This is a genomic window from Shewanella insulae (assembly GCF_009831655.1).
GTDB lineage: Bacteria > Pseudomonadota > Gammaproteobacteria > Enterobacterales > Shewanellaceae > Shewanella > Shewanella insulae.
In genome coordinates, this window is the sequence record NZ_WRPA01000005.1 from 1 (window position 1) to 54,857 (window position 54,857).

General features: G+C 52.5%; 58 protein-coding genes, 1 tRNA gene and 1 pseudogene (1 of these 60 running past the window's edge). 40 read left to right on the forward strand and 20 right to left on the reverse strand.

Translation table 11 applies throughout. The features are described from left to right. Positions 1 to 152: 152 nt before the first annotated feature. The 3 genes from GNT65_RS07020 (at position 153) to GNT65_RS07030 (ending at position 1,719) form a co-directional block, all read left to right on the forward strand. A complete protein-coding gene (locus GNT65_RS07020) occupies positions 153 to 506 on the forward strand; it encodes a hypothetical protein (protein WP_160794722.1) in 354 nt (117 codons plus the stop codon). Between the two features lies 1 nt (position 507). Next, positions 508 to 1,218 carry a hypothetical protein gene (locus tag GNT65_RS07025; RefSeq protein WP_160794724.1) on the forward strand — a complete coding sequence of 237 codons (711 nt, stop codon included), beginning with the start codon at positions 508 to 510 and terminating at the stop codon, positions 1,216 to 1,218. Between the two features lie 126 nt (positions 1,219 to 1,344). Then, entirely contained in the window at positions 1,345 to 1,719 is a 375-nt protein-coding gene (locus GNT65_RS07030) for a hypothetical protein (RefSeq protein ID WP_160794726.1), read from the forward strand. A 407-nt stretch (positions 1,720 to 2,126) separates the two neighbouring features. On the opposite strand, the pseudogene GNT65_RS20520 reads toward GNT65_RS07030, so the two are convergent. From GNT65_RS20520 to GNT65_RS07055, 6 genes and pseudogenes are all read right to left on the reverse strand, one after another. Beyond that, positions 2,127 to 2,246, reverse strand: a pseudogene (locus GNT65_RS20520) (IS110 family transposase); the annotation flags it as partial. 109 nt (positions 2,247 to 2,355) lie between these two features. Beyond that, on the reverse strand, positions 2,356 to 2,757 hold the full coding sequence (locus GNT65_RS07035) for a hypothetical protein (RefSeq protein ID WP_160794728.1): 402 nt from the start codon (positions 2,755 to 2,757) through the stop codon (positions 2,356 to 2,358). A gap of 8 nt (positions 2,758 to 2,765) precedes the next feature. Further along, positions 2,766 to 3,044, reverse strand: coding sequence for a hypothetical protein (locus GNT65_RS07040; protein ID WP_160794730.1), 279 nt, complete (start codon positions 3,042 to 3,044; stop codon positions 2,766 to 2,768). 627 nt (positions 3,045 to 3,671) lie between these two features. After that, positions 3,672 to 3,748 (reverse strand) — tRNA-Pro (locus GNT65_RS07045). A 222-nt stretch (positions 3,749 to 3,970) separates the two neighbouring features. Continuing rightward, a complete protein-coding gene (locus GNT65_RS07050; RefSeq protein WP_160794732.1) occupies positions 3,971 to 5,758 on the reverse strand; it encodes a DUF3413 domain-containing protein in 1,788 nt (595 codons plus the stop codon). Between the two features lie 99 nt (positions 5,759 to 5,857). Then, positions 5,858 to 6,073, reverse strand: coding sequence for a YejL family protein (locus tag GNT65_RS07055; protein WP_160794734.1), 216 nt, complete (start codon positions 6,071 to 6,073; stop codon positions 5,858 to 5,860). A gap of 77 nt (positions 6,074 to 6,150) precedes the next feature. Between GNT65_RS07055 and yejK the strand changes: the two genes are divergently transcribed. The 17 genes from yejK to GNT65_RS07140 all read left to right on the forward strand — a co-directional run bounded on the left by yejK (position 6,151) and on the right by GNT65_RS07140 (position 21,800). Then, positions 6,151 to 7,182: a nucleoid-associated protein YejK gene (yejK, locus tag GNT65_RS07060; RefSeq protein ID WP_160794736.1), complete on the forward strand. Its 1,032-nt coding sequence runs from the start codon at positions 6,151 to 6,153 to the stop codon at positions 7,180 to 7,182. Positions 7,183 to 7,415: 233 nt separating this feature from the next. Next, positions 7,416 to 8,300 (forward strand): 6-carboxytetrahydropterin synthase, encoded by an 885-nt coding sequence (locus tag GNT65_RS07065; protein ID WP_160794738.1) that lies wholly within the window; start codon positions 7,416 to 7,418, stop codon positions 8,298 to 8,300. Positions 8,301 to 8,392: 92 nt separating this feature from the next. Next, positions 8,393 to 9,211 (forward strand): M23 family metallopeptidase, encoded by an 819-nt coding sequence (locus GNT65_RS07070; RefSeq protein WP_160795111.1) that lies wholly within the window; start codon positions 8,393 to 8,395, stop codon positions 9,209 to 9,211. Between the two features lie 300 nt (positions 9,212 to 9,511). Next, the gene (locus GNT65_RS07075; protein WP_160794740.1) at positions 9,512 to 10,177 is read left to right on the forward strand and encodes an LON peptidase substrate-binding domain-containing protein; all 666 of its coding nucleotides are present in this window, start codon (positions 9,512 to 9,514) and stop codon (positions 10,175 to 10,177) included. Positions 10,178 to 10,234: 57 nt separating this feature from the next. Continuing rightward, positions 10,235 to 10,873 carry a sigma-70 family RNA polymerase sigma factor gene (locus GNT65_RS07080; RefSeq protein ID WP_160794742.1) on the forward strand — a complete coding sequence of 213 codons (639 nt, stop codon included), beginning with the start codon at positions 10,235 to 10,237 and terminating at the stop codon, positions 10,871 to 10,873. After that, positions 10,866 to 11,609, forward strand: coding sequence for a ChrR family anti-sigma-E factor (locus tag GNT65_RS07085; RefSeq protein WP_160794744.1), 744 nt, complete (start codon positions 10,866 to 10,868; stop codon positions 11,607 to 11,609). Before GNT65_RS07080 ends, GNT65_RS07085 begins: the two co-directional genes overlap by 8 nt. 37 nt (positions 11,610 to 11,646) lie before the next feature. Continuing rightward, complete coding sequence (locus tag GNT65_RS07090; RefSeq protein ID WP_160794746.1) at positions 11,647 to 12,588, forward strand: YbgA family protein; 942 nt, start codon at positions 11,647 to 11,649, stop codon at positions 12,586 to 12,588. Next, on the forward strand, positions 12,585 to 14,009 hold the full coding sequence (gene phrB, locus GNT65_RS07095) for a deoxyribodipyrimidine photo-lyase (RefSeq protein WP_160794748.1): 1,425 nt from the start codon (positions 12,585 to 12,587) through the stop codon (positions 14,007 to 14,009). Before GNT65_RS07090 ends, phrB begins: the two co-directional genes overlap by 4 nt. A gap of 1 nt (position 14,010) precedes the next feature. Further along, positions 14,011 to 14,451 carry a nuclear transport factor 2 family protein gene (locus GNT65_RS07100; RefSeq protein ID WP_160794750.1) on the forward strand — a complete coding sequence of 147 codons (441 nt, stop codon included), beginning with the start codon at positions 14,011 to 14,013 and terminating at the stop codon, positions 14,449 to 14,451. A gap of 9 nt (positions 14,452 to 14,460) precedes the next feature. Further along, entirely contained in the window at positions 14,461 to 15,183 is a 723-nt protein-coding gene (locus tag GNT65_RS07105; protein WP_160794752.1) for an SDR family NAD(P)-dependent oxidoreductase, read from the forward strand. Further along, positions 15,180 to 16,433 carry an NAD(P)/FAD-dependent oxidoreductase gene (locus GNT65_RS07110; protein ID WP_160794754.1) on the forward strand — a complete coding sequence of 418 codons (1,254 nt, stop codon included), beginning with the start codon at positions 15,180 to 15,182 and terminating at the stop codon, positions 16,431 to 16,433. The genes GNT65_RS07105 and GNT65_RS07110 overlap by 4 nt, the downstream gene beginning before the upstream one ends. Further along, positions 16,430 to 17,239 (forward strand): DUF1365 domain-containing protein, encoded by an 810-nt coding sequence (locus tag GNT65_RS07115; protein ID WP_181006192.1) that lies wholly within the window; start codon positions 16,430 to 16,432, stop codon positions 17,237 to 17,239. Before GNT65_RS07110 ends, GNT65_RS07115 begins: the two co-directional genes overlap by 4 nt. Before the next feature lie 69 nt (positions 17,240 to 17,308). After that, a complete protein-coding gene (locus tag GNT65_RS07120; protein WP_160794756.1) occupies positions 17,309 to 18,589 on the forward strand; it encodes an SAM-dependent methyltransferase in 1,281 nt (426 codons plus the stop codon). Further along, a complete protein-coding gene (locus GNT65_RS07125) occupies positions 18,567 to 19,076 on the forward strand; it encodes a DUF2878 domain-containing protein (protein ID WP_160794758.1) in 510 nt (169 codons plus the stop codon). Before GNT65_RS07120 ends, GNT65_RS07125 begins: the two co-directional genes overlap by 23 nt. A gap of 65 nt (positions 19,077 to 19,141) precedes the next feature. Then, on the forward strand, positions 19,142 to 19,630 hold the full coding sequence (locus tag GNT65_RS07130; RefSeq protein WP_160794760.1) for a chalcone isomerase family protein: 489 nt from the start codon (positions 19,142 to 19,144) through the stop codon (positions 19,628 to 19,630). Then, on the forward strand, positions 19,627 to 20,166 hold the full coding sequence (locus tag GNT65_RS07135) for a DUF3833 domain-containing protein (protein ID WP_160794762.1): 540 nt from the start codon (positions 19,627 to 19,629) through the stop codon (positions 20,164 to 20,166). Before GNT65_RS07130 ends, GNT65_RS07135 begins: the two co-directional genes overlap by 4 nt. A 248-nt stretch (positions 20,167 to 20,414) precedes the next feature. Continuing rightward, positions 20,415 to 21,800: an FAD-binding oxidoreductase gene (locus GNT65_RS07140; RefSeq protein ID WP_160794764.1), complete on the forward strand. Its 1,386-nt coding sequence runs from the start codon at positions 20,415 to 20,417 to the stop codon at positions 21,798 to 21,800. Between the two features lie 59 nt (positions 21,801 to 21,859). Here GNT65_RS07140 and GNT65_RS07145 read toward each other — a convergent pair whose 3' ends face one another. Both GNT65_RS07145 and GNT65_RS07150 read right to left on the reverse strand, forming a co-directional pair. Continuing rightward, positions 21,860 to 22,450: a VOC family protein gene (locus GNT65_RS07145; RefSeq protein ID WP_160794766.1), complete on the reverse strand. Its 591-nt coding sequence runs from the start codon at positions 22,448 to 22,450 to the stop codon at positions 21,860 to 21,862. 83 nt (positions 22,451 to 22,533) lie between these two features. Continuing rightward, positions 22,534 to 23,073 carry a L,D-transpeptidase family protein gene (locus tag GNT65_RS07150; RefSeq protein WP_041511743.1) on the reverse strand — a complete coding sequence of 180 codons (540 nt, stop codon included), beginning with the start codon at positions 23,071 to 23,073 and terminating at the stop codon, positions 22,534 to 22,536. Between the two features lie 157 nt (positions 23,074 to 23,230). Between GNT65_RS07150 and GNT65_RS07155 the strand changes: the two genes are divergently transcribed. Further along, positions 23,231 to 24,058, forward strand: coding sequence for an ion transporter (locus tag GNT65_RS07155; protein WP_160794768.1), 828 nt, complete (start codon positions 23,231 to 23,233; stop codon positions 24,056 to 24,058). A 57-nt stretch (positions 24,059 to 24,115) separates the two neighbouring features. Next, positions 24,116 to 25,603: an MATE family efflux transporter gene (locus GNT65_RS07160; protein WP_160794770.1), complete on the forward strand. Its 1,488-nt coding sequence runs from the start codon at positions 24,116 to 24,118 to the stop codon at positions 25,601 to 25,603. Between the two features lie 161 nt (positions 25,604 to 25,764). Here the strand turns inward: GNT65_RS07160 and GNT65_RS07165 are convergent, their stop codons facing one another. Then, complete coding sequence (locus GNT65_RS07165) at positions 25,765 to 26,034, reverse strand: DUF2986 domain-containing protein (RefSeq protein ID WP_160794772.1); 270 nt, start codon at positions 26,032 to 26,034, stop codon at positions 25,765 to 25,767. 144 nt (positions 26,035 to 26,178) lie between these two features. Here GNT65_RS07165 and yqfB point away from each other — a divergent pair, with 144 nt between their 5' ends. Next, positions 26,179 to 26,502 carry a N(4)-acetylcytidine aminohydrolase gene (gene yqfB, locus GNT65_RS07170; protein ID WP_160794774.1) on the forward strand — a complete coding sequence of 108 codons (324 nt, stop codon included), beginning with the start codon at positions 26,179 to 26,181 and terminating at the stop codon, positions 26,500 to 26,502. Positions 26,503 to 26,590: 88 nt separating this feature from the next. Beyond that, positions 26,591 to 27,235 carry an esterase/lipase family protein gene (locus GNT65_RS07175; RefSeq protein WP_244952121.1) on the forward strand — a complete coding sequence of 215 codons (645 nt, stop codon included), beginning with the start codon at positions 26,591 to 26,593 and terminating at the stop codon, positions 27,233 to 27,235. Between the two features lie 20 nt (positions 27,236 to 27,255). Here the strand turns inward: GNT65_RS07175 and GNT65_RS07180 are convergent, their stop codons facing one another. Beyond that, positions 27,256 to 27,765: a hypothetical protein gene (locus tag GNT65_RS07180; RefSeq protein ID WP_244952122.1), complete on the reverse strand. Its 510-nt coding sequence runs from the start codon at positions 27,763 to 27,765 to the stop codon at positions 27,256 to 27,258. A gap of 187 nt (positions 27,766 to 27,952) precedes the next feature. Between GNT65_RS07180 and GNT65_RS07185 the strand changes: the two genes are divergently transcribed. The 4 genes from GNT65_RS07185 to GNT65_RS07200 are packed head-to-tail and all read left to right on the forward strand — an operon-like array spanning position 27,953 to position 30,216. Then, positions 27,953 to 28,687 carry a DUF1538 domain-containing protein gene (locus tag GNT65_RS07185; RefSeq protein WP_160794780.1) on the forward strand — a complete coding sequence of 245 codons (735 nt, stop codon included), beginning with the start codon at positions 27,953 to 27,955 and terminating at the stop codon, positions 28,685 to 28,687. Next, on the forward strand, positions 28,687 to 29,475 hold the full coding sequence (locus tag GNT65_RS07190; protein WP_160794782.1) for a DUF1538 domain-containing protein: 789 nt from the start codon (positions 28,687 to 28,689) through the stop codon (positions 29,473 to 29,475). The genes GNT65_RS07185 and GNT65_RS07190 overlap by 1 nt, the downstream gene beginning before the upstream one ends. Beyond that, the gene (locus tag GNT65_RS07195; protein WP_041511708.1) at positions 29,465 to 29,815 is read left to right on the forward strand and encodes a P-II family nitrogen regulator; all 351 of its coding nucleotides are present in this window, start codon (positions 29,465 to 29,467) and stop codon (positions 29,813 to 29,815) included. The genes GNT65_RS07190 and GNT65_RS07195 overlap by 11 nt, the downstream gene beginning before the upstream one ends. Beyond that, positions 29,812 to 30,216 (forward strand): CBS domain-containing protein, encoded by a 405-nt coding sequence (locus tag GNT65_RS07200; RefSeq protein WP_160794784.1) that lies wholly within the window; start codon positions 29,812 to 29,814, stop codon positions 30,214 to 30,216. The genes GNT65_RS07195 and GNT65_RS07200 overlap by 4 nt, the downstream gene beginning before the upstream one ends. A gap of 61 nt (positions 30,217 to 30,277) precedes the next feature. Here GNT65_RS07200 and GNT65_RS07205 read toward each other — a convergent pair whose 3' ends face one another. Continuing rightward, positions 30,278 to 30,634 carry a glutathione S-transferase N-terminal domain-containing protein gene (locus tag GNT65_RS07205; RefSeq protein WP_160794786.1) on the reverse strand — a complete coding sequence of 119 codons (357 nt, stop codon included), beginning with the start codon at positions 30,632 to 30,634 and terminating at the stop codon, positions 30,278 to 30,280. Between the two features lie 243 nt (positions 30,635 to 30,877). Beyond that, positions 30,878 to 34,162 carry a DUF748 domain-containing protein gene (locus tag GNT65_RS07210; RefSeq protein WP_160794788.1) on the reverse strand — a complete coding sequence of 1,095 codons (3,285 nt, stop codon included), beginning with the start codon at positions 34,160 to 34,162 and terminating at the stop codon, positions 30,878 to 30,880. Between the two features lie 187 nt (positions 34,163 to 34,349). Here GNT65_RS07210 and GNT65_RS07215 point away from each other — a divergent pair, with 187 nt between their 5' ends. The 6 genes from GNT65_RS07215 (at position 34,350) to GNT65_RS07240 (ending at position 38,426) form a co-directional block, all read left to right on the forward strand. After that, positions 34,350 to 35,342, forward strand: a complete 993-nt coding sequence (locus GNT65_RS07215; protein WP_160794790.1) for a 2Fe-2S iron-sulfur cluster-binding protein — start codon at positions 34,350 to 34,352, stop codon at positions 35,340 to 35,342. Between the two features lie 130 nt (positions 35,343 to 35,472). Next, on the forward strand, positions 35,473 to 35,904 hold the full coding sequence (locus GNT65_RS07220) for a GNAT family N-acetyltransferase (RefSeq protein ID WP_160794792.1): 432 nt from the start codon (positions 35,473 to 35,475) through the stop codon (positions 35,902 to 35,904). Positions 35,905 to 35,974: 70 nt separating this feature from the next. Further along, positions 35,975 to 36,679: a DUF445 domain-containing protein gene (locus tag GNT65_RS07225; RefSeq protein ID WP_160794794.1), complete on the forward strand. Its 705-nt coding sequence runs from the start codon at positions 35,975 to 35,977 to the stop codon at positions 36,677 to 36,679. Between the two features lie 190 nt (positions 36,680 to 36,869). Further along, on the forward strand, positions 36,870 to 37,220 hold the full coding sequence (locus tag GNT65_RS07230; protein ID WP_160794795.1) for a VOC family protein: 351 nt from the start codon (positions 36,870 to 36,872) through the stop codon (positions 37,218 to 37,220). 3 nt (positions 37,221 to 37,223) lie between these two features. After that, on the forward strand, positions 37,224 to 37,571 hold the full coding sequence (locus GNT65_RS07235) for a 5-carboxymethyl-2-hydroxymuconate Delta-isomerase (protein WP_160794797.1): 348 nt from the start codon (positions 37,224 to 37,226) through the stop codon (positions 37,569 to 37,571). An 81-nt stretch (positions 37,572 to 37,652) separates the two neighbouring features. Then, positions 37,653 to 38,426 (forward strand): substrate-binding periplasmic protein, encoded by a 774-nt coding sequence (locus tag GNT65_RS07240; protein ID WP_160794799.1) that lies wholly within the window; start codon positions 37,653 to 37,655, stop codon positions 38,424 to 38,426. Between the two features lie 98 nt (positions 38,427 to 38,524). Here the strand turns inward: GNT65_RS07240 and asnB are convergent, their stop codons facing one another. From asnB to purM, 5 genes are all read right to left on the reverse strand, one after another. Continuing rightward, a complete protein-coding gene (asnB, locus tag GNT65_RS07245; protein WP_160794801.1) occupies positions 38,525 to 40,183 on the reverse strand; it encodes an asparagine synthase B in 1,659 nt (552 codons plus the stop codon). 339 nt (positions 40,184 to 40,522) lie between these two features. Next, positions 40,523 to 42,184, reverse strand: coding sequence for a M28 family metallopeptidase (locus tag GNT65_RS07250; protein ID WP_160794803.1), 1,662 nt, complete (start codon positions 42,182 to 42,184; stop codon positions 40,523 to 40,525). A 221-nt stretch (positions 42,185 to 42,405) separates the two neighbouring features. Continuing rightward, positions 42,406 to 43,152, reverse strand: coding sequence for an HAD-IIA family hydrolase (locus tag GNT65_RS07255; RefSeq protein ID WP_041511696.1), 747 nt, complete (start codon positions 43,150 to 43,152; stop codon positions 42,406 to 42,408). A 267-nt stretch (positions 43,153 to 43,419) separates the two neighbouring features. Further along, complete coding sequence (gene purN / locus GNT65_RS07260; protein WP_160794805.1) at positions 43,420 to 44,064, reverse strand: phosphoribosylglycinamide formyltransferase; 645 nt, start codon at positions 44,062 to 44,064, stop codon at positions 43,420 to 43,422. Then, on the reverse strand, positions 44,064 to 45,101 hold the full coding sequence (gene purM / locus GNT65_RS07265; RefSeq protein WP_160794807.1) for a phosphoribosylformylglycinamidine cyclo-ligase: 1,038 nt from the start codon (positions 45,099 to 45,101) through the stop codon (positions 44,064 to 44,066). The genes purN and purM overlap by 1 nt, the downstream gene beginning before the upstream one ends. Before the next feature lie 211 nt (positions 45,102 to 45,312). Between purM and upp the strand changes: the two genes are divergently transcribed. Next, positions 45,313 to 45,939 carry a uracil phosphoribosyltransferase gene (gene upp, locus GNT65_RS07270; protein WP_160794808.1) on the forward strand — a complete coding sequence of 209 codons (627 nt, stop codon included), beginning with the start codon at positions 45,313 to 45,315 and terminating at the stop codon, positions 45,937 to 45,939. Positions 45,940 to 46,017: 78 nt separating this feature from the next. On the opposite strand, the gene GNT65_RS07275 is transcribed toward upp, so the two are convergent. Then, positions 46,018 to 47,337 (reverse strand): Na+/H+ antiporter family protein, encoded by a 1,320-nt coding sequence (locus GNT65_RS07275; RefSeq protein ID WP_160794810.1) that lies wholly within the window; start codon positions 47,335 to 47,337, stop codon positions 46,018 to 46,020. Positions 47,338 to 47,650: 313 nt separating this feature from the next. On the opposite strand from GNT65_RS07275, the gene GNT65_RS07280 reads away from it, so the two are divergent. Beyond that, a complete protein-coding gene (locus GNT65_RS07280; protein WP_160794812.1) occupies positions 47,651 to 48,256 on the forward strand; it encodes a peroxiredoxin in 606 nt (201 codons plus the stop codon). Positions 48,257 to 48,379: 123 nt separating this feature from the next. Here GNT65_RS07280 and cyaB read toward each other — a convergent pair whose 3' ends face one another. Continuing rightward, positions 48,380 to 48,946 carry a class IV adenylate cyclase gene (gene cyaB / locus GNT65_RS07285; RefSeq protein WP_160794814.1) on the reverse strand — a complete coding sequence of 189 codons (567 nt, stop codon included), beginning with the start codon at positions 48,944 to 48,946 and terminating at the stop codon, positions 48,380 to 48,382. Between the two features lie 196 nt (positions 48,947 to 49,142). Here cyaB and GNT65_RS07290 point away from each other — a divergent pair, with 196 nt between their 5' ends. Both GNT65_RS07290 and GNT65_RS07295 read left to right on the forward strand, forming a co-directional pair. After that, positions 49,143 to 49,889 (forward strand): substrate-binding periplasmic protein, encoded by a 747-nt coding sequence (locus tag GNT65_RS07290; protein WP_160794816.1) that lies wholly within the window; start codon positions 49,143 to 49,145, stop codon positions 49,887 to 49,889. Positions 49,890 to 50,010: 121 nt separating this feature from the next. Then, positions 50,011 to 51,027 carry a DUF3137 domain-containing protein gene (locus GNT65_RS07295; RefSeq protein ID WP_160794818.1) on the forward strand — a complete coding sequence of 339 codons (1,017 nt, stop codon included), beginning with the start codon at positions 50,011 to 50,013 and terminating at the stop codon, positions 51,025 to 51,027. Positions 51,028 to 51,132: 105 nt separating this feature from the next. Here the strand turns inward: GNT65_RS07295 and rnt are convergent, their stop codons facing one another. Then, entirely contained in the window at positions 51,133 to 51,813 is a 681-nt protein-coding gene (rnt, locus tag GNT65_RS07300) for a ribonuclease T (RefSeq protein WP_160794820.1), read from the reverse strand. Positions 51,814 to 51,981: 168 nt separating this feature from the next. Here rnt and GNT65_RS07305 point away from each other — a divergent pair, with 168 nt between their 5' ends. Both GNT65_RS07305 and GNT65_RS07310 read left to right on the forward strand, forming a co-directional pair. Next, a complete protein-coding gene (locus GNT65_RS07305; protein ID WP_160794822.1) occupies positions 51,982 to 52,842 on the forward strand; it encodes a flagellar protein MotY in 861 nt (286 codons plus the stop codon). A gap of 661 nt (positions 52,843 to 53,503) precedes the next feature. Further along, positions 53,504 to 54,857 carry the 5' portion of a prolyl oligopeptidase family serine peptidase gene (locus tag GNT65_RS07310; RefSeq protein ID WP_420853510.1) on the forward strand. It continues 737 nt past the right edge of the window, so 1,354 of the gene's 2,091 nt are visible here — the first part of the coding sequence; the start codon lies at positions 53,504 to 53,506; its stop codon lies beyond the right edge, outside the window.

The following is a 54,857-nucleotide window of genomic DNA, read 5'->3' on the forward strand; positions in this document are numbered from 1 at the left end:
GTAGTATTGTAATGTCGCGCATGGTGTTGTTCTAGTTTGTTTTTGGCGAAATTGATTAGATCAAACAGCACCATGCGTGTCTACTAATTGATTGTACAAGGAATTATCTGGGGATTCCCTAGAGCAAAGCGTTAAGTTACAAGGAAAGTATGGTGTACCAATTAAAGTTAGAAGATCTTAATTATTACATTCCTAGACATGACGAAATTAGGCAGCAAGATATTTTATGGTTAGCGCCCGAAGTACATGCTGGCGCTAATGCTAGCGGTTTATTAGCTTCAGCTACCATACAAAGCGAGGAGTTGACACTTTATATTGATGAACGCTTTATTAAAAACATGACATTTGTTGGTGGTTTTCTAGTTCGAGATATTGACGCGCCTAAAATAGCTGAATTTGTTAATCAAATTAAACATGAATTTAGACCATCACTTGATACAAGTGAATGGCTAATTAAAGGTAGTGGTGATTGGATTCACGGCAAGGAAGTTAAAAAAAGAAAGTAAAATGGAGGCGTTAACGAGATGGATTTTATGGTCTCGCTCAATTGAAAAGGCAAACCTAAATTTTAATTTTCATTCTGCCACTGTTTTAAATAAAAAATACAAGTTTAAATCCAATAACAAAAGAGATAAAAATATTGAAAAGTTTGAAGTCCTATTTGATTCAATATTTACATCTCTTAAGGCTCATAGTAAAGCAAAGTTAAGAGTTGTTACTGATAATGTAGATGGCGCACAAAAAACCGCTTTCTTAAATTCAATAGCAACAGCAAAGCAGTACATGAACATATCTGGGGAAATCTTACCTAAAGATGATTTCAACAGTTTAGATTCATGTCTAATGCAGTTTGTTGATATGAATATATACCCTTTAAGTCGTTTTATGATGCCGCAAAACAATAACATCCTTATGGACTTCGAAAATTTCGCTTTAGAGCATGTCAATGGCAGCATACACAAAACTTTTGAGGAAAAAGGCAACCTTTACACTCATTATTTAGCAGCTAAATATCACATTTTGAAAGAGTTGTTCCATGTTTTAAGGCACTCAATAAGGAAAAATCAATACTTCCATGGTTGCAATGAGCCCCAATCTTCTTGTCATTTACTTAGCGACAAAATCCATTTAAATTTTGGTTCAATTGTAGACTCTGCAATCCATTCGTTTTGTTCGAACCCCAAAGGTGCAAAATTGATGAATTTGTCGAAATTGTAACTTAACAAACTGTTAAACAGGGACAAAATACAGTTGGCTTTTGCTCCTTCGTCGCTTAATTTTAGCCAACTATATTTTGCCCATTAACAGGGCGTTAAATTCTTAGGATAGTTCGGTTCAATTAAGATGGATGATCGTGCATTTACAAAACTATTAGAATTTCTCAATAGAGTTCCATCTATTCAAGGCGCTATTGGGCATGGTTCTGAAGATGATGGCCGTTGGTGGGTGAAATTTGAGGTCGACATCACTAGCCCGATTGCATGGCAAACCGTACAAGAGTTCGGGCATGTGCTCAATTACTTGTCATTAGATGAGCGTTTACCAACAAGTTTTCATCCAGTATCACCACCGCCATATATGAATGGTGGCCCTGATGAGTTTCTATCGTGGGTCATCGAGTGTCACGATCAAGAGTTCAAGCCAGGTACATGTGCAAAATGGCTTGAAGGTCGCCTTCCAAATCCCGTTGAAGATTTAGATCAATGGAATATGGAGTAAAATGAATTTAACAAGGCGCAGCAACCGACCTCCGACAATTGTCACCTTTTTTGCTTGCGCAAAAATGGCGCCAATTACCTCCGGCGGCTGTGCGCGGCGTTGGTATGACTCCCACTGTCAAGTCGAGCGCACAAATATCGGCCTAAATTATTAAGCCTTTTGCCTTTCTCAAACTAAGTTGAGTTAACGCAGTCGATTAAGCCAGTAAGTTCGTCGGTTGTCATGCTGGTATCCGTGGATTACTTATTTTTCAATAAGCAGCGCCTACCTTACTTTTTCCGTCGTGGCACCTGTCTTCAGTCTATGCACGTGGTTCAATGGGATATTTATCCCATTGCCATCCTAACGCCGTCGGTGGTTGTGCCACACCCGATGCTTCATCAGCTGCATTAACTCAAAATCTATTTTCATGCAGGCACTCTCGCAAGTCGTAATTTCGGATTAACTGGCGCGAGTACCACTTCTCTGGATATTGCCCAAATGTAGGCGATCATTTCTCTCGCAATTGCAGTGACAACCACATTTTGAGGCATTAGGGTGTCAATGAAATACGGGCCATTCCAAAACGGTGAATCGCTAGTAGGGTAACGAACTAAGTTTGTGAAAAAAGCGAGCCATTTGGCTCGCTAGTAGGTGTTACAAGTCATCATTTAACCTGTCTGCCCAGTGTTGCTCAGCTTGGTCAAAATATTCATTAGGATAGAGGCCATATAGTTCCAAAAACTCATGTTTGAACAAGTTACAGAAAGCTCTGATCTCTTCCTTTAGCAATAGGAGAATGATGTACATGTCAATGCCCTCAAGATATTGGTTAGTGAACTCTGGAAAGTCCTCTAGGATAGACTTGCTTACGCTGATCCCTAAAATTCTTCCAGCTGAATCCCTATGCTGATAGATGTACTGTCCGAAGCTAACTTCGATGGTTCCTTGAACATTCTTTTGCTGCTCAGCAAGCAAAAGAACAGTGCAGTGGTCATCCCAGGGACTTTTTGATTTCCTTTGATACTCTCTAATAAACAGTGACTTGTTGTTGCTCATGGCTTCTCCTAGTTAATGGATGATGTGTCCTCTTCAATAACTAGGTTCGTTAGTGGCATATTATTCAAGCATTGATACAAGAACTCTAAAACAAGTTCGCATTCAATTTCATTTAAGCCATTTTTGCCAAGGTAAGATTCAACCGAGTAGAGTAGAAATTCCTGTTCAGCAAGTAGCCCGAGTTGAACATCGCTGACGGTTTCAAGCTCTATGTTTATCGCCTTATAAAGTTTTTTAATGATGGCTCTTAGGCTGATGAGCTGAAGAGCGATAGTGTTGTTTTTCATAGGTACTCCTAATTATGTTTATAGCGACCTAAGTGGCCGTATGACTAACTAGGGTAGAGCCGAGCGAATTGTATGGGTTTTCAAATGGTCAATGCGCCACAGCACAAGCGTTGTTTTAGCATGAGCTTATTGATGTTAGCTGAACAAGGTTGGTCGAATTATGGAATTGTCACAGAAGGACGCAGTTATTAACTCTGTAGCGATTTACAATTGGATGCGATTTTGGCGGGAGAAACTAGATGGGCTTGTACCAAACTAGTCAAAATGATTTGTGTTACTGACTGAATTACTTTTTTGCAACTAAGAGTTTGTTATTAAGTTAAACAAAGTGGGTCTCACACATGTCGCAATTGGTGGGTCAATTTTTCATGTAATTTAACGCCTATTGAAGAGAAGCATCTGCAGAGAATGTGGGGGGCTACTACAAAGAGAGTGAATAAGCATCTACAAGGCCCACATCATTACAAAAAGTAATCGAAAGGACACCAGATTTAATGCGGATTTTCGTCGTAGGTTTGACCAGAGTTTGACCAGAGTTTGACCATGTTTGAATTACCAACAATAAGTCATTAGACACAAAAAAGCCTGTAACTCATTAAGAAGTACAGGCTTTTTTGATTAAGAATTTGGTCGGTATGAGAGGATTCGAACCTCCGACCCCTGACACCCCATGACAGTGCGCTACCGGGCTGCGCTACATACCGATTTTATCCAAAGCAGCAAAGACTTGGGGTCTGCTTCGAACAGGCAGAACTTTATCAAGTCGTTTGCCCCTGTGCAAGTGTTTCGGCGGTTGAGTCCGATCGACTGCCTAGTTTATAGTCGCTGACTGCTCGACCTAAGTCGTTGGTGCACAGCGATCTAATGATCAGTGACTCGGGACTTAATGACTCAGTCCCAGTTCTCGGCTCTAAATGACTCAGGGCCTAGTGATTGTAGAAGCGTCGTCCTTCGCGCATCACCTGAATTAGCTCGGGCGCGCTGATCTTTTTGTTGCGCAGACGCTTGCTATAGTCACGGTTATAGATACGGTACTTGCCGTGTCTATCGATCACCGTGATCTCATCTTCCTGATAGATACCAAACACCAGGTTGTCGCCGATATAGGTCCAGTTCTCGCTTTGGGGCTGAAGTATGTTGCGCCCGGCGCTGTAGTCGCTCGCCTTGTTGGTGCAGTCCAGCAGCTGGGTCATCAGGGTCGGCACCACGCCGTAGTGGCTGCTAGGGTAGGTGACCTTCTTGTCATACTCCATGCCGGGCCAGTGGATGATCAGTGGTACATGCACGTTGGCCGGTGACAGGTTGCCACGCTGATTGTCGTTGTCGCCGGTGAATACCTTGCCCGACACGCCGGTGACCATCACGAAGGTGCTGGCCGGTAGACGTTCGATAAGCTTTTGCAGCTGCTTGTCGACAAAGTTGAGGGACTGACGGTATTGGTTGAACAACACCTTCTGCGCCGGCTTAAGTGGTGTGCTCGGTTTCACCGTCTCAATCCCCAGGAAGCCGATCGGCGTGTCGTAGCTGTCGGGGCTCTGCAGGTTGAGCAGGGCAAACCAAGGCTTGTCTTGCTGCATGCGCCACTGGTTGAAGCTGTCGATGGATTGAATATCGGCATCGGCCACGCCGTTAGTGAGCGGCTGAATGTGCGAGGTCATATCCTGATAGATGGCCTGCGGCTCGATATTGCTGGTTTCGGGGGCGAAACGCGCCAGGGTGTAGCCCTGTTTAGCCAGCTCCTGGGTGAACACAGGCGAGCGATAGCTGAGATCGCTGGCGGCGATATAGCTGCCCTGCAGGCCATAGAGCAGGGAGAACATGCCGCTGTTATGCATATTGCCGCCACTCAGGTGCTGCTTAAATTCATGGTTGTGTCTGCCGTATTCGTACAGGAAGGGCATGGTCTCTTTGTCCACCAGATCGGCCCTAAAGCCGTCGATGGCGATCATCAAGATGTTGAGCTCTGGGTCGGCGCTACACTGCAGCGGCGAGATCGGGTAGTTGAGACTCGGTTGTAGTTTGCTCGGATCTTGTGCCTTGCTGCTCTTCTCTATGCCGTGGCTCTCCATGAAGGAGCGCGCGGTGGCCGGATAGGAGAGCGGATAGGCGTCATCCAGGCGGGTGATCTCAGTGATGTCGGCGGCGTCGGCCCAGATATGAATCAGGTGGCTGCTGACGAAACAGAGGCCAATAACCAAGACCACCTTGGGGCCATAGTTAGACTTGCGGATCTTCTCTATGCGTTTCCACAGGTAGTTGGCGGCGGTCAGCTCAAGGATGATGATCCCAAGCGGCGTAACTATATAAGAGGTGCCTTGCAGCAGGGCGTTGAGATCGGCCCAGGCGATGTCGAACACAAATGGACTAAGGTGCAGACCATAGTCGTCGTAAATCAGGGTGTCATACAGCAAGATACACAGGCCAAGGGTGGCGGCAAAGGCCGCGAGTCCGCGCAATATCTTGGAGTAGGGCAGTAAGAGGGTGATGGGAAACAGCACCACCAGATAGACGATGAAGGCGAGAAAACTAAAGTGGCCCAGGGTGCTGATGGCCAGATAGCCCCAGCCAATCCAAGACTCGGGCGCGCCCACGGTTTCAATATAACGGACGCCGACTATCATCGCCAAGAAGCCGTTGAAGAAGGCAAACCAATGCCCCCAACTGACTAAGCGTGACACACGATCACGGCCCATCTCTTTTTTACGCTCGATCATAGGGATCCGTTATTTGTTGAAATACTTGTCTATCTTAATTTTTTTTAAGGCGGATTGGCCAGTTTTTTGCGCACAAAAACCGCTTTTTAGCCGTTGGTGTTAGCTTTTTACCGACTGGGTCAGCACCTTGGCAAACTGCTCGGCCACCTGTTCACGCGCCGCCTCAGGTACCTTGCGGTGCAGCAGATCTGTGACACAGTTGCCCAGAACCATGAGGCTGAGGTCGGTTGGTGCCTGGTGCTTGTCCAGTACAGCCAGGATCTCGGCGATGACGGCTTCGACCTGGGCGTTTGAATATTTAGATTGGATAGCCATATTTAAAAATTTTTTCACTTTAATTTGAAATAGCGGCATATAATAACGGATTTCTACCAACATCACTATCGAGGCTTATGAGTATTAACGTCGAACAAGCAATTATTCACGCGATATCCCAAGATGGCGAAGGCCAGCTCAGCTGTAGATTGCGTCCACAACCGCTACTAAATAGTCAAGCCGTTGAAGCCATGCTCGAAGAGCTGCATCAAACCTACACCAGTAAGTCGGGTAAGGGGTTTGGTCATTTTGGTACCCACGGCGAAGATGGTGAAGCAAACCCTAAGTTTAAAGAGGCACTGAGCCAGTATCTGGGTGGCGAGCTTGGGTTCGTCGAGTTTTCCGGCGTCGCGGGTCAGCTGCTGCAGGAAGAACTCGCCAAGTATGACTTTAGCCAGGGCGGTTTCCTGCTGCTGGCCTGCTATACCTATATGACCAGCGACTACCTGTTTGTCTCCCTGCTCAATGCCAAGTCGTCGATGACGGTACTGGACGACATGGAGCTGTCGCAAAACACCCACCTGGATCTTAACAACGTGCAGCTGGCGGCCCGAATCGATCTGACCGAGTGGCAGGCCGATCCGGATTCGCTCAAGTATATCTCCTTCGTGCGCGGCCGCGCCGGACGTAAGGTGGCCGACTTCTTCCTCGATTTCATGGGGTGTGTCGAAGGGGTGAACACCAAGGCGCAGAACAAGTCGCTGATGAACGCGGTAGAAGATTTCGTGGCCAACAGCGAGCTGACCAAGGATGAGCGCCAGCAATGCCGCGAGAAGGTGTTCGAGTACTGCACCGAGCAGGTCGATAGCGGCGCCGATATTCAGCTTAAAGACCTGGCCGATGAACTGGCCGATGCGGGAATGGACTCCTTCTACGATTTCGCCCAGGGCGGCGACTATGAGCTGGAGGAGGAGTTTCCCGGCGACAAGCCGACCCTGCGTCAGCTGAAGAAGTTTTCCGGTACCGGTGGTGGCGTGACCATCAGCTTCGACGGTCAGCATCTGGGTGAGCGGGTGATCTACGACCCCATCTCAGATTCTATTTTGATCAAGGGCGTGCCGGCTAACCTGAAGGATCAATTAGATCGCCGCCTCAAGGGCGGTCAATAACCTAATTGTAACGGCTTAGTTAGCGCCAGAAAAAAGCGTCTGTGTTAGGCGCTTTTTTCGTTTATGATGCTTTAAATAAGTTGTACTGGTCAGGCGGCGAACGCTTAGGCCCTGTGTGACTTGCTAAAATATCGCAGATGAGTTGAAATTATCTGTTGAAACTAGAGTGTCCTCCGGCCGTTTGCCGATGGGACCATTTTAAGGTGGACTGTTTTTCTGCCGACGGAGCGTAAATGCAACTTTTTGTTAGAGATTTAACCGTAATCGATTTTTCTTACCTGTGTCCTATTCGTGGCATGGTGGGAGAGAGCTGGATCGTCGATGTGCTGCTCGATGGCGGGCTGGACGATCAGAACATGGTGCTGGATTTTGCCAAAGTGAAACGCACCATCAAGAACACCATCGACGATGTGGCCGATCACCGCCTGCTGATCCCCACCGCCTGTGCCGAGGTAAGATGGCAGCAGCAGGGCGATCGTGTCTGGATGGACTTCAACAGCCTGCAGGGAGATATCCATCTCGCCTGTCCTGCCCAGGCCTTTGCCCTGATACCCACTGAGATCATCGATTTCGACAGCGTGAACGCCTTCTTGCTGAAAGCCTTGAAAGAGGTGCTGCCCGACAACGTACAGGGCATTGCGTTAACCCTGCGTAACGAGCTGCACGAAACCCCTTATTATCACTACTCACATGGCTTGAAGAAGCACGATGGCAACTGTCAGCGTATCGCCCACGGTCATCGCAGCCCGATCAACGTGTTTGAAAATGGTATCGCCGCGCCTAAGTGGGACGAGTATTGGGCCCGCCGCTGGAAAGATATTTATCTCGGGAGCGAAGATGACCTGGTTGGGGTGGACGAACTAGAGCTGTCGCCGCAGACAACGGTGAGTGACGAGACCCACTATGGTTTCCACTATGTGGCGCCGCAAGGGGATTTTCAGCTGGCCATGCCTAAGAAGCGCTGCGAGATCATCCCCCACGACACCACGGTAGAGCTGCTGGCCGACTTTATCGCCACCACGCTGGCGAGCGAAAACCCAGAGAGCGAATTTAAGGTGATCGCCTATGAAGGTGTGGGTAAGGGCGCCATCTCAGTTAAAGGCGAGCGCCGCGCCTAGCGGTATATATGACGTTTTATTAGCCTAATCAATAGGAGTCGAATTTGAACTTGTTGCGCTTAGTTGTGGCGGTATTCTGTCTTGGTGGCGCCATGGGCGCTCAGGCCGAGGTGAACCTGAGCGAGGTTAACTTGAGTGGCAAGATGGAGCAGGGTGCGTTGATCCGCGGCCAGACTCAGGCGGGAACTCAGGTATGGCTCAACGGTGAGCCGGTAAAGGTGAGCCCCGAAGGCCTGTTTGCCTTCGGCTTCGAGAGACAAGCCGAGCTTAATCAAGAGCTTAAGCTGGTCTATCCCGATGGCCTGACCCAGCTTATGCCCCTCAAGATAAGCGAGAAACAGTACAAGATAGACAGGGTCAACGGCATCGCCAAGAAGATCATGAAGCCGGATCCTAAGGCTATAGAGCGCGCCGCCAAAGACAGCAAGCAGGTCAAGGCCGCCAGAGCCACCTTCTCGGGCCAAACCGCCTTTGCTAAAGATTTCATCTGGCCGCTCACCGGCCGCATCTCGGGTGTTTATGGCAGTCAGCGTGTCTATAACGGTAAGCCGGGTAACCCTCACTATGGGGTGGATGTCGCCGCCAAGACAGGCACAGTTGTGGTGGCACCCGCCGATGGTGTGGTGACCCTCTCAGTTCCCGACATGTTCTACTCAGGCGGCACTATGATCATCGACCACGGCTATGGGGTGAGCTCCAGCTTCCTGCATCTGAGCAAGCTCTATGTTAAGCCGGGCGATGTGATCAAACAGGGCCAACCGGTTGCCGAGGTGGGCGCCACCGGACGCGTTACCGGGCCGCATCTTGACTGGCGCCTTAACTGGTTCCAGATGCGACTGGATCCCGTGACTGTGGTACCGTCCATGGCCAGTGTGCTTGAGCGTCAAAACCAGGCCAAGCAGGCAAAGTAGGCCAAATAGGTCAAAGTTACCCCTCAATAGCTCCTCCCATATAATGAGCGGAACAAAATATCAGTCAAGGCGGCCAAGGGGCGCCTTTTCCATGTCTCTGCTTATTAACCCCTCTCTTTATTAATCCTTGTCTTTATTTATCCATCTGTTTTTATCACACCTCGTATTCAGGTGATCGATTATTGGCATCGCTGCGTAATCAAGTTATAGGTCAACCAGATATCACTAGCAGCAAACAACTGCACTTCGATATCTGAGTTGGAAAGCATTTCAGTAGCAGAGTCGTGTAAGCAAGCCAGTATGAAGATCACCCATAAAACCAGCCCTGGAAGCAGGACGCAGCAACAAGACCTCAAAGAATTCGCTGAGCAGACCCTGGCGGTCTTTCCACTGCCGCTGTTTGTGTTGCCGGAGGGCGTTCAGCGTCTGAGGATCTTCGAGCAGCGTTACCTTGCTATGGTTTCAGAATCCTTGGTTTCAGAATCCATGGCGGCCGAGTCCACAGGCACAGGCTTTGTGATCGCCCGCTACGATAAGGCCTTTGATTTCAATGTGCCAGATTGGGGAACCAAGGTACAGATAGTCGATTTTCACCACGGCGAGGACGGCCTGTTGGTGATCGATGTCAGGGCCAGCCATCTGGTGAGCCTGGACAGGTTCGATATGCGTGGCGATGGACTCTTAATGGCTCGCTGCCGTCATCGTGATCATTGGCCATCTCAGTATCCCAGTGCCAAGCCTGGACAGCTGGGTCTGACCCTAGGCGCCGTGTTTGCCGAACATGGCCAATTGGCACAGCTCTACCCCGAGCCAGAATTTAACCGGCTGGATTGGGTCTGCGCTCGCTTTTTAGAGATATTGCCTTTATCTTTGAATGAGAAGGAGAAATTCATATTGCCTGACAGTTTTCCCCAGGCAAAGTCGTTTCTCGATACATTCATTTTGGGTCAGGACAAAATTAATTGATCCTCGCCGCGCTCACCTGCGTATAGGCCTTTATGTAAGGGTCATACGTGAGTAAAGATGCAGACACTTGTAAGCGCAGGCGCCCTAGATAAAGGGAGTGCGGATATCAAAACTCAGTCAGAGACGCAGGTGCCGACGGAGCTTTCGAGCTGGTTGGTGCGGGTCGCCGATGCCAGAGATAAGCTGGCGTTCACCCACTTGTTTCAATTCTTTGCGCCCAAGATTAAACGCTTCGGTATAAAGCAGCTAGGCAACGAGGCTCAGGCGCACGAGTTGGTGCAGGAGACCATGAGTAACGTCTGGCGCAAGGCTCATCTCTATGACGGCGATAAAGGGGCGGCCACCACTTGGGTCTATACCGTGATGCGTAACGCCGCCTTCGATATGCTCAGGCGCCTTAAGGCCAAGGCCGAGATGAACCTGGGCGATGACATCTGGCCGCTGGAACAGGCTCAGGCCCAGAGTGAGGAGGACTCGCTTCATTTCGCCGATCATCTGATGGAGAAGCAGATGATGGCCTATGTCGACAGCCTGCCGGAGGCCCAGCGGGCCGTGGTCAAGGGTGTCTATTATCAGGAGCTGTCCCAAGAGCAGTTGGCCCAGCAATTTGGCGTGCCAATCGGCACCATTAAATCCAGGCTCAGGCTCGCCCTGGCAAAACTCAAGCAGCAGATGGGAGACCAGCAGCATGATTAATCACCATCCCACTTCTGACGTACTGGCGCAGTTTGTTGCCGGTAACTTGCCTGCATCCGTATCCGTCGTGGTGGCCAGCCATGTGGAGCTTTGTAGTGAGTGTAACCGCGCCGTACAGGCTCTCACCGAGCAGGCCGCCATCGACGCCTTCGGCGAGTCTATCAAAGAACAAGGCTTGCGAGATGAGCCTCAAGCCGCTGGCTTAGAGGATTTTTCTGGCTTAGACTATTTTGATTTTCTCAACCAGTTCGGTGACTCAGACGATTACGCAGATCTTGATGATTGCATCGAGGCTATCACGGCACAGGAGCGTGACGATACGAACCAGTTGCCGCAAACCGTCACCGAGATTGCCGTGGGCGGTGAGCGCATCCCGCTGCCGACCGCGCTTAAGTCTATTGCCCTCAAGGAGTGGCAGGGCATGGGCAAGCTATCACGCTCGCGCCTGGCACTGGATGATGGTGATCTCAGGATGAGCCTGCTGCACATAGACAAGGGGGGCAGTGTGCCTTGTCACACCCATAAAGGCTTCGAGATAACCTTGTTGCTGCAGGGCAGCTTTACCGATGAGATGGGCGTTTATCGCAAGGGCGATTTCGTCTGGCTCGACGGCCAGCACACCCATCAGCCGGTGACCGAGGAGGGCTGCGTCTGCCTCACAGTATCGAGTGACGCTATTCACTTTACCCAAGGGATGAGCCAGCTGCTTAACCCAATAGGACGATTCATCTATTAATCCGAGTGTTAATCCGAGTCTGCCAACTGGAGGCGCTATGAAGAAATTAAAGATTGGCATCAGTGCCTGTGTGATGGGTGAGCCGGTGCGTTTCGACAGAGGCCACAAAAAATCGGGTTTCTGTATGGAGCAGCTGGCGGAGTTCGCCGAATTTAAACCTGTGTGTCCCGAGATGGCCATCGGCCTGCCGGTGCCACGCCCCACCATCAGGCAGATAGTGCGGGACAACATCATTACCGTGTCGCGCCCCGACGGTAGCGGCGATGTGACCCAGGCCCTTAAAGACTTCGGCGCTAATGCCGCCCAGAACTATCAGGATCTTGCAGGGTTCGTGTTTTGTGCCAAGAGCCCCAGCTGCGGCATGGAGCGGGTCAAGGTGTATCATCATCACGGCAAGGGTTCCGAGTCTACCGGCGTCGGCATCTTCGCCGAGCAGGTGATGAAGGCAAATCCGCTCTTGCCCTGTGAGGAGAGTGGCAGGTTGAACGACCCCATCATTCGCGAAAACTTCACTACCCGCATCTTCACCTACCAGAAGTGGCTGGATCTCAAGGCCGAGGGGTTGACCCGACACAAGTTAATCCAGTTCCATAGCGCCCATAAGTATCTGGTGATGAGTCATCATGTAGAGAGCTATCGCGAGTTGGGCCGTCTGTTGGGCCGCGCCGATATCGGTGTAGAGGAGCAGGGTGAGCGTTATATCTCGGGGCTGATGCAGGCACTTAAGCATAAGGCGTCCCGTCGTAGTCACACTAATACGCTGCAACACCTGCAGGGGTACTTTAAGCGTCAGCTGGACGAGCATAAGCGCCGCGAGCTGACCCAGGAGATCGCCGCCTATCGCGAGGGGCTGTCGCCACTCTTGGTGCCGCTGACCCTGATAAAGCATCATCTTATTGAGTTTCCTAACGAATACCTGCAGCAGCAGACCTATCTTAACCCTCATCCCAAGGAGCTGAGATTGAGGTACGGCTATTGAGCGCACTCCTGTGGCTGAGACGGGATTTTCGTCTCCATGACAATCCCGCCTTGAGTGAGGCGGTGCGGCTCGGGGTGAAACAGGCGCTGTTTATCGCCACTCCGTCTCAGTGGCAACAGCATGATATGGCGCCGATCAAGGTCGATCTCATTCGTCGCCATCTCGAGTTGATGGCCGGTGAGTTGTCCCAGTACGGTATCGAGCTGGTCATCTTGTCAGCCACAGATTTTCGGGATCAGGTGAGGGTGTTATGCGACTACTGCCGCGACCATGGCGTCAACCTGCTGCTGGCCAACAGCGAGCCTGAGCTCGATGAGCAGGAGCGCGATAAACAGGTGATGGCGGCGGGGAGCGATCTGCGCCTGTGGCAAAACGATACCATCTTGCCGCCGGGCAGCGTGCTCAACCAGCAGGGTGAGATGTTTAAGGTCTTTACCCCTTTCAAGAAGGCCTGGCTCAAGTGTGTGGCGGCGAAGGGCATCGAGTGTGTGCCGACGCCGGCAAAATCGGTCTGTGATGCTCAAGCCGTGCCCCAGGTTACACAGCAGGAAAACACCAACTCATTAACTAGCATTGACCTTGATTTTCCCCTGGTGGACTCCAGCCGATGGCCCGACAGTGAGCAGGTGATGAGCCAGCTGCTGCCCCATTTCTGGGAAAACAAGTTGCTCGATTATGGCGAGCGGCGGGACTTTCCGGCCATCAAAGGCACATCAGGCTTGTCGCCTTATCTGGCTATTGGGGCCATCAGTCCTCGCTGGCTGGCGCTGCAACTGGTGCAGCGTCATCCCGAGGTGATCTATGACACCCAGCATGACGCCTTCAGCTGGCTCAATGAGTTGATCTGGCGCGATTTCTATAAGCATCTGTTGTTTCACTATCCCGAGCTTATCAAGGGTAGAAGCTTTCAGCCCAAGTATGAGTCGCTGCCCTGGCCCAATAATCAGGCCCACCTTCAGGCTTGGTGCGAAGGGCGCACGGGTTACCCCATAGTCGATGCGGCCATGAAACAGCTGCGCCGTACCGGCTGGATGCACAATCGTCTGCGCATGATAGTGGCGAGTTTCCTCACCAAGCACCTGCTGGTGGACTGGCATAAGGGTGAGCGCTTCTTCATGCAGCAGCTGATCGATGGTGATTTCAGTGCCAACAACGGCGGCTGGCAGTGGGCCGCCAGCACGGGCTGTGATGCCCAGCCCTATTTTAGGATCTTTAATCCCATCACCCAGAGCCAGAAATTTGATCCTAATGGCGATTTCATCCGTAAGTATCTACCAGAGTTGAGCGAGGTGCCCGACAAGCAGATCCACTTTCCCCACGACTATTTAGCCAGTCAGGGCAAGGCTGAGATCTACCCTGCGCCGATAGTGGACCATAAGGCGGCGCGCCAAAGGGCCCTGGCGTTTTATAAGGTGGAATAGGATGACGAAGACGACTAGCGCCCTATGGTTACAAAACTTTACTGCCGTGTATCGCGAGTTAGCTAGTGATAATCTCGAGGCGCTGCGCAAGATCTATCACCCAGAGGTCGTCTTTTGCGACCCTCTGCATCGCGTCGAGGGGCTGGATAACCTGCTGGACTATTTTCAGGGCCTCTATCGTCAGGTGATCAGCTGTGAATTCACCATAGATGAGGTTCTTGAGCATCAAGGTGAAGCCGCCGTCTACTGGACCATGACCTTCAGGCACAAGCAGCTCAATGGCTGTCAGCCCATAGTCGTCGAGGGGCATTCTCAATTGCGGGCCAAAGACAACAAGGTGATATATCACAGAGACTACTTTGATGTTGGCGCCATGTTGTATGAACAGCTGCCGCTGCTCGGCGGACTTATCCGTGCGGTCAAACGCCGCGCCGTGAACTAGGAGGCCGGGATGAAAGTAATGATAACGGGCGCCACCTCTGGGATAGGCAAGCAGCTCTCCCTGGGTTATGCCAAGGCTGGTCATCAGGTCGTGGCCTGCGGTCGCAGCCAGACAAAGCTAGATGCGCTGACACAGGCGCAGCCTAACATCAGCACCCTGTGTTTCGATTTGACCCAGTACGATAGCTATCCCGAACTCGCTGCCGACCATGGGCCGCTGGATCTGCTTATCCTCAACGCGGGCGATTGCGAGTATATCGACGATGCGCTTAATTTCGATGCCAAGCGTTTCGAGAAGATAATCAACATCAACCTTATTGCCATCGGCTACGCCCTGCAGGCCTGGTTGCCCAAGCTAAAAACCGGCGGTCGTCTGGTGTTGGTGAGCTCCAGTGCTCAGCTTTTGGCGCTACCACGAGCCGAGGCCTACGGCGCCTCCAAGGCGGGACTGAGTTATCTGGCCAAGGTGCTGGCGATCGATCTGGCTAAGCACCAGATAGAGGTTACCATGGTGCATCCGGGTTTCGTACAGACGCCGCTGACGGATCGCAACACCTTCGCCATGCCCATGATGATCGGCGCCGAGGAGGCCGCCGAGACCATAATGCGCGGCATCGCCAAGGGCAAGCGCGATATTCGCTTCCCGCGCCTGTTTATCTGGCTGATGCAAAGCCTCTCGCTGTTACCTTTTTCGCTCTGGCGCCGTCTCGCCATGAGGATGGTGTCTCCATGAAGAAAATTGCCATTATCGGCTCGGGTATCTCGGGCCTGACCAGCGCCTATCTGCTGGACAAGCATTATGAGGTGACCCTGTTTGAGCAGAACGACTATGTGGGCGGACACACGGCCACAGTTGATGTGCACCATGAGGGGCGCGACTATGCCATAGATACCGGCTTTATCGTGTTCAACGACAGGACCTATCCCAATTTTAATCGTCTGCTGGCCATGCTAGGCATCGAGGGGCAGGCTACCGAAATGAGTTTTAGCGTGCACAACCGCCAGACGGGTTTCGAGTACAACGGCCACGGCCTCAATAGCCTGTTTGCCCAGCGGCGTAACCTGTTTCGCCCCCGTTTCTGGCGTCTGCTGAGTGAGATCTTAAGGTTCAATCGTCTCTGCAAGGAGTGTTACGGCCAGGATACTGTGCCACAGGGGATGACCCTGGGGGAGTTTCTGGCGCAGCATGGCTTTTCTCACTTTTTCAGCGAGCACTACATACTGCCCATGGGGGCGGCCATCTGGTCGACCAGCCTGAAAGAGATGCAGGCCTTCGAGCTTAAGTTCTTCATCCGTTTCTTCTATAACCATGGCCTGCTCAACATCAGCGACAGGCCCCAGTGGTATGTGGTGCCCGGCGGCTCTCGTCAGTATGTCGAGGCGATCCTCGCCGGCTTGTCCTGCCCGGTACATCTAGGCAGTAAAATTCAGGGGGTATATCGCCATGAGGGCGAGGTGAGACTGGTGCTGCAAGGGGGCGAAACACAGGTGTTCGATGAGGTGATCTTCGCCTGTCACTCGGATCAGGCCCTCGCCCTGCTGGGGGACGCTACGGTCGATGAACAAGCCGTGTTGGGCAGCATTCCCTACAGCCGCAACGAGGTGGTGCTGCACACAGATATCAGTTTGCTGCCCAAACGGCCACTGGCCTGGGCGAGCTGGAACTATATGCTGGATGATAACCTAGAGCGCGCCGCCTGCGTCACCTACAACATGAATATCCTCCAGGGGATAGACAGCGACACCACCTTCTGTGTCACCCTGAATCAGAGTGAGGAGATTGAGGATGACAAGGTGCTGCGCCGCTTCGTCTATCACCATCCCGTGCTAAATGAGGCCAGTGTCGCGGCCCAGCAGCGGCGCCTGGAGATCTGCGGCAAGGCCCACACCCATTTTGTCGGCGCCTACTGGTACAACGGCTTCCATGAAGATGGCGTGCGCAGTGCCTTGGATGTCACCAAGCGCTTCGGGATGAGCCTATGAGCGCCAATGGCCAAACATCTGCTGTCTCTCAGGCGGGCAGTGCGCAGCGAGAGCCTAAAGTGCCTGTGGAGCACAGCGGCATCTATACCGGCCAGGTTCGCCATCGCAGGTTTGGCGATATCCCACACGCCTTTAAGTATCGCCTCTACATGATGGGGCTGGATCTCGACGAGCTGTCTGCTGTTACCTCCCGCAGCTGGCTGTTTGGTCTGCGCTGGTTCAACCCCATACGTTTTAATGAAAAAGATTACCTCAAAAATGAACCCGGCAGCCTTAAGCAACGTATTGCCCAGAAAGTCGCCGCACTCGGTGGAAGTTGGCAGGCAGAAAACAGGGTTGTGATCTTGGCTCAGTGCCGCTGTCTAGGGGTTTATTTTAGTCCCATCAACTTCTACTTCTGTTATGACGAGCAGCAGGTTTGCCGCTACATGTTGGCCGAGGTGAGTAATACCCCTTGGAATCAGAGGCACTACTATCTGCTGAGCCTGGAGGGCGAGATGAAGCTCAAGAAGGCATTTCATGTGTCGCCCTTTATGGCGATGGAGATGACCTATCATTGGCGGGTTTCGCCGCCAGCGGCAAAGGCGCTGGTGCATATCGAGAACCATAAGGAAGCCAAGGTGTTCGATGCCACACTGGCGCTCGACAAACAGGGGATCACCCCGGGTAATTTGCTGAGTACCTGGGTCAAGATCCCATCGATGACGGTAAAGATGGTCGTCGGCATCTATTGGCAGGCGCTTAAGCTGTTTCTCAAGCGGGTGCCCTTTATTGCGCATCCAGATGCCGGTGAGACGACTAAATAGCAAGGGTTAACGAGATTGCAGCTTAATCCATAGCCTGAACCAGATGGTATTTCATTTAGCGAGGTAGAGATGGAACAGACAATCAAACAAGTAAATGGCGTAAGGCCTCGCGCTGTGGCAGTGGAGCAGGGCACAATGCAGAAGTATCGTGCCCTGGTCATTCGCCTGTTGGGTCAGCTCGAAGGTGGCTTTATCACCCTCATCGAAGGCGACACACAGCAGCAGTTTGGCGAGCGAAGCACTAACCTGAGCGCCCAGATAAATGTGTTGGATCCCAGCTTCTATCGAGACCTTATCCAAGGGGGCAGTATAGGCGCGGCCGAGGCCTTTCTCGACGGTAAATGGACCAGCCCGGATCTCACCTGTCTCATTCAACTGATGGCTCGCAATCAAACCCGGCTGGATGCGCTGGAGCAGAAGATGGCCTGGCTGAATCGAATCAAGCATCTGCTGCTAAGGCGGAGTCAGCGTAATACAGAGCAAGGGGCCAAGCGTAACATCCTGGCCCACTACGACATAGGTAACGAGCTCTACGAGCGCTTTCTCGACGACTCTATGCTCTACTCTTGTGCCCTCTACGGCTATACGGCCCAGACGCTGGCTCAGGCCCAGCAAAATAAGCTGCAAACCATCTGCGACAAGCTGGAACTCAAGCCTGGGGAGCATGTGGTCGAGATAGGCACAGGTTGGGGGGCGCTGGCCATCTATATGGCGCAGCACTATGGCTGCCGCGTTACCACGACCACCATATCCGATGCCCAGTATCAATATGCCAAGATGCGTATCGAGCAGGCGGATCTTAGCGGCCAGGTAACCCTGCTCAAGCAGGACTATCGCCGCCTCACAGGCCAGTACGACAAGCTGGTGTCGATAGAGATGATAGAGGCGGTGGGCCATGAGTACCTGGGCACCTTTTTCGAGACCTGTTCGGGCTTGCTGAAAGATGATGGCAAGATGCTGCTGCAGGCGATCACCATCAGCGATAGTCGCTACGAGAAGTACCGTAAAGGCGTCGATTTTATTCAGAAATATATCTTCCCCGGTGGCTGTCTGCCGTCGGTGGCCGTGATGAGTGAGCAGCTGGCCAAGCGTACCGACATGGTGATATGCGATCTTGAGGATATTGGCCTGCATTATGCCAGAACCCTGTATGACTGGCGTCAGGCCTTCGAGCAAGCCTGGCCGGAACTGGAGGCGCTGGGCTATGACGAGCAATTTAAGCGGCTCTGGCTGTTTTATTTCTGTTACTGCGAAGGGGCATTTAAGGAGCGACTAATCGCCACCCATCATCTTGTCGCCCGTAAGCCCAGGTATTTTGGTGTCCAGGATGAAAGCGTTCTGGCTTATTAATCTCGGCCTGTTTCAGCTGGCCTGGTGGTCGGCGGCCTGGTTAACAAACTCGGCCAGTTACATTATCTCTGGGCTGATCATATTGCACTGCCTGCTGTCCCCCTGTTTGAAGGCGGATCTCAGGCTGATGGCGCTTTTGCCGCTCGGACTGCTGGTGGATGGGGCGCTCATCGCACTCGGCGCCTTTCGCGGTATCGAGTCTGCATTTCCCCTCTGGCTAGCCCTGCTGTGGGTGATCTTCCTGATGAGCCTCAATCACAGCTTACGTCTGCTATCCGGGCTCAGTCTGCCCTGGCTGATGCTGATTGGCGCCCTTGGCGGGGCGGGCAGTTATTGGGCCGGATTGAGCCTGGGAGCCTTAACGACACAAGTATCGGGTATTAATTTTTGGTTGATCGCGGCGCCTGTCTGGGCAGTGCTCTTGCCCTTGCTGGTTTGGGGTCAGGGCAAGGTCTCTGCGCCGCAAGCTAGCAAGTTAACCGGGTAACAAGCTCATTAGGTGACTAGCTGATTAGGTTAAAAGCCTATTTAGGTAAGAAAGTGAGGTGAGTCATGGGCAAAGTTTTATTGCTATTACTCTTTAGCCTGAGTGCTCAGGCCGCGGATCTCGATAGGTTACATAAGATAGGTAGCGCCGAGATGCAGTATCTGTTTTGGACCTTGTATCGCGCCGAGCTGTATGGCGCTAAGCCTGACTATGAGGCGAGTGCTGATAAGGCGCTAAAGATTAACTACTACCGAGATATCGAAAGCGATCTGCTTATCGAGGCTACGGTAGAACAATGGCGTCATCTGGGGTACTCGGACGAGCAGATAACCTCTTGGCAGGGGCAAATACTGGGGCTATGGCCCGACGTGCGTGAGGGTGACAGCCTGACCTTATGGGTGAACAGCCAGGGTGACAGCTATTTCTATTTCGGTGACAAGCAACTTGGGCAGATCCAGGATCAGACCTTTGGCGAGGCGTTTCTGGCCATCTGGTTATCTGAGCGCACCTCAGAGCCTGAGTTAAGACAGGGTCTATTGGGATTAAGACAATGAAAAATATCGTTTTAGCATTTGTGATCTCCTTACATATCTTGCTCCTTAGCGCCTGTGGCAGTGCCTCTCTGGAGGACTACAGCGACACCAGCCCTGAGTTGCATCTGGACAGCTTTTTCGACGGTAAGCTAAAGGCCTACGGCATAGTGCTGGATCGCTCCGGCACCCTGATAAGGCGCTTCGAGGTGGATATGCTGGCTAACTGGCAGGGAGGTAGGGGCGAGATCCAGGAGTGGTTTGTGTTCGATGACGGCGAGAAAAGCGAGCGCACCTGGCAGCTTACCAAGCTTGATGATAATTCCTATCAAGGCCGCGCCCAAGACGTGGTGGGTACAGCCCATGGCGAAACCCGAGGTTCGGCGCTGTTTTGGCAATATGAACTCGAGATCCCGGTAAATGGCGAGATCTATCGGGTGACCTTAGATGATTGGATGTTTCTGCTCGATGATAAGCGTCTGTTCAACAAGACAGAGATGAGTAAGTTTGGCATCAGGGTGGGAGAAGTTATCCTCTATATCGAAAAAATATCGGGTTAAACCTCCAACCAGTCCGCTGTCGCCATTTAATATCGCCTTTGAGAATGAGTCTGGTTATCCAAACACCATGGTTTCTACTAACATAAAGACTGATGCTCTTTTTATAAGCCGTATTTAAATCCGTGAATGAATTTCATTACTCTAAATAAAACCAAGCATTATTGACGTTGCACTTGAGGGAATGAGCATAGCACTTATTGGCACATACATTGTTAGCGCGACGATGTGACGCTTAAGAGGCAGCTTATATGAAAGGTTTACAACAATCTCAGGTGGACAGTTTTAAGGCTGAATTCGGGGGCGATGTCATTTTGCCCCAAGACAGCAATTACGATGAAGTACGACAGATCTGGAATGCCATGATAGATCGCAAACCGGGGATGATTGCCCGTTGCACCTCGGCGGAGGATGTGGTCAAAGCCGTCAACTTTGGCCGGGAACATGAATTACTCATCTCGGTTCGCGGCGGTGGCCACAATATTGCGGGTAAGGCCCTTTGTGACGATGGCTTGATGATAGATCTGTCACTGATGAAACAGGTCAAGGTCGACCCCGACAAACGGCTGGCGCTGGTTGAGCCAGGTTGTACCCTGGAGGATGTGGACGCAGCCACTCAAAAACATGGCCTGGCGGTGCCTATGGGGATCAACTCCACCACAGGGATCGCGGGATTAACCTTAGGTGGTGGCTTTGGCTGGTTAAGCCGAAAACTGGGCATGACTATCGATAACCTGGTATCGGCCAATGTGGTGACCGCCGATGGCAGGCAGCTCCTTGCCAGCCAGGCAAACGAGCCAGAGCTCTTCTGGGGGCTGCGTGGCGGCGGCGGTAACTTCGGCATAGTCACTCAGTTTGAGTTTAAGCTGCATCCCGTTGGGCCTGATGTCCTTAGCGGTTTAATCGTTTTTCCCTTCGAACAGGCGAAGTCTGTCATCAGCCAGTTTGTTAACTTTACCGCCAGTGCGCCAGACGATCTGAGTGTCTGGATGGTGGCTCGTAAGGCGCCGCCACTGCCATTTCTACCCGAGTCGGTACACGGCAAAGAGGTGATCGTGTTGGCAATATGCTATGCGGGCGATCCCGCCGATGGTGAGAAACTGATCGCGCCGCTTCGTCAATTTGGCACGCCTGTGGGTGAGCATGTTGGTGTGCAGCCCTTAGTTGCCTGGCAGCAAGCCTTCGATCCTCTGTTGACACCCGGTTCGCGTAATTATTGGAAATCACACAATTTTACCCAGCTTAGCGAAGCGGCTATCGATACGGCCATCGAGTATGCTGGCACCCTGCCCACAGAGCAGTGCGAGATCTTTATCGCCTCCATAGGCTGCGCCACCTGTTTGCCGGCCGCCGATGCCATGGCTTACTCAGCCCGGGATGCCCAGTACGTATTGAACGTGCATGTTCGCTGGGAGTCTGCCGATGATGATAAACGCTGTATCGCCTGGGCGCGGGAGTTCTTCGATAAGACCAAGCCATTTGCCAGCGGCGGTGCCTACATCAACTTCCTGACCGATGACGAATCTGAGCGCACCGAGTCGGCCTATGGTGAAACCTATGGGCGATTACGTCAGTTGAAGAAGCAGTACGATCCGAACAACCTGTTTAGGGTGAATCAGAACATCAAGCCCGCTTAAATTGGGGCTGTGATGTAGAAACCAAGTGACTGTTTATTTACAAGATAACAGTCACTTGGCTACTTAGCTTCGGAGGCGATAACCGCCTTTATGCCGTGGGGATGGACCTTGATACAGAGGTTGCCCCGTTTGAAGGCGATGGTGGGGTTAGCCAGGCGTTCATGTTCCCCCTGAGGCGAACTCATCTTTACTTTAACATCCGTTTGCTGATCCAGCACGGCGACGAGTGTCGGCGCCCGCTCGAGCAGCTGCTCACGCAATGTTTCTGTGGTAGTCGCACCGCCCGGCAGCACCAGCTCTATATGTTCCCAGCCCTCGACCGGATAACGTTTATCGCCGGGGTAGGGCAGCTCGATGCAATCTATCGCCAGCTCACCCAGCACTAAGGGGGTGTCTAGGGCGATGATGAGAATGGGGCGGCCGTTGATCATATTGTCGGAGATTATCTTACCCTGACGGCAGTAGGCCTCCCTTAGGCTATCGGCGCCTTGACTGGTGTTGACCCTGAGGGCGGCGTGGTCGCACTCAAGATCCAGGCTATCCAGCCCTAGCTCCTTCATGAAATCTAAAATCGCTTGGCTGAAGGTAGGCCACTGCTTATTGAGCGCGTCAAAAGTCAGCTCACTGGAAATTTGAGATTCAGTTGTCATCTTATTTGTCTTGTGTGGACTCAAAATTGGGTATTAGTGCCTCGGATCTAGTAACCGGTTCGGCACTGGTGGCGGCACTGGTCTTAAGGCCAGATCTCTATGGGGGTGCCGGTATCGACGGCGCGCCACAGTTCGTCTATCTCTTCGTTCTTGATGGCGATACAGCCGTCGGTCCAGTTGAGTCGCTGGGCTTCATCCGGGGTGAGCGAGGAGTTAGGATTCTGACCGTGGATCATTATCTGTCCGCCGGGATTGATCCCCAGCGCGGCAGCCCTGAGTTTATCTTCATCATTAGGGTAGGAGATATGGATAGCGCGGTAGTAGGCGCTGTCGGCCTTCTTATAATCCAGGATGTAGCGCCCCTCTGGGGTGCGTTGATCCCCCTCTTGTAGCTTGTGGCCAACCGGGCGATCCCCTAGGGCTATTTTATAGCGTCTCAACACTTTACCTTGGCGCATCAACAACATGCTGGCTTCAGACTTATTGACCACCACGAGATCGACCTTGCCAATCTGGCTCTTACTGGCGCTGTGGGGCGAGCTGAGGCCGCTCGATTGCGCCCAGGTGACCCCTAACGGGGCGAGCAGGCAGAGCAGCAGGAGTTGTTTAAAAAATGTCTGCATCGTCTTGGTTCGGTAAAATAAAGCCACTACTTGGGTGTTCATCATACCTTATTTTAGATTAAGCTGGATCGGTTAATTCCATGTTGCATCAAAGCCCATGGAGTTGGCATATTTTTATAGTAAGAGATATGGCAAGCGATAAGGATTGTTGATTTAGATGGATGAGACCCCGCAAGAGGCGCGTAAACAGAAACTCAGAGAGATTATCTTCGGTACCGACACCCCGGCGGGTCGCTATTTCGACCTTAGCCTGATCGTCTGTATCGTGTTGAGTGTTGCCCTGGTGTTTGTCGACACCATAGACAGTGTTCATGAGCGTTATGGTGATTGGATCCGCATTGCCGAGTGGGGCTTTACCGGCATCTTTACCCTGGAGTATCTGCTAAGGCTCTACTGCTCGGCGCAGCCGGTGCAATATGCCCGTAGCTTCTACGGCGTGGTGGATCTGCTCTCTATTCTACCTAGCTACCTGGCGCTCATCTTCCCCGGGGCGAGCTTCACGCTGGTGATCCGTGTGCTGCGTCTATTCCGTATCTTCAGGGTGCTCAAGTTGCTGCGTTATCTCAGCGAGGGCAACATTCTGCTGCGGGCCATGATGCAGTCGAGCCGTAAGGTATTTTTGTTTTTCTTCTCCGTCAGCCTGATCGTCATGGTGCTCAGCGCCATCATGTATGTGGTGGAGGGGCCAGAGCATGGCTTCACCTCCATGCCGAAATCTATCTACTGGACAATCGTGACTATCACCACGGTAGGTTACGGTGACATCACGCCACAGACCACATTAGGGCAGGGGATCGCGGCGCTGACCATGTTGATAGGTTACTCCATCATCGCCATTCCGACCGGTATCCTGACCTCGGAGCTCTCTCAGGAGATGGTGCGCAAGAAAGATCTGCGCCGTTGCAGCAACTGCCTCAAGATGGGCCACGAAGTCTCGGCGCTCTATTGTGACAAGTGTGGTAGCGAGTTGGAAACCGACCTCTAGGGCCTGTGTGTTTGTGATTTATCTAGTAATGAGCGTATCGAATAGGGAGTGGGCACTATGACCACGGCTAAGTTTGTCCAGGGCTCCATCATGCGCCACATACTGGTGATGAGCTCCACCGCCGCCATCGGTATCTCGGCGCTGTTTGTGGTGGATCTGATCGATATCTTCTTCCTCAGTCTGCTGGGGGAACAGGAGCTGGCCGCAGCCGTGGGCTACGCGGGCACTATCTCCTTCTTTACCACCTCAATCGGTATCGGCCTCTCCATAGCCCTCGGCGCCCTGGTATCTCGCGCCGTGGGGGCCAAGGAGTTTGAGCTGGCTAAACGTTTGCTGCTCAACAGCGCCGTGGTGACTGTGCTGGTGGCCTCTGTCGTCGCCATAATTGTCACCTGCTTCATTCCCGAGCTGCTTACCCTGGTGGGGGCCACGGGCCGCACCGGTGAGTTGGCCGCCGGTTACCTCTATATTCTGGTGCCCTCCATGCCCATCATCTGTCTGGCGATGGCGTTGGGGGCGGCGCTCAGGGCGGTGGGCGATGCCAAGCTCTCCATGGTGTCGACGCTGACGGGCGGCGGGGTCAACCTAGTGTTCGACCCTATCTTCATCTTCCTGCTGGCCATGGGGATCGAGGGGGCGGCGCTCGCCTCCGTGCTGGCGCGTCTTGCCGTGCTGCTGGTGGCGGCGAGGGGCGTGGTGGTCAAGCATAAGCTGTTTGGCCGTTTCGATTTAACTGCCTTCAAGCAAGATATCAAGCCGATTTTTGCCATCGCGGGACCCGCGATGATGACCAATATCGCCACGCCCATAGGCAATGCCGTGGTGACACGTGCCATCGCCGAGTTTGGTGACAGCTATGTGGCGGCCTGGGCCGTACTGGGCAGGCTGACGCCAGTGGCCTTTGGCATGATCTTCGCGCTGAGCGGCGCCATAGGCCCCATAGTCGGGCAGAACTTTGGCGCGCGGGAGTTTGCCCGTGTTCGTCAGAGTCTCACCAAGGCGCTGCAATTTTGCGCCCTGTATGTGGTGTCAGTGTCCTTGATCTTGATGCTGCTGCAGGAGCAGATAGTGACCCTGTTTGCCATGCAGGGGGAGAGCGCCGAGTTGATCCGTTTCTTCTGCCGTTACATCGCCGTCTTCTTTGTCTTCTCTGGCGCCCTGTTTGTGGCCAACGCCTCCTTCAATAACCTGGGGAAGGCCAAGTACTCGACCCTGTTTAACGTGGGCAAGGCGACGCTGGGCACGATCCCCTTCGTTTATTATGGCGGCCAACTCGGGGGCGTAGAGGGTGTGTTGATCGGTCAGGTATTGGGGGCGATCCTCTTTGGCGTGCTCGGGGTGTTAACCGCTTATCGTCTGGTGGAGAGGGTGCAGGCCAGCGCCGAATCGGCGGTTAGTCAGGAGGTGCTCGACGAGGAGCTAAGCCCAAGCAGCCCCAATCCGCTCTCATCCTCTTGCGCTCAGATGGCGCAGATCAGCGAAGAGCAAGATTGTGAGGAGAGCAACAGGGTGAGCGAGCTGATCACAGACCCAGGGCGCGACTAGCCAAGCTCTGTTTTACATCGAGGGCTGATTAGGACGGTTCTGAAAGTGAGATATACAAAAACGGCGCCCTTGATGGCGCCGCTTGGGGGGAGGACTAAGAGTTGGGCTTAGTTCAATAGCCGAGAGCCTTGTTATTCTGAGTCTTATTACTCTGAGGCTTGTTATTCAGAGGCTTTTGGCTCAGCGTTTTGTGAAGCTTCTTCCTGCTCAGCGGTTTCAACAGCCTCAACGGCTACTTCTGGCTCGCCCTCGACCTTAGCGGCCTTCTCGGCGGCGTTGGCCTTGGCAGCCATCTCGGCCTGCTCCTGAGCCAGCATCTTAGCGCGATCGCCCTTAGAGATATATTTCTTTACGGTCGGCGGCGTATGTTTGTTGTGACGGGCTTTGGCGCGCTTTGCCGTCTTCTTCAGCATCTTTTGTTTCTTGTTCATACTTCCACCAGGGTCTTTGATTCAGATAAAATGTGGGCTTTGCCGGGTCGCCCGTTGGATTGCCCCTCGGCTACCCAAACCGGGAGCGGATTTTAACCTAATCCTTCACCTGGGGCTATAGCCGAGTGTTACGATAGGAGAATTATGAGCCGTATAAGCTGTGATGCCAAGATCACCTTCTTCGAGCGATTCGAAGCCGATATCCTCAGCGGGGCGAAAACCATCACCCTCAGGGATGAGAGCGAGTCGCACTTTCGCGTCGGCGATCGCTTGTCTGTCTCCACCTTTGAAACCGGGCGATACTTCTGCGATATTCAGGTGGTGCGGGTCGAAGCCGTTGCCTTCGAGGCATTAAATTCCCGACACGCAGAGCAGGAGAACATGTCGCTTGAGCAGTTAAAGGCGGTGATCACCGAGATATATGGCGAGATTGAAACTCTTTACCTTATCGAGTATCGCCTGCTTTAGCTTGTCTGAACCAGGCGTTAGTTCGCCTTGTGCTGGTATGAAAAAGGATGAATAAGGAAAAGCAGGGATGACAAGGAGCCATTCAGCGATGCAACCCCACAATGAGTCAGTGATCTTACTCCATGGCTTGGCCCGCAGCAGAAATTCGATGGAGAAGATGGAGCGAGCCCTGTCGGCCCAGGGTTATCAGTGCGTGAATCTGGGCTATCCCTCTACTCAGTTCGATATCGAGACCCTAGCCGGCGAGCATATCGACAAGGCGCTGTCACAGTGTCGGGGCGAGAGAGTCCACTTCGTGACCCACTCCATGGGCGGCATCCTGGTGCGCCAGTACCTGAGTCAGCAGTCATTGCCCGCACTTGGCCGGGTGGTCATGCTTGGCCCGCCCAATTGTGGCAGCGAGGTGGTGGATAGTCTTAAGACGTTTCCCGGGTTCAAATGGATAAACGGTCCGGCGGGTCTGCAGTTGGGCACTGAGGAAGACAGCGTGCCTAATCGCCTTGGTAAGGCACATTTTGAACTTGGGGTGATTGCCGGCTGTCGCAGCGTGAATCTTTTGCTCTCAACCCTATTGCCAGGACCTAACGATGGTAAGGTCTCCGTGGCTCGTACTCGCCTGGAGGGAATGCGGGATCATATCAGCCTAGCGGTCACCCATCCCTTCATGATGAATAACCCCAGCGTGATAGCACAGACGAAGCATTTCCTAGCCCATGGACGCTTTAAGCGCTGACTCTGCGCTCGAATCGGGGCTTACTTGTTGGCAAACTTGCTAATGTCGGCGTCTGTGGCGCCGTCGTTACACTCGCCGCGGATCTCACCGCGCCCCACCTCTATGATGCGGCTCAGTTCCAGGTAGCCCTCGCGGCAGTAGCCTGTCATGTCTATGGTCTTCTCTAAACCCAATTCAATTTGCTCGGTCCAACGGGTCAGATCCGGTGCATAGACAGAGCGTTTCTTGCTGCCTGAGCGTTTCATCTTCTCTATCTGGCGTACCCGCTGCATATGGGGCTGCTCAAGTGTCGGTAGCTCGGCGTATTTGACCTTGTAGGTAAACAGCTTGATGCCGTTGCCCTTAATTGAGGTGTGGAAGGTATCTTCTACGCGCACCTTAAAATCATCGACGTCGCGCTTGCTGGCGCAGCCGGCAAGGCTAAGGATTGCTGTTAGCAGTACAGCGGTGGTAAGCAGTGAGGAGCGTATCGGCATCTTGTTGTTATCTTTATTTTTCGTCGAGGTTAACGTCTGTTCTTGAGGGAGCATAACCCAATCGCCGGGGGAGATCACCCCAGGTGAACTGACTTTACCTAAATTGACTTTTGCCGAGTAACTTGAACTGGCTCACGTAAATGGGGTGGGATGTGAGAAAAATGTTGTTATTTGTTAGCGTCTTGGCACACTCAAGGTAAGGGGAAGTGTGTTAGGAGATCCCCAGCGCTAAGGAGTCTGCATGTCGGCCTTGATCAGCCTGTTTCGTTCATTACTCGGCAGTTTTCGGGATCTGGTACCCATCATCTGTGTGGTTGCCTTCTTCGAGATCTTCGTGCTGCATCAGGCCCCGGCCAATCTGGCCGAGATCCTGCTCGGGCTGGTGTTTATCGTCTTTGGTTTAACCTTCTTCGTCTTCGGGCTCGAGATGGGCCTGTTTCCCATAGGTGAGTCTCTGGCCCAGGCGCTGGCACGAAAGGGCAGCGTCTTCTGGCTGGTGGTCTTCTCCTTCTCCCTAGGCTTTGGCACCACGCTGGCGGAGCCCGCCTTGACGGCGGTGGCCAACGAGGCGGCCGAGGTCGCGGCGAACTCTGGGGCCATCGCAGCGAGCACAGACGCCATGGACAGTTACGCAATGGGGCTAAGGCTGACCGTGGCCATCTCTGTGGGGCTGGCGATTCTGCTTGGGGTGATCCGCATTCTAAAGGGCTGGCCTATTCATTATTTAATAATAGGTGGCTATGTGTGTGTCATGGTGTTAACCGCCTTTGCCCCAGAGAACATCATAGGCATAGCCTATGACTCTGGCGGCGTGACCACCTCCACCATTACCGTGCCCTTGGTGACCGCCTTGGGGGTCGGTCTGGCCAGTGTGATCAAGGGGCGAAACCCCATGTTGGACGGCTTTGGGCTGATCGCCTTTGCCAGTTTAACGCCGATGATCTTCGTATTACTCTATGGCATGTGGGTGTTGTGATGACTTACCTGAGTGAGATGCTAGATACCCTGCTTTTGACCGCCCGGGATGTAATACCGATAGCCGTTATCTTGTTCGGCTTTCAGCTTGGGGTGCTTAAACGTGCCATCGCCAATTGGCGTCGGGTGCTGCTTGGGTTTGTCTATGTGATTATCGGCCTCAGCCTGTTTCTGGTGGGGCTGGAGCTGGCGCTGTTTCCCATCGGCCAGAGCATGGCCAGCCAGCTGACCTCGCCCGATTTCCTCCACCCAGAAGGCGGCGATACGCCCTTTATCTGGCAAGATTATCTCTGGGTCTACCTGTTTGCCGCCGCCATAGGCTTTAGCACCACGATTGCCGAGCCGTCATTGATTGCCGTGGCGATCAAGGCCAACGAGGTCTCGGGCGGCGCCATCGGCATTCAGGGGCTTAGGATCTCTGTGGCCATAGGGGTCGCCATGGGGATAGCCCTGGGTTGTTTTCGTATCGTGGTGGGCGACCCCATTCATTACTACATCATGGCTGGTTATGTGCTGGTGGTGATCCAGACCTATTATGCCCCTAAGATGATAGTGCCATTGGCCTATGACTCGGGCGGGGTGACCACCTCCACCGTGACCGTGCCGCTGGTGGCGGCGCTAGGGCTGGGACTGGCGACCAATGTGGCGGGCCGTGACCCGCTTATCGATGGCTTCGGCCTGATTGCCTTTGCCAGCCTGTTTCCTATGATCACAGTAATGGGCTATGCCCAGTTAGTCGAATTCTTAAGTCAGCGAAAATCCGCTAAGGAGCGAGACCATGCGCTTTAAACTTATCGTCGCCTTCGTCGATGAAACCTGCACCGATACCGTTCTCGATGCGGCGAGAGAGGCGGGCGCCACGGGAGCGACAGTCATCAACCATGCCCGCGGTGAGGGGCTGGAGAAGAAGAAGACCTTCATGGGCCTGGGTCTGGATATACAGCGCGACGTGATCCTCTGGTTGGTAGAGGAGCATATGAGCCGCAGTATCTTGGAAACCATTTGCCGGGTAGGGGAGTTTGAAACTAACCCGGGGCAGGGGATTGCCATACAGATAGATGTGGAAGATGCCGTGGGCGTCGCCCATCAGGTGGAAAAACTCAGCAAAGAGATCGAGGATCAATTATGAAACCAAGCAGGCTAATTAAGAACAGCGACGTCATGAAAAACAGCTATGTGATGGTCGATGGTCTGCATACCGTGGCCGAGGCGATCAAGCTGGCGGTGGGCAACGATGTCAGCATGTTGCTGGTAAACAAGCGTCATGAACACGACGAGTACGGTATGGTGCTGATGAGTGATATCGCCCGTAAGGTGCTGGCGAAAGACAAGTCGCCGGAGCGGGTCAATGTCTATGAGATCATGATAAAGCCTGTGCTGTCTGTGCATGCCGACATGGACATTCGTTATACCGCCAGGCTGTTCGAACGCTTCGGCATCAACAAGGCGCCGGTGATCGAGGCGGGTAAGATCTTAGGCGTGGTAACCTATCATGACATTGTGCTCAAGGGGATGATGCCCCATCTATAGCAGGCGTAGGCCTGGCAATAAAAAGGGCACCCTAGGGTGCCCACAGCGCTTAGGTTAAACCCTAGGCGAAACGCTTATTGAGATAATCTATGATATCTGAGGATTCATACATCCACTGAGTCTCTCCCGCATTATCGATACGCAGACAAGGCACCTTGGCCAGTCCACCCTGTTCAACCAGCATCTGTTGGTGCTCGGCTTGCTTGGCGTCGACTGTAACGATATTCAGCCCCTGACGACGAATGGCGCGGCGCACCTTTACGCAGAAGGGGCAGGCGGCGTATTGGTAAAGCGCAAGCCCTTGTGTCTGCTCGTCGACCTTTGCCTGCTCGGCCAGCGGACGCTGACGTTTCTTAGGGGTAAAAACAAAATTCAAAAACAGGATAATGCGGCCTAATACCCAGCGAACAATAAACATTAACGACTCCTAGAAAATTTTGATGGGGCGGATTCTAACGCAAGCGTGATGGAGATCAAAGCCTTGGCGCAAACTGAGATCTGGTGATGGTTATTAATTCCTGTTTGGCACCAAATATTTTGTAGAGATAGAAAGGACTCTATCGGCAAATAGAAAAGCCGCAGGAAAGGATGCGGCGATTAAAAAAGCGGCCAAGCTACCTATAAACTGGAGCCTGGCCACTCGATGAAGTTAGCGCCTCTGCTATTCGGCGCTTAGGGTCAGCAGGGCCTGAGCGGCGCTGGTGTCGAGCGCGGCCTGGCTGTCGAGTACGAATACCCGACTAGGTGCGATCTTGGCCTCTTCTATCAGGTATTGTTTTACGGCTAGGGCCCGGCCCTGAGCCAGTTGTCCCAGGGCGTTATCGTCGAGCTGTTGCGCCGAGACCAGATAGTTGTACAGAGCGATATGCCAGCGGGTCTGCAGCTCCTCGTCGCTCATCTTCTCGTTACTCTCGTCTCCGGCACTCTTCTCCTGCTCGGCCTGTTGTTTGATCTCTTTAAGCACCTTGCCTGGATCTTTTTGTAGTGTCTTCTCATAGAGAGACTTAAGCGCGTCAGACAGTATTCCAGAGGTAGGGAAGGTGCTGGCGGTGAGATCTTCAGGCATCTGCGCCTCGGTGAACTTGGCATCATCAAGCTGCGCCTGGGTAACCAAGGCCCGATGCAGCTTGGCGGTCATCAAGGCCTGACTGTCGTTTACCAGATCCACCGCGCCCTTGGCGCTGACGGTGAGCTTAGGCCTGTCGGCTAAGCCCTTGGCCAGCTTGCTCAGCAGCGACTGGCTCTCGTCAGGCAGCGTCGCCAGACCAGGGGCAAAGGCCACCTTATCCAGCTCATCGTCTGAGCCCAAGAGGCCGGCCAACAGGCTGAATGGCGCGGTAACTGCCTTAGTGATCACATTGGTAAAGGCGGTGGCGATAATGCTACCGAAGCTAAAGTTTGGCTCGTTGAGATCGCCAGAGACCTGCAGGCCTAGGTCGATCACTCCGTGTCTGTCTTGTAAAAGGGCGATCGCCAGGGTGACTGGCAGGGAGGTTGCCAGGCTGGAGTTACTCTTCTTACCTAGCTGCAGCTGATCCACCACCAGGTGATTGTCGCCCACCAACTGGTTGTTTTCTAGCTGATACTTAAGATCCAGTGACATCAAGCCCTTATCTATGTAGTAACCCGCGTAGGTGCCCGAATAGGGGTTTACCGAGGTCAGTTCCACATGCTTAAAGCTGAGGTCTAGGTCCAGGTAAGGCTGCTCCAGCAGGGGATTGATCTCACCCTTGAGTACAACAGGTGCATATCTGTCTATCTTGCCCTTGATATCGACCTTAGCGGCCTTCTCGCTGCTGGAGGAGAGGTTGGCGATATTGCCTTCGAGCTGTTCTATGCTGGCGGCAAAGTTAGGGGTGAGAGAGTTATCGGCAAAGAAGGTCGAGCCATCTTTGAACACTATCTTGTTGATGCTAAGCGCCATCGGCTTGGCCGCATCGCCGGTTTGCCCAGCAGTCTTTTTCTCAGCAGCCTGCTTGGTCTCAGTCTGCTTAGCTTTTTCGGGCTTGCCATCTTCCTTGGTGGCAGGCTTCGTCGCCTCATCATCTGCCGCAGCGACCAGCAGGTCCTGGAAGTTGGTGGTACGATCTTCGTTGATCAGTATGCGCCCGTATGGCTTGTTCAGGGTCACCTGATCGATTGCCAGTTTATTGGCCTGCTTATCGAATTTAAGCTCGTTGAGATCCAGTTGCTGCCACTTCACCAGTGTCTTGTTGGCCTTGAGGTCTTTGACCTGAAGATCGTCAACCTGAAGCGTGCCCTGATAATTCAGCTTTCCATCGGCGTCGGCAAGCAGTTGTCCCGATGTCGCCAGGCGGCCATCGTCGATCTTGATGTTCACAAAAGGCGCTAGGTAGTTCTGGAACCAGCTAAGGCCCAGTCCTTCGAGTGATAATTCGGCGCTGACCTGCTTGGCCAGGGCGTCGATTTGGCCCTGGCTCTGCACCTTGGCGCTTTGGTTGATGGCCAGTGCCAGTTGATAGTCTATGGGCTGGCTCAGACTCTCATCTACCGCCCCTGTGGAGAACTCCAGTTGGCCAATCTGCCAGAGGTTTTCCTCTTTAAACAGCTGCTCGGTGAGGTTTAGCTGATAGTTGCTGAGGTTGATCTTAGCTAGCTTGGCGTGCCAGCTAGGCGTCTGAGTGTCTTTGACTTGGGATTCAACCGCCTGCTCGCTGGTATCGGCTACTTGTACATCGGCATCTTGAGTGTCTGTCGCCTGCTCGCTTGCTGCATTAGTGTCTGCCGCTTTAGGTGTCTCAGTAGATTTCGCCTTATTACCATTAGCTATTGGTGCTAGCAAGGCGGCGAGATCCACACCTTTCTCATCTAACCTGGCATTGACTAGGAGGTCGCTGGAGGTCAGGGCGGCTACATCTAGCTGTTGCTGGTCCAGGTCGGCCGCAATGCCCGTTAGGGCAAAACGCCCCAGAGAGATAAGTTCGCGCTGCTCGTGGGTGATCAGCAGCTCGCTGAAACTCAGCTCACCGGCGCTGGTGCTGGCCTCAAGCTTGTCATTATCCATGGCGACACGGTATTGAGTGGCGAAATCCACATAGCCCTTGTCTAGTGACACATGGAAGGCCTTATCGATAAAGGCCCACAGCTGGGGCAGATCTATGTGGCTCAGGCTGATGTCGCCGACAAGCTCGAAGGGGGTGAGCTGTACTTGTCCCTTGAGGGCGATTTTGCCGCCGCGATCGCTATGAAACTCCATATGGTAGCGGTTCGCCTTCTGCGCTGCGTCATTCACAGCTTCATGACTCTGGCCTTGCTGATGCTGCGCACCGGCACCATTGCTGCTCACCTTAGTGGCGACGATTGGGTTGTGGGAGTCGAAGCTGGCGACCTTGAGGTTAACCTTGGGATAGCTGACTTCCCCTTGAGTGATCTCATCGCGCAGATGCAGATTGGCATCGACAATCGCCAGATTATTGAGGATGAAATGGGGGATCGCATTATCGCCCTTTGGCTCAGTTTCAGGCTTATCCTCGCCGTTCTTCGCCAAGGTTTCCAGGATATCGGAGAAGTTAAACCTTAATTCCTCGTCGTTTTTGAGGCGTTTAACCTTGGCGTGGGGATTTTCCAGGGTGATATCGCTGAGACTCAGGCCCTGCTGAAACAGCGAGTCCCAAAACTGGATATTGAGGCCGAGTCGTTTAAAGCCGACAAAGGCCCGGTCATCTTTTTCCTTGATGGCAAAATTTGTGAGTTCAACTTCCAGGGTAAAGGGGTTGATATTCACCTGGGCGAGGGAGACGGGTCTTTGGAGCTGGTTCGACAACTGTTTAGGCAGTTGTTGGGTGAGCAGATAAGGAAGCAGTAGACCCAATAACAGGGTCCATGTTAAATACAGGGTAATTGAGATACCAATATATCTTTGATATTTAGGCAGCTGTTTGTATTTTTGTCCGAGTCGAGCGAAAAATGATGGGACGGAAGACATAATGACCTTAATGACCTTAATGACCTTAATGACGTTGTAGACGAACTGAAAAGATTCAGGGGAGGGGGACGGCGAGTCCAATCCGCACGTTTGTGAACCAGTCGCTATAATTTTAGTAGGTTTATTATCGATAATGAACGGCTAAACATTAAATTTCTTTAAATTTTTACGAGATAAATCGACAGATATGACAACATTTTACCTCGACGGTCAGGCGTTTGAGGCCAAGGCCGGTGAGTCGGTATTGGACACCCTGATCCGTCATGGTCAGCAGGTCAATTATTCCTGTAAGCAGGGGGTGTGTAAAACCTGTCTGCTGCAACATGTCGATGGTGAAATGGCGATCGGTGCCCAGCGCGGCCTGACCCTGGGGCTCAAGCAGCGCCACTATCTCTGTTCCTGCCAGTGTAAACCCACGCCTGCCCTGCGCCTCAAGTCTATCTTGCCTCAGGATCTCTTTATCGGTGCCAAGATCCAAGAGAAGCAGTTTATTAATGAGGCCGTGGTGCGCGTTCGCTTGGCGTTAGATGAGCCGCTTCTGCATCATCCTGGACAATACATAAACCTGAGACGCTTCGATGGCCTGACCCGTAGCTATTCGCCCACGAACCTGCCGAGTGAGTCTTTCATCGAGCTAAATGTCAGGCGTAAATACAATGGCCAGTTCAGTGACTGGTTGTATCACCACGCGGGCATAGGCGAGAGCCTGTTGGTGCAGGGGCCGCTGGGCAGTCGCTATTATCGCACCGCCTATCGCGATGCCAAGCTGATCATAGTCGCCTTTGGCAGCGGCCTGGGGGTCGCCCACGGCATGTTGATGCAGGCGTTGGCTCAGGGGCATCAGGGAGAGATCTTTCTCTATGTCGGCGCGCGGGACGATAACGATCTCTATCTGCACCACAAGCTACTTAAGATGATGCTGGAACATCGTCAGTTCCACTATCAGGCCTGTATTACGGGGCAGAGTGAGAGCAAGGGGCGGCGGGTGATCCACGCTAACCCCTTCAGTGAGGCGCTCAAGTGTCATCAATTTGACCGTCAGCAACACCTGTTTCTCTGCGGCGAGCCCGGCCTGGTTAATGAGAGCCGGGAGATCGCCTTTCTTAACGGATTTCCCATCGAGCGGATCCACAGCCTGTCATTCGAGTATAAAGATCTGCGTAAACGTCCAAGGGGCTAGCCTAGACTTAGGTCGCATCTACAATGGACTGTTATTTTAGTTTTAGTGTGATAACATCAACTAAATCATAAGGATGTAACTGTATTTGTCGCCCCTCATCCTAGGGCAATACAGATTTCAAGGACGGAATATGCTGATACGAATTGCAATTGAAGATGATTTGACCCAGTTAGCGCCTCTGTTTGATCGTTATCGTCAGAGCCTGGGACAAGCGCCTGCCCTGGTTGAGAGTGGCGAGTTTCTACAGGCCCGTCTGTATGAAAATGATTCGGTGATCTTTATCGCTCAGTTAGCCCAGGACATTGTCGGTTTTATTCAGCTCTATCCCTCTTTCTCTTCGCGTCTGCTTAAGCCGGTCTGGTATTTTGACGACCTCTATGTCGAGGAGGCCTTTCGTCATCAAGGCATCGCCACCCGTCTGGTGGAGAAAGCCAGGGAGCTGGCTGACGAGACTGGTGTGATGGCGGTGCGCCGCGACTACCTCAGCGGTGATGGCTTCGTTTTCATCGACGATTGGAACACTCGCGCTTTGTTTGCCGAACAGGCGGCTAACCAAAACTGATAGGCTGTCTTCAGGGATTTTGCTTGTGGTAAGATAGCGCGGTTTTTTGTCTTGTCCTTGGAGATAATCGGTGAATAAGAGTCTTATCACTAATTTACTGGCCGCCGTGTTGGTGGTCTGCGGCTACCTTTTTCATCAGCCCATCGTCTTTAGCATAGGTTTGTTTGCCCTGTCGGGGGCGGTGACCAACTGGCTGGCGATCCATATGTTATTCGAGAAGGTGCCAGGCCTTTATGGTAGCGGTGTGGTGCCAGCAAGATTCGAGGAGTTCAAGGCTGGTATCGCCCATCTTATGATGGAGCAGTTTTTCACCAACGAGAATATCGATAAATTTTTGTCACAGCAGGGTGGCAGCGTAGCGCATATCAACCTTGAGCCTGTCATCGAACAGGTGGATATGTCGCCGGCCTTCGACGCCTTGGTGACCACGGTCGAGCAGTCTTCATTTGGCGGCATGCTGGCAATGTTTGGCGGCACAGAGGCGATAGCCCCGCTGAAAGAGCCTTTTATCAATAAGATGAAGGCCTCCCTGGTGGAGCTGTCTCAGAGCGATGATTTCTATGAGTTGCTGAAAAACGAGATAGAGCAGCCTGATGTGCTAGCCGATCTCAGGGCGAAGGTGAAGAGCATAGTAGACCAACGTCTGGCCGAACTTACGCCTCAGTTGGTGAAAGAGATAGTGCAAGAGATGATCAAACAGCACCTCGGCTGGCTGGTGGTTTGGGGCGGCGTCTTCGGCGGCCTTATCGGTCTGTTGGCAGCCTTGCTGGACTAGTTTTTAACGATCCAAATGATTTAAGAAGGGAGCCTGGCTCCCTTTTTTGTTGCCCAAAATATTGGCTGTGTCGGTGGTAGGGAGGATTTAACGCTCGCTTTACTTTTAGAACGAGGGTAGATTGAAAAGTGATACTTGGCTCAGGTTTAGGGGCCGCAACCCAATCACGATAGTCCTGCAAGGAAATGCAATGAATCAAGATCAGACCATTAACTATATCGAGATCCCGGTTAAGGATATCGCCGCGACTAAGGCCTTCTTTGGTAAGGTGTTCGGCTGGCAGTTCGAAGATTATGGACCAGAGTACAGCTGTTTCACCAATGCCGGTATCGCAGGGGGATTTTACCTGTCGGAAAAAGGGTTCGATATTGCATCCGGCGCGCCGTTAATCGTCATCTATGCCAAGGCGTTAGAGGTGTGTCTGACTTCGGTGGCCGATGCTGGCGCCCTGATCACCCAGGAGATCTTCTCCTTTCCCGGCGGGCGTCGTTTTCATTTTAAGGACCCAAACGGTAATGAGTTTGCGGTTTGGTCAGAGTAACAGATGCCACATTGTATTCTAGAATATAGTGCGCCCCTTGCTGAGCAGATTGCTATCGACACCTTGGTAGATCTGGTGCATCGCGGCGCCATCGAGAGCGATTTGTTTGAACCAGCCAGTATCAAGTCTCGGGCTTATTGCGCCGAACATTACTGTGTCGGTGAGGCAAATGATGCTAACTTTATTCATATCAGCTTTAAAATCATGCCGGGGCGAACCAGCGAACAGAAACTGCATCTGATGCAGTGTGTCGATCGGCTTATCGCGCCGCTGTGCGACACTGTGTCCAGCATCACCATGGAGGTGCTGGATATCGAACGTGAGCATTATTTTAAAAGGCTGAACGGTTAATTGATTAAACGGCTGATGAGCCGAGGTTTTATCAGGAGCAGTATGGTCAGTGGGAGATGGAGTCCCTGGAGTCATTCTTGAATGCAGCTTACTAGGGCCTTGATGGTGGCGGCGGGCTTACTCGTCGCCCAGTATGTCTACGCAGAGGACACCCAAGACGAGCACATGATGCGGGTCTGCGTCGACAACTATCCTCCGTTTCAAATACTTGAGCCTGATCGCTCTCCCATAGGCGAGCATGTTGCCGCGCTCGAGTTGTTTGCCAGCCTGTTGCAGCGTCGCTTAGTCTTTGTCTCCAGTCCTAATTTCGCCCGTTGCCTGCATATGTTAGAGCAGGGCAGCGTAGACGTGTTAGCCGGAATATATGCTAAGCCGGAGCGGGCGGCCTACAGCTATTTTCTGCCCTATCGTAACGACGGTCGATTCGTCTTCATCAGCCAGAAGGCACTGGCGAACGTGAACGACTACGAGGATTTGACGACCCTCGATATCGGTGTATCCCGTGAGACGGAATACTTTGACCGTTTCGATAGTGATGCCCGATTACATAAGGTGCAAACCAACGATGTGATCTCGGCAACCAACATGTTACTCAAGGGGCGTTTCGATCTGCTGATCGTCTCGGAGGTGGTATTGCCCAGTCTCAGGGCTCGTTTCGGTGATTTCGACGATAAGCTTAGGGTGCACCCTTATACCCACGAGGAACATCGCCAGGTCTATTTCGGCGTGAGTAAGCGTCATCAGATGGGGATCCCCTTAAGCAAGATGCAGGCGATCATAGGTCAGGCCTATGAGGAGGGCCGCTTCATGCAAGTGGTGGAGGAGTTTGCCAAGCAACATCTCGAGCATTACTGAGTGACAAGTTCGATTAGCAACGGCGCCCATAACAAGAGCGCCATAAAAAAGAGACCTAGTGGTCTCTTTTTTATGGCATTTATTAGATGCGGGGCTGACTAGTAGGCACTCTCGTGCACAGACTGTACCGCGCGGCCCGAAGGATCGATGATCCCTTGCAGGCTCTCATCCCAGGCCAGCGCCTCTGGGGTGGAGCAAGCGACCGATTTGCCGCCAGGTACTGTCTCGGCGGCCGATGGCAGTGGGAAGTGCTCTTCGAAGAAGCAACGGTAGAAGTAGGCTTCCTTGGTTTCTGGTGTGTTGTAGGGGAATCTGAACTTGGCGTTGGCCAGTTGCAGATCGTCTACCTGAGCCTCGGCATGATCCTTTAGACCGTCGATCCATGAGTAGCCGACGCCATCGCTGAACTGCTCCTTCTGACGCCAGGCCACCTCTTGGGGTAGCTTGTGCTCGAAGGCTTGGCGCAGGATATGCTTCTCTATGCGGCCATCTTTAGACATCTTGGCCTCTGGGTTGATGCGCATCGCGGTGTCGATAAACTCTTTATCGAGGAAGGGGACGCGAGCCTCTAGGCCCCAGGCCGCCATCGCCTTGTTGGCGCGCAGGCAGTCGAATAGATGCAGCTTGTCTAACTTACGCACCAACTCCTCGTGGAAGGCCTGGGCGTTAGGTGCCTTGTGGAAGTAGAGGTAGCCGCCAAATAGCTCGTCGGCGCCTTCGCCAGACAGCACCATCTTGATCCCCATCGCCTTGATCTTGCGCGCCATCAGATACATGGGGGTGGCCGCACGTATGGTGGTGACATCGTAGGTCTCCAGGTGATAGATTACATCCTTAAGCGCATCGAGCCCTTCCTGGAAGCTGAAGGTGATCTCATGGTGGATGGTGCCTATGGCATCGGCTACCTTCTGCGCCGCCGCCAGATCTGGCGCGCCGGTCAGGCCAACGGCGAAGGAATGTAGCTGTGGCCACCAGGCGTCGCTGGCACCGTCATCTTCGATACGGCGCTTGGCGAAGGTCTGTGTGATGGCCGATACCACGGAAGAGTCCAAACCGCCGGAGAGCAGTACGCCATAGGGGACATCTGACATCAGCTGACGTTTGACCGCAGCCTCCAGTGCCTCACGTAGCTCTTCGACGCTGGCTCCGTTGTCCTGTACCGCCTCGAAAGATTGCCAGTCGCGCTGGTAGTAGTGGGTCTCACCACCCTTTGTTAGATAGTGGCCCGGCTTAAACTCTTCTACCGTCTTACAGACAGGCATCAGTGCCTTCATTTCCGAGGCGACATAGAAGTTGCCCTGGGCGTCATGGCCCGTGTAGAGGGGGATGATCCCCATGTGATCCCGGCCAATCAGGTAGCTGTCGCTACGCTTGTCGTAGAGTACGAAGGCGAAGATACCGTTGAGCTTGTCCAGAAATTCGGTGCCATATTCCTGATACAGGGCGAGGATCACCTCACAGTCTGAGTTGGTCTGGTAGCTGTACTTGTCACCCAGTTCGGCCTTGAGCTCCTTGTGGTTGTAGATCTCACCGTTGACCGCCAGAACCAGGCTTTCATCTTCTGATAGCAGCGGCTGGGCGCCATGTTCGATATCGACGATGGCCAGACGCTCATGGGCGAGGATCGCCTTGTCGCTGGTATAGATCCCTGACCAGTCGGGGCCGCGATGGCGCAGCAACTTGGACATCTCCAGGGCAACCTGGCGTAGCGGCGTGGCATCGGTTTGGATGTCGAGAATCGCAAATATTGAACACATAATGAAAGCTCCAGAAAACGGTATAAATCTCAGTTGCCACTCACTTTGACAGCATTTTCTGCATCTGCCAAGTGTCAAAATTATCAAAACATCACAAAAAGGTTGTTTTTGGTGTTGTTTGTTTGATTCTTTCCGGGGGGGGTTTGAGCTTTATTTTGTTGTTTACGGTTTTAATTATGAAATCGCTATTTTCAGTCCTCTATTAGTGGCTGGAATTGTTCAATCTGAATCTCGCTCTGGATTTTAGTCGAGTTGGTAAAAAGCGGCGTGACGGGTGGATAAATAAACAAAAAGGCCTCCGATGGAAGCCTTTTATTCATGTGTTGCCGAAAACCTTAGTTACTCGGCGGTGGTGGTCTTGTCTGTGGTTGCCGGGCGCAGCTGGTGGAATTCGGTACCGGCATAATAGCCGGGCCAGTCGCCGTTGTTACCCAGGCGTTGAGCGGCCTGATAGTAGACGCCGAGATCTTCCAGGGCGCCGGAGAGATCCCAGTCGGCGCGATATTCGTCGCAGACATTGTGGTAACAGCCTTTCATCTGCTGTTTCATCTCTGCCTTGTACTTGGCAGTGTCCTCATCGACCGGGTTGTTGCCGCCGCCGGCAAATACCGCCGGCACGCCATACTTGGCGAAGCTGAAGTGGTCTGAGCGGAAGAAGCCGCCAGACTCAGGGCGTGTTTCACTCACCGCGGTGCGCTGCTGGCCGCTGGCCGCCTCGACTAGATAGGTTTCCAGCTGTGACTTGCCTTTACCTATTATGGTGTAATCCGATGTACGGCCATAGATATTGGTGCTGTCCAGGTTGAAGACGGCCACCGTCTTGTCCAGCGGATAGACGGGGTTGGCGGCATAATAGCGTGAACCTAACAATCCCTGCTCTTCGCCTGTGGTAGCGACGAAGGTGAGCGAGCGCTTGAGCGGCTTACCTTGCTTGGCCTGGGCGGCGAATTGGCGGGCGATCTCTAGGATCCCTGCCGTACCTGAGGCGTTGTCCAGGGCGCCGTTATAGATCTGGTCGCCCTGTTTGTTGGCGTCCAGGCCGATATGGTCCCAGTGGGCGGTAAAGAGGATCTGCTCATCACTTGCGCCTTGGCCGGGGAGTGTGGCCACCACGTTATAGCTATCGGCATATTCCGCCTTGTTGGCGAAGGCGATGTTGGCAGATTTTTCAAGCGCGACATTCACCGGGCTGCTGGCGGCGCGATCGCTTAAGGTCGCCAGGGACAAGCCTGCGCTGTCGAACAGCTCGCTGGCCTTTTCCATGGTGATCCAGCCTTCTACCTGTACGCGGCTGTCCTGTGTTGCCTTATTCAGTACCAGATCTTGCTGAGCGCCTGTCCAGCTGTTTTCTACCACAGACCAAGGGTAGGAGGCTGGCTTGGTATCGTGAATGATGATGGCACCAAGCGCGCCCTGGCGGCTGGCTTCCTCAAATTTATAGCTCCAGCGGCCGTAGTAGGTCATCGCCTTGCCGTTAAATTTACCCGACTCTGGCAGGGCAAAACCTGGGTCGTTAACCAGGATCAGGGCGATCTTGCCCTTCATATCCAGGCTCTCATAGTCGTCCCAATCGTATTCCGGTGCCTTGATGCCATAGCCGACAAAGACCAGCGGCGCATCTTTGATATTCACCTCTTGATTGTCGTGGCGACTGCCCAGGACGATATCCTGACGGTATTGCATAGGCAGTTCGCCCAGGGTGATGGTCTGCGACTCGCTGGCGGTGTAGCTGACCATAGGCACAGGCTGCAGGAAGCTGCCATCGTTGGCGCCGACCAGTCCGGCGGCGGCAAAGGCCTTGCTAAGATAATCCAGGGTCAGCGCTTCACCTTGGGTGGTGGGGGCGCGGCCCTCAAATTTATCCGAGGAGAGAGTCTGAATATCCAGCCTGAATCTGGCTTCGTTAAAGGCGGGAGCTTGCTCTTCGCTTGCGAGCTGGGGAGCATGCTGGCTACAGGCGCTGAGGAGCACCAGAGCACAGGTGGGTAGGGCAAAACGCATGGGACTTCCTATTTGTTTTTGTTATTTATAAATCGCGCCCACATGATGAATAAGATGACGGGCCTTGGCAAGGGACGCAGGGTGATTAAATGTTACGCTTTATGTTTGATGAAAGGCTGATGGCAGCTGGAATGACAGGGTTAAATATTGTGCGGGTCGGGGATAGAAAACGCGCGGTCTGGGCCACGCGTCTTGGCTAGTGATTTCTTTGGCTAATTAGACTAGATGACGTCGATATCACCGGCGCAGTCAAACACATGGTTGGGTCTGAATGGTTCCTTCTCGATATCTTTGACCTGGCTGACGCCGCTGGTAACCAAGATGGTTTCCAGACCTGCCTGGAATCCCGCCAGAATATCGGTGCGCATGTTGTCGCCGATGATCACGGTATTTTCCGAGTGGCCGCCGATATGGTTCAGGGCGCTGCGAATGATCCAGGAGCTGGGCTTACCCACATAGAAGGGCTTGCGGCCACAGATGCGCTCGATAGGTGCACAAAGGGCGCCACAGGCAGGGCTGTGGGCCGGGCCATGGGTGTCAGGGTTGGTGGCGATGAAGCGGGCCCCGGCGGCGACAAACTGGGCGGCCTTATGGATCATGTCCCAGTTATAGGAGCGGGTCTCACCGACGATGACAAAGTCTGGGTTGATGTCGGTAATGGTGAAGCCGGCCTTGTAGAGCTCGTGAGTCAGGGCGCCTTCGCCGATGACAAAGGCCTTGTCACCCGTCTGATGCTTGAGAAAGTCTGCCGTGGCCATGGCCGAGGTGTAGAAACACTCTTCTGGTACCTGGATCCCGGCGGCGCCGAGGCGGTTTTGGAGATCTTTACCCGTCTGTACCGGGTAGTTGGTCAGTATGACCAGTGGGTTTCCTTGCTCGAGAATGCGATGGATAAACTTATCGCTGCCCGGGATCAACTTGTTGTCATGTAGCAGTACACCATCAATATCACAAATTACATTTTTCATCTTAGGTCTCATCTTGCTAGCAGTAAGTTAACTGCCTTCATCTAAAACCAATTGTGTTTTAAAAACAATGTAATTTGGTGAATTATTTAGCGTAGCCGGCAATATAGCCTAACTTGGTCGATGACTGGGGGACTCGGTAAACTTTTCTGCGGTTCATCGAGTGTTAAAACGTGTGGTGACAGGCTAGCGAGCGCTGCACAGGCAGGGCTGTCACTAATAAAAAAGAGACCCTGGGGTCTCTTTATTGGAAGGCCGACAACAGGTGGGTTAGTCGGCGGCGTAGCCCATGGGGCTGAGCAGTTGATCGTCAAGGTAGGCCTTGCCGTCTGTCATCCGTAGACGCTGCTGACTGAACCATTTCACTACCAGGGGATAGATGGCGTGTTCCTGCTCGTGCACCCTTTCTGCCAGCACGTTGGCATCATCCTCGGGATAGACGGGCACCTTGGCCTGCAGGATTACAGGGCCGGCATCCAGCTCTGGGGTGACGAAGTGTACGCTGGCGCCATGCTCGCTGTCACCGGCGTCGATCGCCCGCTGGTGGGTATGCAGGCCTGTGTATTTCGGCAACAGCGAAGGATGAATGTTGATCATTCGTCCCTCGAACTGTTTGACGAAATCGTCACTCAGGATACGCATAAAGCCCGCCAGTACGATAAGATCCGGCTGATACTTGTCGATGGCCGCCTTGAGGCGCAGATCATAGTCGCCGCGGGACTCGCACTCATGAGGGATCACGCAGCTGGTGTCTATCTCACTCTGATGCGCGCGCACCAGGCCGTAGGCATTGGGCTTATTGCTGATCACACCAACGACTTCGGCGTCCAGGTTGTCGTCACAACTGTCGATGATGGCCTGCAGATTGCTGCCATTACCAGAGACCAGGACGAGGACGCGACAGCAGCTGGGCATTAGCAGATCTCCACTTGCTCTTCGTCGCCATTGCGGCTGGCAATGTCACCGATGAGCCAAGCGTTTTCGCCTTCGGCCTTAAGCAGGGTCAGCGCAGCATCCACTTGATCCTGTGGTAGGGCGATGATCATGCCAACACCACAGTTGAAGGTACGGTACATCTCAAACTCGGCAATATTACCGTTTTCCATTAACCAGTTGAAAACGGTAGGCCACTGCCATGAGTCGCCTTTTACCACGGCCTTGGCATCATCTGGCAGCACGCGTGGGATGTTTTCCCAGAAGCCACCGCCTGTGATATGGGCCATGGCGTGGATGTCGTGCTTCTCAAGCAGTTTAAGCAGCGGCTTAACATAAATCTTGGTGGGTTCCAGCAGGTGATCGATTAGCGGCTTGCCTTCAAGGTCTTGCTGAGGATCGGCCTTGCTTACCTCGAGCACCTTACGGATCAGTGAGTAACCGTTAGAGTGTGGGCCGCTTGAGCCCAGGGCGATCAACGCGTCACCGGCAACCACTTTAGAGCCGTCAAGCACCTCTTCTTTCTCGACTACGCCTACGCAGAAGCCTGCAAGATCATAGTCTTCGCCTTCGTACATGCCTGGCATTTCGGCGGTTTCACCACCGATCAGGGCGCAACCTGACTGAGCACAACCTTCGGCGATGCCGTTAACAACTGAGGTCGCGGTCGCGACATCTAGCTTGCCTGTGGCGTAATAGTCGAGGAAAAACAGGGGCTCTGCACCGGCAACAATCAGATCGTTAACACACATGGCAACCAGGTCGACACCTACGCTGTCATGTTTGTGATAATCGATAGCCAGTCTAAGCTTGGTACCAACACCATCGGTGCCAGATACAAGAACTGGATGTTTGTACTTAGTCGGCAGCTCGCAAAGTGCGCCAAAACCACCTAGGTTGCCCATGACTTCGGGGCGGTGGGTACGTTTAACGGCAGATTTGATATTGTCTACAAGGGCATTGCCTGCGTCGATATCAACACCTGCATCTTTATAGCTTAGCTGGGTAGGAGTGCTCACGGAGGATCCTCTCGGGTACATCGTTATTGGATTTTTATGCGGCGCTATTCTATCAGCTTGTGTAGGCACTCGAAAGGGATGATTTTGAATATTCAAACGGACTTAGGTCACGATTTACCGTGTTTGTAAAACTTTATGTTTTCGATTGTGAACAAATCTACTAGAATCGGTACAATTTGCTGGAAAAACTGGAATTGATCAGGAGAAAACGATGAAAGTGGTCGAAGTTAAGCATCCTCTGGTACGCCATAAGATTGGCTTGATGCGTGAAGGAGATATTAGTACTAAGCGTTTCCGTGAGTTAGCGGCTGAAGTGGGTAGCCTGTTGACCTATGAAGCGACCGCTGACTTTGAAACCGAAAAGGTCACTATCGAAGGTTGGAATGGTCCAGTAGAAGTTGAGCAGATCAAGGGTAAGAAGGTTACCGTAGTGCCTATTCTGCGTGCCGGCCTTGGCATGATGGATGGTGTGCTTGAGCACGTACCGAGTGCACGTATCTCTGTGGTGGGGATCTACCGTGACGAAGAGACGCTGGAGCCCGTGCCTTACTTTGAGAAGCTTGCCAGCAATATGCATGAGCGTATCGCATTGGTGGTCGACCCTATGCTGGCAACCGGTGGCTCTATGATCTCAACGATCGATCTGCTTAAAGAGCGCGGCTGCACCTCAATCAAGGCCCTGGTATTAGTGGCGGCGCCAGAAGGCATTGCGGCGCTAGAGAAGGCCCATCCTGATATTGAGCTCTATACTGCCTCTATCGACAAGTGCCTCAACGAGCAGGGTTACATCCTGCCTGGTTTGGGTGATGCCGGCGATAAGATCTTCGGTACTAAATAAGACACCATTTTAAAAATGGTGAGCAGTAAAAAAGGAGCCTAAGGCTCCTTTTTTTTATCTCTTTTTATCAGGTGTTGGTTAGAGCACCATGGCTGCTATCCAACCCGAGATCAACAAGGGGATGTTGTAGTGAATAAAGGTTGGGATCACGCTATCGCGAATGTGATCATGCTGACCGTCGGCGTTGAGACCTGCCGTCGGGCCCAGGGTCGAATCCGATGCCGGTGAGCCGGCGTCACCAAGCGCCGCCGCCGTGCCGACCAGTGCGATGGTGGCCGGTACCGAGAAGCCAAAGCTGATAGCCAGCGGCACATAGATGGTGGCGATGATGGGGATGGTGGAAAACGATGATCCTATCCCCATGGTGATGAGTAGACCGACTACCAACATCAGGAAGGCCGCCAATGCCTTGTTGTCACCGATGAGATGGCTGAGGGAGTCAACTAGGGTGCCTACATCGCCTGTGGCCTTGACCACGGCGGCGAAACCGGCGGCGGAGATCATGATGAAACCTATGTTGGCCATCATACGCACGCCTTGGTTGAAGATATCCTGATCGGCCACATGCTTGAGGGCGCCAGAGAAGCTAAAGATGATAAAGCCGATGAGGGCACCGAAGATCATTGAGTTGGTATAGAGCTGCACCACTAGGGTGGAGGCGATGGCGATCAGGGCGATGGCGATGTTACGGCGATTAAGGGTTTCCTCTGGCTCGGCGGCCAGGATCAACTCTTCCTTATATTCTCTTGGCTTGCGATAGCTGATGAACACGGCGATAAACAAGCCGCTGACCATGCCCAGCGCCGGGATCAACATGGCAGGAGGGATCTGTTCGCGCACCGCATCTAAATTATTGCTGGTGAGGTTGGCGAGCAAGATATCGTTGAGGAAGATACCGCCAAAACCTACGGGCAGGATCATATAGGTGGTCACTAGGCCGAAGGTGAGCACACAGGCTACCAGGCGCCGGTCGAGCTTGAGCTTTGACATCACATGCAAGAGCGGCGGAATTAGGATTGGAATGAAGGCAATATGAATAGGCAGTATGTTTTGTGACGAAACCGCCATGGCCAGGATGGCCAGCAAGAGTAACCAGCGCACCTTATTGACGTTGCCAGGGCTTTGCTCTTGTCCTAAGTGAGCGATCACCTTGCGGGAGATCAGCGTGGTGAGGCCAGAGTGTGACAGGGCGACCGCAAAGGCACCTAACAGGGCATAGCTCAGAGCGATCTGCGCGCCGCCGCCCAGCCCGGTATTAAAGGCGTCGACCGTCTGCTCAAGGTTCATGCCGCCGACGAGTCCGGCGACCAGAGCACTCACAGTGAGCGCGATAACGACGTTTACTCGCGCTAGGCTAAGGCCCAACATCAAGCAAACGGCAATAACAACTGCATTCATATTGATTCAATCTGATTTTTTAATCTTTAGTGGGAAGCTATTTTTGCCAGCAATAGCCCGTGTTGTCCAGCGCCATGGCGTTTTATCTAAGAATTTTGCAAGAGATGTAACCGAACTGTATTCAAGTTTACTGCGTAACTGTAAATAAGCCTAACCGGCCGGGAAGAAGGCGGTGATAACTTGGGCAACTCGATGAATATTTATTAAAAAAAGTGACAATGATCCCAAATTACTTGTGTCCCGCTGGTGACTGCCTATAATGCTTTTGAGTTCATAATTAAAAGCTTTTTCAATCCATAGATGGAGATAAAAAATGAGCGTATTAGTAGGCCGTCCGGCTCCTGATTTTACAGCTGCAGCAGTTCTTGGTAATGGCGAAATTGTAGATAGCTTTACCCTGAGCGAAGCGATTAAAGGAAAGCCAGCTGTAGTATTCTTCTACCCACTTGATTTCACTTTCGTATGCCCATCTGAGTTGATTGCTTTCGATCACCGCATGGAAGAGTTCAAGAAGCGTGGCGTAGAAGTTATCGGTGTTTCTATCGATTCTCAGTTCACTCACAACGCATGGCGTAACACCCCAGTAGATAAGGGCGGTATCGGCCAGGTGCAGTACACCCTAGTGGCTGACGTGAAGCACGATATCTGTAAAGCCTACGACGTTGAGCATCCAGAAGCCGGTGTGGCTTTCCGTGGTTCTTTCCTGATCGACAAAGAAGGTCAAGTTCGTCACCAAGTGGTTAACGATCTGCCACTAGGCCGTAACGTTGACGAGATGCTACGTATGATCGACGCGCTTCAATTCCATGAAGAGCACGGTGACGTTTGCCCAGCAGGCTGGGAAAAAGGTGACAAAGGTATGGACGCAAGCCCAGAAGGCGTTGCTTCTTACCTGACTGATAACGCTGAGACACTATAAGCGGTTCAGACTGTTAGTAAAAAAGCTGCCCTAGGGCAGCTTTTTTTATGGCTCTTTTTTATGGCTCTTTTTTATAGTCTCTATGGCCAGTTACATCTGGGCTTCACCTGTCGCCACCTACCGCTAAGCGGGTGAGGGGACTGTTTGACTATTCATCATCAGTTCGCGATAGGAGTTGGTCTCTCTGTCATTCTCCCTTAGACCAAGTTGCTCGGCTAATTTGAGCAGGCCTTGTTCGTGATGCGCCAGCTGGGTCTCATCGTCTGTCATGATCGCCAGCTCGGCAAAATCCCCCAGCCCTTCTAAGTTGTCGACCGTCACATGATACTGGTCGATAAAGTAAATGCTGCGGGTCTTGGTAAGCCGCAGCACCACCTCATAACCCATGGTCTCCAGCATATCGGCGGCGCTGTCGATGTTGTCGATACGAGTCGCCTGACACTGCTGGCTAGCTGGGCCCTTGACTATCCATAGCTTGATATCTGAGGGGCGCATCTCCCTCAGGCACAGATGTTTGCTCTCTTGTGCCAGGCTTCCCGCCTGGGTGTCGTAATAGCGGTCAAACTCGACGTTGTCTTTAAGCATCACCTGATGGGGGAGGCTGTGCAGCCGGGCCAGAAAAGAGTCTCTATCCTGAAGTCGGTACTTGAATTCCACTTCATACTTGCCGTCAAAATGGGCTTGGCTCATAGGTATTGTCTGTATCGCTTGTTGTAGGTGTTAGCCAGACTATACCATCTTAGTGCGGGCAGAGTGTGGGGTGAAGCTAAGTATCAGCCTTTGTTGGTGTCATTTCATGTTAATAAATTGATCATTTCAGGCGCCCTTGATATACCTAGAGAGATCCTTCTTGATTAACGGCTTAGTGCCTAATGTAAGGTGTTCGATGCGACTCTCTATAGTGTTTTTCTGTTGTCTTTTCTTCCTGGTGCCTGTACGCGCCGAAACCGTACTTTCCTATGATGTGAATGGCTCTAACAGTTGGTATCCCTACTTTATCGATGAAAATGCCAAGGACCCGGGGATCTTGGCCGAGTTAGTGCCAAATATCTTTGCATTGACCCCTATTCGATTGGAGGCAAAACTCTATCCACCGAAGCGAACTAATCAGGCGTTGGCCAGCGGAGCACTGGATTTCGATGTGGTGAGTCCCAGCTGGTTTGAGGGCGGCGAGCTGGGCGAAAATTTCGTGCAGTCTCAGCCCATCTTCGCTATCAAGGAGCATGTGGTGGTCTTGGCGGGCGCACAGGATGACTGGATGAATATCAGTAAGATACGAGGGCAGGAGATAGGCACTGTGCGCGGCTATCTCTATCACGACGATAGCCAGTTTACCCGTGTCGATTTCAAGTCGGAACGTGAGCTTATCATTGCCTTGCAGAAGGGGCGGATCCAGGCCGCCATCGCAGGTGATCTTACCGCGCTTTACTGGGCAAGGGAGCTGCATGTGCCCATCGCGCTGGCGGCCGTACATTCGGATGGCGTGTTGGTGATCCGCCTGCGAAGAGAGCATCAAGGCTTGCTCAAGCAGATTAATGGTGCGATAAGCCAGCTCCGGGAGCAGGGAGCAATAGACGCCTTACTGGCCAAATATACCTCGGGTCAGTCGGTTGTCTCTAGATTGAGCAATTAGCCTTATCTTTCTTTAACCTAATTTAACTGGTTGTTTTTCAGACAAACGGTACGTCATCTCTTGACGATCGCTTCGAGATAGCCGCTAATTGTGGACAATGGAAATGAGCAAGGATAGATGTATGAATCCAATGGAGTTTGCGATTCCGGTCGAGGATAAACAGGCCTTCAGTCAATATTACGCTAAACAGATAGCCCCTAAGTGTCGGCGGTATGAGTCCGTCCGCCAGGAAGCTGCCGCTAAGTATCAGGCTCGCAGTAAAATTAGTACCCCCATCACCTATATCGGCTTGTTAGCCTTCTTGGCCTGTTTTGCGGTCAGCATCTATGGTGCGGTCGTGCTTGATTTTGAAGGTGGTGTGTTTTTCGCCGGATTTGGCGGTGCTTTTGGGGCGGGTACGCTGATCGCTGTCGTGAATATCTGGGCCGGCAATGAGATAAGTCAACTGCGGGCTAAGATAGTCGAGGAGATCTATCCGTTACTGCTTGGCTACTTCGGCAAGAGCTTCGCGTTAAACCCCCCAAACTTACCCGAGCTGGATGCCTATAAGGACTATGGTCTCTTTCCTGAGTATGACAAGGGCTATTTTCAAGATTCGGTAAGAGGCCAGTATCTCAATGTGCCTTTCCTGATGAGGGAGCTCGTGCTGCTGGAGCATAAAGGTACGAAAGATAATCGCCCCCAATACAAGACGATATTCGATGGCATAGTGTTAGAGTTCGATCTGCCAAAGAAATTTTCCGGTAGTACCCAGGTTCGTCAGGATAAAGGGTTGATGGGTAATGGTTTTATGCAGTTTAAACAGCAGCTATCACGGGTAAAACTGGAAGATCCGACCTTCGAGCGTCAGTTTGAGGTGTATAGCGACGATCAGATCGAGGCGAGATATCTATTAAATACTGCGACCATGGAGCGTTTACTCTCCCTGTCTCGCTTCTACCGTGGCGATCTTGAGGCCAGTTTTAGCAATGGTCGACTATTGATTAAGATCGCCTGCAAGCATAACTATTTTGAGCCGAAACTGGATCTGTTAAAGCCGCTGGACTTTGCCGATGATATAGAGCAGGTGTTTAAGGAGATCCACGAGGTGTTTGACTTGATCAAAGCCCTGAAGCTCGAAAGCCGTACAGGCTTGTAGCGGTCAGCCTAGTTTATCCGGTATCCCGCGCGATCCGGCGCGAGATATCGGCAGTCTTATACAAGGCTAGCAATGAGTGCTCTCTGCCTTGTCTTACTTTTAATTTTAGCTTTCGTTGTCTTCGCTGGTCTCAGCCTGGGTAGCAGGCGCCTCGCTCGCTACCGGCCAGCCGCCTAATGCCTTCCATTTGTTGACGATATGACAAAACAGCTCTGCGGTGCGCTCGGTATCGTAGAGAGCGGAGTGGGCCTCTTTGTTATCGAAAGGGATACCGGCAATCTCGCAGGCCTTGGCCAATACGGTATGGCCCAGCGCCAGCCCCGAGAGGGCGGCGGTGTCGAAGGTGGCAAAGGGGTGAAACGGCGTACGCTTGAGGGCGTTGCGTTCAATAGCCTGAGTGACGAAGCCATGATCGAAGGCGGCGTTGTGGGCCACTATGATGCTGCGATGACACTCTGCGGCCTTCTGGTGTTTCTTGACCTCTTTGAAGATCTCCAGGAAGGCTTCTTTCTCGCTGACGGCGCCGCGTAATGGATTGCTGGGGTCTATGCCGTTAAATGCCAGGGCGTCTGGTTCTAGGTTAGCGCCTTCGAAGGGCTCGATATGATAGTGGAGCGTCTTGTCCAGTAACAAATTGCCATTGTCGTCCATCTTCAACAGGGAGACGGCGATCTCCAGCAACGCATCGGTTTGAGCATTAAAACCCGCGGTTTCAACATCTATGACGACGGGAAAGTAGCCACGAAATCTATGCTTAAGTTTGTGTGCGTCGCAAATATCGCTCATTAAAATATCCAAAGTGAAGAGTGGGGGGCTATTATGAAGTATCCGGTGGGAGCTTGTCATGTTTGATTGGTCAATATATGGGCTAAAGGAATGCTAAATTAGGCCGATAGGGATAAGTAACGTAAATAACAAGAGTGACTGTCTATGTGGGTTAGGGTGCTAAGTGCGATGACATTCGGTATAGGCTTGAGTCTGGCGACGACGGCGCAGGCCGAGTTGCGTCACTATGTGGCCTCGCTGGAACAGTCCTCCTGGCGCCTGAGCGGCAATACCCCCATTATCTGTCGCTTGGAGCATGAGATCCCATCCTACGGTAAGGCAGTGTTTACCAGCCGCGCCGGTAAAGACCATGATTTGAACTTTAGTCTGGATATGTGGGTGAAGCCCGACGAGGTGACCAGCGCCAAGTTGATGAGCATGGCACCCGCCTGGCGCCCGGGAGTTGTCTCCCGACCTATTACCGAGTTGACCTATCAGAAGTATTTCAGCGGCGAGGTGCCTAAGAAGGCGGCCTGGTCCATGTTGAACGAACTCGAGCGCGGCATGCAGCCCACCTTCTATTATGCCGACTGGTATAATCGCTCAAGCAAGGTGGCCGTAGGCCTGTCGTCGGCGAATTTTGGTCGCCGTTACGCCGAGTTTAAGTCTTGTCTGGCTAACCTCTTGCCTTATAGTTTCGACGATATCGCCTTTACCGTGCTGACCTATGAGTTTGGCGGCTCTGAGCTGACCCGCTACTCTAAGGCGCAGATTACCAAGGTGCAGGAGTATCTCTCTTATGATCCTGAAGTCGAGCTGGTGTTGATCGATGCCTACACCGACAGCTTCGGTGGCCGTTCGGTGAACAAGAAGGTGTCTGAGAAACGTGCTAAGTCGGTTAAGCAGCTCTTCCTGTCCGCAGGTATTCCCGACGAGCGTATCCATACCTTTGGTCACGGTGAGCGTCGCCATGTGGCGTCAAATGACACCATAGATGAGCGTGCGCGCAACAGACGCGTGGTGATCCGCCTCAGCAAGCCGCTGGATTAGAGAAGCTTTAGTGAGTTAATCATAGTGATGGAAACCGGCCAACATGGCCGGTTTTTTGTTACCGGCCGGAGCTTAAAAGTGTGCAGCGGAAAATGATAGGCAAAAAAAAGCCCACTTAATCTTAAGTGGGCCGCAAATAAATCATTGCAATCAACAAATTGAAGGAAGGAAGTCAAGCATAAGAACCAGGGATGAATTCACGTGACTGGCACGGGAACTCGGAGTTCTTGTTTTCCATCTACCGGTTGGGTAGACACTTCCGGAAAACGAGGTGAATTATAGGGTCAGACCATTTGTCCTACAAACTAGAAAAATTCCACCCTTAGATTAGTATTTCTAATGATTTATTGAGCCGTTGTAAGGGGCGGATTCACTTAACCTGGGGTTTTGCGCTTGATTACGCAAAATTGCTGCATAATTTCACGATTTATATAATTCATCTATGTTGTTTTTTTATTAACAAGTCTATTTCGCAAATGCCTACTTCGATTATTTGTAGCCATTGCACGGTTTTTTTTTACTTGTATAGTACGAGGTTATTGGGCGCTAGCTCACAGGTTTACCATTAATAATAACGAGATATCCAGGATGGCTACAGATGGCTCTTAAGACGATTTTATCCAAGCAAACCCTTTTGCTTGCCGGATTAGGTTTAACACTCATGGGGTGCCAGTACCATGCTAGTGAGACAGAAGCGGCGCAGACAACAGTTCAGCCCCAGGGCGTGGTTGAAACGATTCACGGTGTACAGGTTGCCGACCCCTACCGTTATCTGGAGGAAGAGAGTGACGCGACCCATGCCTGGGTGAAGCAGCAGCAAGAGGCTGGTCATGATTTTCTGGCGCAGCTGGAAAACAAGCAGGCAATCGTCGATCGCATCACCGAGCTGTGGAACTTCGAGAAGGTTACCGCCCCTACCGAGCGCGGCGACAATACCTTTTATTACCGCAATGATGGTTTGCAGGCGCAATCTGTCCTCTATGTGAAAAATAAGGTTGGCGAAGAGAAAGTCGCCCTCGACCCTAATAGCTTCTCTACCGACGGCACAGTCGCCTTGAGCGGCGTCTCTGTCAGCGGCGACGGCAAGATCATCGCCTATGGCGTCTCTAAATCGGGCTCAGACTGGCAACAGTGGCAGTTTGTCGATGTGGCGACCGGTGCCAAGCTAGGCGATGAGCTCAACTGGATTAAGTTCTCTAGCGCCGAGTGGAGTAAAGACAATAAAGGTGTCTACTATTCTCGTTATGACGCGCCCGAAGGCGGTAACCTGCTGGCAGATGTTAACTTTAATCAGAAGGTTTACTATCACCAGTTGGGCACAGATCAGTCTCAAGACAAGTTAATTTACGAACGTCCACAGAATAAAGATTGGGGCTTTGGCGCCGAGGTATCGGAAGCAGGGGATTATCTACTGATCTCCATCTCACAGGGTACCGATAGCCGTAACCGTTTCTTCTATAAGCCACTTACCGTGGCCGAGGCGCCTGTGGTCGAGCTGGTTAGCGAGCTAGAGGCCGAGTACAGTTTCCTGGGGAATGACAAGTCAGTCTTCTACTTCAAGACAGATCTCGATGCGCCAAACGGCAAGATCGTGGCCGTGGATGTGAATCGTCCTGCCAAGACAAATTGGAAGACCATTATCCCCGAATCGAGCGATCCTATCGCCAGCGTGGCCATCATCAACGATCATCTGGTGGTCAGTTACCTGCACGATGTGTTGGGCAAACTGTCTATCTTCAGCATGGAAGGGGTGAAGCGCCAGGATGTGGACCTACCGGGTAAGGGTAAGATTGCCGGCCCATATGGTAAGCGTAGCAAGGATTACTTCTACTACACCTTCAACAGCTATGTGCAGCCGCAGACTACTTACAAGTTTGACTTTAAGACGGGCCAGTCGAGCCTCTACGCTAAGCCGAAGATAGCCTTTAACCCTGACAACTATGTCTCTGAGCAGGTGTTCTACACCAGTAAGGATGGCACACGCGTGCCTATGATGATCTCCTACAAGAAGGGAT

What these genes read in the sequence shown, in the direction of transcription:
- GNT65_RS07025 (WP_160794724.1), top strand. Translation starts at nt 508, where the DNA reads ATGGAGGCGTTAACGAGATGGATTTTATGGTCTCGCTCAATTGAAAAG.
- GNT65_RS07030 (WP_160794726.1), top strand. Translation starts at nt 1,345, where the DNA reads ATGGATGATCGTGCATTTACAAAACTATTAGAATTTCTCAATAGAGTT.
- GNT65_RS07035 (WP_160794728.1), bottom strand. Translation starts at nt 2,757, where the DNA reads ATGAGCAACAACAAGTCACTGTTTATTAGAGAGTATCAAAGGAAATCA.
- GNT65_RS07040 (WP_160794730.1), bottom strand. Translation starts at nt 3,044, where the DNA reads ATGAAAAACAACACTATCGCTCTTCAGCTCATCAGCCTAAGAGCCATC.
- GNT65_RS07050 (WP_160794732.1), bottom strand. Translation starts at nt 5,758, where the DNA reads ATGATCGAGCGTAAAAAAGAGATGGGCCGTGATCGTGTGTCACGCTTA.
- GNT65_RS07055 (WP_160794734.1), bottom strand. Translation starts at nt 6,073, where the DNA reads ATGGCTATCCAATCTAAATATTCAAACGCCCAGGTCGAAGCCGTCATC.
- yejK (WP_160794736.1), top strand. Translation starts at nt 6,151, where the DNA reads ATGAGTATTAACGTCGAACAAGCAATTATTCACGCGATATCCCAAGAT.
- GNT65_RS07065 (WP_160794738.1), top strand. Translation starts at nt 7,416, where the DNA reads ATGCAACTTTTTGTTAGAGATTTAACCGTAATCGATTTTTCTTACCTG.
- GNT65_RS07070 (WP_160795111.1), top strand. Translation starts at nt 8,393, where the DNA reads ATGGGCGCTCAGGCCGAGGTGAACCTGAGCGAGGTTAACTTGAGTGGC.
- GNT65_RS07075 (WP_160794740.1), top strand. Translation starts at nt 9,512, where the DNA reads ATGAAGATCACCCATAAAACCAGCCCTGGAAGCAGGACGCAGCAACAA.
- GNT65_RS07080 (WP_160794742.1), top strand. Translation starts at nt 10,235, where the DNA reads ATGCAGACACTTGTAAGCGCAGGCGCCCTAGATAAAGGGAGTGCGGAT.
- GNT65_RS07085 (WP_160794744.1), top strand. Translation starts at nt 10,866, where the DNA reads ATGATTAATCACCATCCCACTTCTGACGTACTGGCGCAGTTTGTTGCC.
- GNT65_RS07090 (WP_160794746.1), top strand. Translation starts at nt 11,647, where the DNA reads ATGAAGAAATTAAAGATTGGCATCAGTGCCTGTGTGATGGGTGAGCCG.
- GNT65_RS07100 (WP_160794750.1), top strand. Translation starts at nt 14,011, where the DNA reads ATGACGAAGACGACTAGCGCCCTATGGTTACAAAACTTTACTGCCGTG.
- GNT65_RS07105 (WP_160794752.1), top strand. Translation starts at nt 14,461, where the DNA reads ATGAAAGTAATGATAACGGGCGCCACCTCTGGGATAGGCAAGCAGCTC.
- GNT65_RS07110 (WP_160794754.1), top strand. Translation starts at nt 15,180, where the DNA reads ATGAAGAAAATTGCCATTATCGGCTCGGGTATCTCGGGCCTGACCAGC.
- GNT65_RS07115 (WP_181006192.1), top strand. Translation starts at nt 16,430, where the DNA reads ATGAGCGCCAATGGCCAAACATCTGCTGTCTCTCAGGCGGGCAGTGCG.
- GNT65_RS07120 (WP_160794756.1), top strand. Translation starts at nt 17,309, where the DNA reads ATGGAACAGACAATCAAACAAGTAAATGGCGTAAGGCCTCGCGCTGTG.
- GNT65_RS07125 (WP_160794758.1), top strand. Translation starts at nt 18,567, where the DNA reads ATGAAAGCGTTCTGGCTTATTAATCTCGGCCTGTTTCAGCTGGCCTGG.
- GNT65_RS07130 (WP_160794760.1), top strand. Translation starts at nt 19,142, where the DNA reads ATGGGCAAAGTTTTATTGCTATTACTCTTTAGCCTGAGTGCTCAGGCC.
- GNT65_RS07135 (WP_160794762.1), top strand. Translation starts at nt 19,627, where the DNA reads ATGAAAAATATCGTTTTAGCATTTGTGATCTCCTTACATATCTTGCTC.
- GNT65_RS07140 (WP_160794764.1), top strand. Translation starts at nt 20,415, where the DNA reads ATGAAAGGTTTACAACAATCTCAGGTGGACAGTTTTAAGGCTGAATTC.
- GNT65_RS07145 (WP_160794766.1), bottom strand. Translation starts at nt 22,450, where the DNA reads ATGACAACTGAATCTCAAATTTCCAGTGAGCTGACTTTTGACGCGCTC.
- GNT65_RS07150 (WP_041511743.1), bottom strand. Translation starts at nt 23,073, where the DNA reads ATGCAGACATTTTTTAAACAACTCCTGCTGCTCTGCCTGCTCGCCCCG.
- GNT65_RS07155 (WP_160794768.1), top strand. Translation starts at nt 23,231, where the DNA reads ATGGATGAGACCCCGCAAGAGGCGCGTAAACAGAAACTCAGAGAGATT.
- GNT65_RS07160 (WP_160794770.1), top strand. Translation starts at nt 24,116, where the DNA reads ATGACCACGGCTAAGTTTGTCCAGGGCTCCATCATGCGCCACATACTG.
- GNT65_RS07165 (WP_160794772.1), bottom strand. Translation starts at nt 26,034, where the DNA reads ATGAACAAGAAACAAAAGATGCTGAAGAAGACGGCAAAGCGCGCCAAA.
- yqfB (WP_160794774.1), top strand. Translation starts at nt 26,179, where the DNA reads ATGAGCCGTATAAGCTGTGATGCCAAGATCACCTTCTTCGAGCGATTC.
- GNT65_RS07175 (WP_244952121.1), top strand. Translation starts at nt 26,591, where the DNA reads ATGCAACCCCACAATGAGTCAGTGATCTTACTCCATGGCTTGGCCCGC.
- GNT65_RS07180 (WP_244952122.1), bottom strand. Translation starts at nt 27,765, where the DNA reads ATGCTCCCTCAAGAACAGACGTTAACCTCGACGAAAAATAAAGATAAC.
- GNT65_RS07185 (WP_160794780.1), top strand. Translation starts at nt 27,953, where the DNA reads ATGTCGGCCTTGATCAGCCTGTTTCGTTCATTACTCGGCAGTTTTCGG.
- GNT65_RS07190 (WP_160794782.1), top strand. Translation starts at nt 28,687, where the DNA reads ATGACTTACCTGAGTGAGATGCTAGATACCCTGCTTTTGACCGCCCGG.
- GNT65_RS07195 (WP_041511708.1), top strand. Translation starts at nt 29,465, where the DNA reads ATGCGCTTTAAACTTATCGTCGCCTTCGTCGATGAAACCTGCACCGAT.
- GNT65_RS07200 (WP_160794784.1), top strand. Translation starts at nt 29,812, where the DNA reads ATGAAACCAAGCAGGCTAATTAAGAACAGCGACGTCATGAAAAACAGC.
- GNT65_RS07205 (WP_160794786.1), bottom strand. Translation starts at nt 30,634, where the DNA reads ATGTTTATTGTTCGCTGGGTATTAGGCCGCATTATCCTGTTTTTGAAT.
- GNT65_RS07210 (WP_160794788.1), bottom strand. Translation starts at nt 34,162, where the DNA reads ATGTCTTCCGTCCCATCATTTTTCGCTCGACTCGGACAAAAATACAAA.
- GNT65_RS07215 (WP_160794790.1), top strand. Translation starts at nt 34,350, where the DNA reads ATGACAACATTTTACCTCGACGGTCAGGCGTTTGAGGCCAAGGCCGGT.
- GNT65_RS07220 (WP_160794792.1), top strand. Translation starts at nt 35,473, where the DNA reads ATGCTGATACGAATTGCAATTGAAGATGATTTGACCCAGTTAGCGCCT.
- GNT65_RS07230 (WP_160794795.1), top strand. Translation starts at nt 36,870, where the DNA reads ATGAATCAAGATCAGACCATTAACTATATCGAGATCCCGGTTAAGGAT.
- GNT65_RS07235 (WP_160794797.1), top strand. Translation starts at nt 37,224, where the DNA reads ATGCCACATTGTATTCTAGAATATAGTGCGCCCCTTGCTGAGCAGATT.
- GNT65_RS07240 (WP_160794799.1), top strand. Translation starts at nt 37,653, where the DNA reads ATGCAGCTTACTAGGGCCTTGATGGTGGCGGCGGGCTTACTCGTCGCC.
- asnB (WP_160794801.1), bottom strand. Translation starts at nt 40,183, where the DNA reads ATGTGTTCAATATTTGCGATTCTCGACATCCAAACCGATGCCACGCCG.
- GNT65_RS07250 (WP_160794803.1), bottom strand. Translation starts at nt 42,184, where the DNA reads ATGCGTTTTGCCCTACCCACCTGTGCTCTGGTGCTCCTCAGCGCCTGT.
- GNT65_RS07255 (WP_041511696.1), bottom strand. Translation starts at nt 43,152, where the DNA reads ATGAAAAATGTAATTTGTGATATTGATGGTGTACTGCTACATGACAAC.
- purN (WP_160794805.1), bottom strand. Translation starts at nt 44,064, where the DNA reads ATGCCCAGCTGCTGTCGCGTCCTCGTCCTGGTCTCTGGTAATGGCAGC.
- upp (WP_160794808.1), top strand. Translation starts at nt 45,313, where the DNA reads ATGAAAGTGGTCGAAGTTAAGCATCCTCTGGTACGCCATAAGATTGGC.
- GNT65_RS07275 (WP_160794810.1), bottom strand. Translation starts at nt 47,337, where the DNA reads ATGAATGCAGTTGTTATTGCCGTTTGCTTGATGTTGGGCCTTAGCCTA.
- GNT65_RS07280 (WP_160794812.1), top strand. Translation starts at nt 47,651, where the DNA reads ATGAGCGTATTAGTAGGCCGTCCGGCTCCTGATTTTACAGCTGCAGCA.
- cyaB (WP_160794814.1), bottom strand. Translation starts at nt 48,946, where the DNA reads ATGAGCCAAGCCCATTTTGACGGCAAGTATGAAGTGGAATTCAAGTAC.
- GNT65_RS07290 (WP_160794816.1), top strand. Translation starts at nt 49,143, where the DNA reads ATGCGACTCTCTATAGTGTTTTTCTGTTGTCTTTTCTTCCTGGTGCCT.
- GNT65_RS07295 (WP_160794818.1), top strand. Translation starts at nt 50,011, where the DNA reads ATGAATCCAATGGAGTTTGCGATTCCGGTCGAGGATAAACAGGCCTTC.
- rnt (WP_160794820.1), bottom strand. Translation starts at nt 51,813, where the DNA reads ATGAGCGATATTTGCGACGCACACAAACTTAAGCATAGATTTCGTGGC.
- GNT65_RS07305 (WP_160794822.1), top strand. Translation starts at nt 51,982, where the DNA reads ATGACATTCGGTATAGGCTTGAGTCTGGCGACGACGGCGCAGGCCGAG.